This window comes from Paraburkholderia sp. UCT70, from assembly GCF_050434085.1.
Taxonomy (GTDB): Bacteria; Pseudomonadota; Gammaproteobacteria; order Burkholderiales; family Burkholderiaceae; genus Paraburkholderia; species Paraburkholderia tuberum.
Genome location: NZ_JBNPVZ010000002.1, coordinates 1,313,973 through 1,370,870 on the forward strand (window position 1 = coordinate 1,313,973; position 56,898 = coordinate 1,370,870).

At 63.0% G+C, this 56,898-nt stretch carries 52 protein-coding genes and 3 pseudogenes (2 of these 55 running past the window's edge); 34 read left to right on the forward strand and 21 right to left on the reverse strand.

Going from position 1 to position 56,898, the window contains the following annotated elements; genetic code table 11:
* Positions 1-628 carry the 5' portion of a GDP-L-fucose synthase family protein gene (locus OKW41_RS08360; protein ID WP_429572154.1) on the reverse strand. The gene continues 323 nt to the left of window position 1, outside the view, so the window shows 628 of its 951 coding nt (coding positions 1-628); the start codon lies at positions 626-628; the stop codon falls past the left edge of the window.
* Positions 629-1,185: 557 nt separating this feature from the next.
* Between OKW41_RS08360 and OKW41_RS08365 the strand changes: the two genes are divergently transcribed.
* Complete coding sequence (locus tag OKW41_RS08365; RefSeq protein WP_429572155.1) at positions 1,186-1,542, forward strand: hypothetical protein; 357 nt, start codon at positions 1,186-1,188, stop codon at positions 1,540-1,542.
* A complete protein-coding gene (locus OKW41_RS08370; protein WP_429446177.1) occupies positions 1,539-2,699 on the forward strand; it encodes a DegT/DnrJ/EryC1/StrS family aminotransferase in 1,161 nt (386 codons plus the stop codon). The genes OKW41_RS08365 and OKW41_RS08370 overlap by 4 nt, the downstream gene beginning before the upstream one ends.
* A 223-nt stretch (positions 2,700-2,922) precedes the next feature.
* On the opposite strand, the gene OKW41_RS08375 is transcribed toward OKW41_RS08370, so the two are convergent.
* Complete coding sequence (locus OKW41_RS08375; RefSeq protein WP_429572156.1) at positions 2,923-3,690, reverse strand: class I SAM-dependent DNA methyltransferase; 768 nt, start codon at positions 3,688-3,690, stop codon at positions 2,923-2,925.
* A gap of 477 nt (positions 3,691-4,167) precedes the next feature.
* Here OKW41_RS08375 and OKW41_RS08380 point away from each other — a divergent pair, with 477 nt between their 5' ends.
* Positions 4,168-5,178, forward strand: a complete 1,011-nt coding sequence (locus tag OKW41_RS08380) for a GlxA family transcriptional regulator (RefSeq protein WP_429572157.1) — start codon at positions 4,168-4,170, stop codon at positions 5,176-5,178.
* A 323-nt stretch (positions 5,179-5,501) separates the two neighbouring features.
* Complete coding sequence (locus OKW41_RS08385; RefSeq protein WP_429572158.1) at positions 5,502-6,770, forward strand: glycosyltransferase family 4 protein; 1,269 nt, start codon at positions 5,502-5,504, stop codon at positions 6,768-6,770.
* A 51-nt stretch (positions 6,771-6,821) separates the two neighbouring features.
* Here OKW41_RS08385 and OKW41_RS08390 read toward each other — a convergent pair.
* A pseudogene (locus OKW41_RS08390) lies at positions 6,822-7,219 on the reverse strand (NAD-dependent epimerase/dehydratase family protein); the annotation flags it as partial.
* A 428-nt stretch (positions 7,220-7,647) separates the two neighbouring features.
* On the opposite strand from OKW41_RS08390, the gene OKW41_RS08395 reads away from it, so the two are divergent.
* Positions 7,648-7,836: a hypothetical protein gene (locus tag OKW41_RS08395; protein WP_429446188.1), complete on the forward strand. Its 189-nt coding sequence runs from the start codon at positions 7,648-7,650 to the stop codon at positions 7,834-7,836.
* Between the two features lie 93 nt (positions 7,837-7,929).
* Positions 7,930-9,414: a mannose-1-phosphate guanylyltransferase/mannose-6-phosphate isomerase gene (locus OKW41_RS08400; RefSeq protein ID WP_429573368.1), complete on the forward strand. Its 1,485-nt coding sequence runs from the start codon at positions 7,930-7,932 to the stop codon at positions 9,412-9,414.
* A 440-nt stretch (positions 9,415-9,854) separates the two neighbouring features.
* On the opposite strand, the gene OKW41_RS08405 is transcribed toward OKW41_RS08400, so the two are convergent.
* Positions 9,855-10,310, reverse strand: coding sequence for a hypothetical protein (locus OKW41_RS08405; RefSeq protein WP_429572159.1), 456 nt, complete (start codon positions 10,308-10,310; stop codon positions 9,855-9,857).
* A gap of 470 nt (positions 10,311-10,780) precedes the next feature.
* On the reverse strand, positions 10,781-11,266 hold the full coding sequence (locus OKW41_RS08410) for a hypothetical protein (RefSeq protein ID WP_429572160.1): 486 nt from the start codon (positions 11,264-11,266) through the stop codon (positions 10,781-10,783).
* Positions 11,267-11,523: 257 nt separating this feature from the next.
* On the opposite strand from OKW41_RS08410, the gene gltS reads away from it, so the two are divergent.
* The 9 genes from gltS to phaC all read left to right on the forward strand — a co-directional run bounded on the left by gltS (position 11,524) and on the right by phaC (position 21,456).
* The gene (gltS, locus tag OKW41_RS08415; protein WP_429446198.1) at positions 11,524-12,726 is read left to right on the forward strand and encodes a sodium/glutamate symporter; all 1,203 of its coding nucleotides are present in this window, start codon (positions 11,524-11,526) and stop codon (positions 12,724-12,726) included.
* A 42-nt stretch (positions 12,727-12,768) separates the two neighbouring features.
* Positions 12,769-13,629, forward strand: a complete 861-nt coding sequence (locus OKW41_RS08420) for a class I SAM-dependent methyltransferase (protein WP_429572161.1) — start codon at positions 12,769-12,771, stop codon at positions 13,627-13,629.
* A 131-nt stretch (positions 13,630-13,760) separates the two neighbouring features.
* Complete coding sequence (locus tag OKW41_RS08425) at positions 13,761-14,222, forward strand: hypothetical protein (protein WP_184060580.1); 462 nt, start codon at positions 13,761-13,763, stop codon at positions 14,220-14,222.
* Positions 14,223-14,344: 122 nt separating this feature from the next.
* Complete coding sequence (locus OKW41_RS08430; RefSeq protein WP_429446206.1) at positions 14,345-15,349, forward strand: AraC family transcriptional regulator; 1,005 nt, start codon at positions 14,345-14,347, stop codon at positions 15,347-15,349.
* A 212-nt stretch (positions 15,350-15,561) separates the two neighbouring features.
* Positions 15,562-17,364: an acyl-CoA dehydrogenase gene (locus OKW41_RS08435; RefSeq protein WP_429572162.1), complete on the forward strand. Its 1,803-nt coding sequence runs from the start codon at positions 15,562-15,564 to the stop codon at positions 17,362-17,364.
* Between the two features lie 71 nt (positions 17,365-17,435).
* Positions 17,436-18,185 (forward strand): electron transfer flavoprotein subunit beta/FixA family protein, encoded by a 750-nt coding sequence (locus tag OKW41_RS08440; RefSeq protein ID WP_429572163.1) that lies wholly within the window; start codon positions 17,436-17,438, stop codon positions 18,183-18,185.
* 13 nt (positions 18,186-18,198) lie between these two features.
* Complete coding sequence (locus tag OKW41_RS08445; protein WP_429572164.1) at positions 18,199-19,146, forward strand: electron transfer flavoprotein subunit alpha/FixB family protein; 948 nt, start codon at positions 18,199-18,201, stop codon at positions 19,144-19,146.
* Between the two features lie 82 nt (positions 19,147-19,228).
* Positions 19,229-19,699, forward strand: a complete 471-nt coding sequence (locus OKW41_RS08450) for a MaoC family dehydratase (protein ID WP_429572165.1) — start codon at positions 19,229-19,231, stop codon at positions 19,697-19,699.
* A gap of 14 nt (positions 19,700-19,713) precedes the next feature.
* A complete protein-coding gene (gene phaC / locus OKW41_RS08455; RefSeq protein ID WP_429572166.1) occupies positions 19,714-21,456 on the forward strand; it encodes a class I poly(R)-hydroxyalkanoic acid synthase in 1,743 nt (580 codons plus the stop codon).
* A gap of 88 nt (positions 21,457-21,544) precedes the next feature.
* Here the strand turns inward: phaC and OKW41_RS08460 are convergent, their stop codons facing one another.
* On the reverse strand, positions 21,545-22,546 hold the full coding sequence (locus tag OKW41_RS08460) for an AraC family transcriptional regulator (RefSeq protein ID WP_429572167.1): 1,002 nt from the start codon (positions 22,544-22,546) through the stop codon (positions 21,545-21,547).
* Between the two features lie 242 nt (positions 22,547-22,788).
* Between OKW41_RS08460 and OKW41_RS08465 the strand changes: the two genes are divergently transcribed.
* The 9 genes from OKW41_RS08465 (at position 22,789) to OKW41_RS08505 (ending at position 31,610) form a co-directional block, all read left to right on the forward strand.
* Positions 22,789-23,844, forward strand: coding sequence for a 3-keto-5-aminohexanoate cleavage protein (locus OKW41_RS08465; protein WP_429572168.1), 1,056 nt, complete (start codon positions 22,789-22,791; stop codon positions 23,842-23,844).
* A gap of 155 nt (positions 23,845-23,999) precedes the next feature.
* Positions 24,000-25,322, forward strand: coding sequence for an MFS transporter (locus OKW41_RS08470; protein WP_429572169.1), 1,323 nt, complete (start codon positions 24,000-24,002; stop codon positions 25,320-25,322).
* Between the two features lie 107 nt (positions 25,323-25,429).
* Positions 25,430-26,410 (forward strand): quinone oxidoreductase family protein, encoded by a 981-nt coding sequence (locus OKW41_RS08475; RefSeq protein WP_429446227.1) that lies wholly within the window; start codon positions 25,430-25,432, stop codon positions 26,408-26,410.
* A gap of 10 nt (positions 26,411-26,420) precedes the next feature.
* Positions 26,421-27,269 (forward strand): TauD/TfdA dioxygenase family protein, encoded by an 849-nt coding sequence (locus OKW41_RS08480; protein ID WP_429572170.1) that lies wholly within the window; start codon positions 26,421-26,423, stop codon positions 27,267-27,269.
* 18 nt (positions 27,270-27,287) lie between these two features.
* The gene (locus OKW41_RS08485) at positions 27,288-27,854 is read left to right on the forward strand and encodes an RBBP9/YdeN family alpha/beta hydrolase (protein WP_429572171.1); all 567 of its coding nucleotides are present in this window, start codon (positions 27,288-27,290) and stop codon (positions 27,852-27,854) included.
* 32 nt (positions 27,855-27,886) lie between these two features.
* Positions 27,887-28,216 carry a Rieske (2Fe-2S) protein gene (locus OKW41_RS08490; protein WP_429446233.1) on the forward strand — a complete coding sequence of 110 codons (330 nt, stop codon included), beginning with the start codon at positions 27,887-27,889 and terminating at the stop codon, positions 28,214-28,216.
* Between the two features lie 76 nt (positions 28,217-28,292).
* Positions 28,293-29,918 carry a 3-(methylthio)propionyl-CoA ligase gene (locus tag OKW41_RS08495; protein WP_429572172.1) on the forward strand — a complete coding sequence of 542 codons (1,626 nt, stop codon included), beginning with the start codon at positions 28,293-28,295 and terminating at the stop codon, positions 29,916-29,918.
* A 138-nt stretch (positions 29,919-30,056) separates the two neighbouring features.
* A complete protein-coding gene (locus tag OKW41_RS08500) occupies positions 30,057-31,202 on the forward strand; it encodes a porin (RefSeq protein WP_429572173.1) in 1,146 nt (381 codons plus the stop codon).
* Between the two features lie 30 nt (positions 31,203-31,232).
* Complete coding sequence (locus OKW41_RS08505; protein ID WP_429572174.1) at positions 31,233-31,610, forward strand: BON domain-containing protein; 378 nt, start codon at positions 31,233-31,235, stop codon at positions 31,608-31,610.
* A gap of 53 nt (positions 31,611-31,663) precedes the next feature.
* On the opposite strand, the gene OKW41_RS08510 is transcribed toward OKW41_RS08505, so the two are convergent.
* A complete protein-coding gene (locus tag OKW41_RS08510) occupies positions 31,664-32,107 on the reverse strand; it encodes a VOC family protein (RefSeq protein WP_429446241.1) in 444 nt (147 codons plus the stop codon).
* A gap of 297 nt (positions 32,108-32,404) precedes the next feature.
* Between OKW41_RS08510 and OKW41_RS08515 the strand changes: the two genes are divergently transcribed.
* From OKW41_RS08515 to OKW41_RS08525, 3 genes are all read left to right on the forward strand, one after another.
* The gene (locus tag OKW41_RS08515; RefSeq protein ID WP_429572175.1) at positions 32,405-33,196 is read left to right on the forward strand and encodes a DUF899 domain-containing protein; all 792 of its coding nucleotides are present in this window, start codon (positions 32,405-32,407) and stop codon (positions 33,194-33,196) included.
* Positions 33,197-33,453: 257 nt separating this feature from the next.
* Entirely contained in the window at positions 33,454-33,879 is a 426-nt protein-coding gene (locus OKW41_RS08520; protein ID WP_429572176.1) for a DUF1801 domain-containing protein, read from the forward strand.
* Between the two features lie 223 nt (positions 33,880-34,102).
* Positions 34,103-35,836, forward strand: coding sequence for an IlvD/Edd family dehydratase (locus OKW41_RS08525; protein WP_184039247.1), 1,734 nt, complete (start codon positions 34,103-34,105; stop codon positions 35,834-35,836).
* Positions 35,837-35,979: 143 nt separating this feature from the next.
* Here the strand turns inward: OKW41_RS08525 and OKW41_RS08530 are convergent, their stop codons facing one another.
* From OKW41_RS08530 to OKW41_RS08555, 6 genes are all read right to left on the reverse strand, one after another.
* Positions 35,980-37,035 (reverse strand): serine hydrolase domain-containing protein, encoded by a 1,056-nt coding sequence (locus tag OKW41_RS08530; protein ID WP_429572177.1) that lies wholly within the window; start codon positions 37,033-37,035, stop codon positions 35,980-35,982.
* A 42-nt stretch (positions 37,036-37,077) separates the two neighbouring features.
* On the reverse strand, positions 37,078-38,370 hold the full coding sequence (locus OKW41_RS08535; protein WP_429572178.1) for an MFS transporter: 1,293 nt from the start codon (positions 38,368-38,370) through the stop codon (positions 37,078-37,080).
* A gap of 363 nt (positions 38,371-38,733) precedes the next feature.
* Positions 38,734-39,912, reverse strand: coding sequence for a porin (locus OKW41_RS08540; protein ID WP_429446253.1), 1,179 nt, complete (start codon positions 39,910-39,912; stop codon positions 38,734-38,736).
* A 329-nt stretch (positions 39,913-40,241) separates the two neighbouring features.
* The gene (locus OKW41_RS08545) at positions 40,242-41,357 is read right to left on the reverse strand and encodes a succinylglutamate desuccinylase/aspartoacylase family protein (RefSeq protein ID WP_429572179.1); all 1,116 of its coding nucleotides are present in this window, start codon (positions 41,355-41,357) and stop codon (positions 40,242-40,244) included.
* Positions 41,358-41,624: 267 nt separating this feature from the next.
* Complete coding sequence (locus tag OKW41_RS08550; RefSeq protein WP_429572180.1) at positions 41,625-42,407, reverse strand: ABC transporter substrate-binding protein; 783 nt, start codon at positions 42,405-42,407, stop codon at positions 41,625-41,627.
* Between the two features lie 586 nt (positions 42,408-42,993).
* A complete protein-coding gene (locus OKW41_RS08555; RefSeq protein WP_429572181.1) occupies positions 42,994-43,239 on the reverse strand; it encodes a hypothetical protein in 246 nt (81 codons plus the stop codon).
* Positions 43,240-43,288: 49 nt separating this feature from the next.
* Here OKW41_RS08555 and OKW41_RS08560 point away from each other — a divergent pair, with 49 nt between their 5' ends.
* From OKW41_RS08560 to OKW41_RS08570, 3 genes and pseudogenes are all read left to right on the forward strand, one after another.
* Positions 43,289-44,299 carry an extracellular solute-binding protein gene (locus tag OKW41_RS08560; protein WP_429573369.1) on the forward strand — a complete coding sequence of 337 codons (1,011 nt, stop codon included), beginning with the start codon at positions 43,289-43,291 and terminating at the stop codon, positions 44,297-44,299.
* Entirely contained in the window at positions 44,299-46,137 is a 1,839-nt protein-coding gene (locus OKW41_RS08565) for a diguanylate cyclase domain-containing protein (RefSeq protein WP_429572182.1), read from the forward strand. Before OKW41_RS08560 ends, OKW41_RS08565 begins: the two co-directional genes overlap by 1 nt.
* Before the next feature lie 110 nt (positions 46,138-46,247).
* A pseudogene (locus OKW41_RS08570) lies at positions 46,248-46,475 on the forward strand (GntR family transcriptional regulator); the annotation flags it as partial.
* Between the two features lie 26 nt (positions 46,476-46,501).
* Here the strand turns inward: OKW41_RS08570 and OKW41_RS08575 are convergent.
* From OKW41_RS08575 to phnG, 7 genes are read right to left on the reverse strand one after another with little or no spacing between them, the layout of a single operon-like run.
* Positions 46,502-47,635, reverse strand: a complete 1,134-nt coding sequence (locus OKW41_RS08575) for an alpha-D-ribose 1-methylphosphonate 5-triphosphate diphosphatase (RefSeq protein WP_429354154.1) — start codon at positions 47,633-47,635, stop codon at positions 46,502-46,504.
* Between the two features lie 36 nt (positions 47,636-47,671).
* Positions 47,672-48,448 (reverse strand): phosphonate C-P lyase system protein PhnL, encoded by a 777-nt coding sequence (gene phnL, locus OKW41_RS08580; RefSeq protein WP_429572183.1) that lies wholly within the window; start codon positions 48,446-48,448, stop codon positions 47,672-47,674.
* A gap of 8 nt (positions 48,449-48,456) precedes the next feature.
* A complete protein-coding gene (gene phnK / locus OKW41_RS08585) occupies positions 48,457-49,227 on the reverse strand; it encodes a phosphonate C-P lyase system protein PhnK (protein ID WP_429446261.1) in 771 nt (256 codons plus the stop codon).
* Positions 49,224-50,162, reverse strand: a complete 939-nt coding sequence (locus OKW41_RS08590) for an alpha-D-ribose 1-methylphosphonate 5-phosphate C-P-lyase PhnJ (RefSeq protein ID WP_429572184.1) — start codon at positions 50,160-50,162, stop codon at positions 49,224-49,226. The genes phnK and OKW41_RS08590 overlap by 4 nt, the downstream gene beginning before the upstream one ends.
* Positions 50,159-51,295 carry a carbon-phosphorus lyase complex subunit PhnI gene (locus OKW41_RS08595; RefSeq protein WP_429334172.1) on the reverse strand — a complete coding sequence of 379 codons (1,137 nt, stop codon included), beginning with the start codon at positions 51,293-51,295 and terminating at the stop codon, positions 50,159-50,161. The genes OKW41_RS08590 and OKW41_RS08595 overlap by 4 nt, the downstream gene beginning before the upstream one ends.
* The gene (gene phnH / locus OKW41_RS08600; RefSeq protein WP_429572185.1) at positions 51,295-51,906 is read right to left on the reverse strand and encodes a phosphonate C-P lyase system protein PhnH; all 612 of its coding nucleotides are present in this window, start codon (positions 51,904-51,906) and stop codon (positions 51,295-51,297) included. Before phnH ends, OKW41_RS08595 begins: the two co-directional genes overlap by 1 nt.
* Complete coding sequence (phnG, locus tag OKW41_RS08605; protein ID WP_429572186.1) at positions 51,906-52,421, reverse strand: phosphonate C-P lyase system protein PhnG; 516 nt, start codon at positions 52,419-52,421, stop codon at positions 51,906-51,908. Before phnG ends, phnH begins: the two co-directional genes overlap by 1 nt.
* 179 nt (positions 52,422-52,600) lie before the next feature.
* On the opposite strand from phnG, the pseudogene phnF reads away from it, so the two are divergent.
* The 3 genes and pseudogenes from phnF (at position 52,601) to phnN (ending at position 54,681) form a co-directional block, all read left to right on the forward strand.
* Positions 52,601-53,360 (forward strand): annotated as a pseudogene (gene phnF, locus OKW41_RS08610) (phosphonate metabolism transcriptional regulator PhnF).
* A complete protein-coding gene (locus tag OKW41_RS08615) occupies positions 53,357-54,133 on the forward strand; it encodes a DUF1045 domain-containing protein (RefSeq protein WP_429572187.1) in 777 nt (258 codons plus the stop codon). Before phnF ends, OKW41_RS08615 begins: the two are co-directional and overlap by 4 nt.
* Positions 54,130-54,681 (forward strand): phosphonate metabolism protein/1,5-bisphosphokinase (PRPP-forming) PhnN, encoded by a 552-nt coding sequence (phnN, locus tag OKW41_RS08620; RefSeq protein ID WP_429446269.1) that lies wholly within the window; start codon positions 54,130-54,132, stop codon positions 54,679-54,681. The genes OKW41_RS08615 and phnN overlap by 4 nt, the downstream gene beginning before the upstream one ends.
* A 15-nt stretch (positions 54,682-54,696) precedes the next feature.
* Here phnN and OKW41_RS08625 read toward each other — a convergent pair whose 3' ends face one another.
* Entirely contained in the window at positions 54,697-55,605 is a 909-nt protein-coding gene (locus tag OKW41_RS08625) for a LysR family transcriptional regulator (protein ID WP_184039306.1), read from the reverse strand.
* Positions 55,606-55,716: 111 nt separating this feature from the next.
* Here OKW41_RS08625 and OKW41_RS08630 point away from each other — a divergent pair, with 111 nt between their 5' ends.
* Positions 55,717-56,898 carry the 5' portion of a M20 aminoacylase family protein gene (locus tag OKW41_RS08630; protein ID WP_429572188.1) on the forward strand. It continues 9 nt past the right edge of the window, so the window shows 1,182 of its 1,191 coding nt (coding positions 1-1,182); the start codon lies at positions 55,717-55,719; its stop codon lies beyond the right edge, outside the window.

The following is a 56,898-nucleotide window of genomic DNA, read 5'->3' on the forward strand; positions in this document are numbered from 1 at the left end:
GTCTCGGCAATCCGGAGCCCCATACCGAGAGCGTTTCGAGGCCGTTCAGCTTTGCCTCGTGCGCCTTGCGGATGAGCGCGGCCAGCACATGGCTGCCTTGAAGATCATAGTTGTCGTTGGGGCCATAGAGATTCGTGGGCATCACCGATATGAAGCGCGTTCCGTATTGCTTGTTATACGCTTCACAAAGCTTGTGACCCGCGATCTTTGAGATGGCATAGGCTTCGTTGGTTTGTTCGAGAGCGCTCGTGAGCAGGTAATCCTCTTTTATGGGCTGAGGGCAAAGCTTTGGATAGATGCACGATGAACCGAAGAAGACGAGCTTCTGCGTGTGACTCTTGAATGCTGCATGAATCACATTAGTTTCGATGACGAGGTTCTCGTAGAGAAACGAAGCCGGCTGAGTCGAATTGGCATGAATTCCGCCGACTTTGGCTGCGGCCAGGAGGACGACGTCTATATGCTCTCGGGCGAAGAAATCTATCACGGCGCGCTGATCCAGCAAGTCGAGCGACTGTCTCGAGGCCGTGATCACGTGATCATATCCGGAACTGACAAGGCGCCGTAGGAGAGCCGAGCCGACCATTCCCTTATGTCCGGCGACATAGATGCGAGAGTTTCTGTTCATGTGAATGGCCAATAGTCGAGAGAGACACGTCGGTCGGAACGTGAGTTGCCCCGCCACTTGATTCAAAGGGCTACGACGTGCGATTTCATCAGCTTAGCAATGCATATGGACCATTCAAGGTCATGGCGGACGGTGCCAATATATTGGCGCGGTCCGTGTGCACCTCTCCGCGGTCGTTGCCGAGGATATAAAGGCGAGGTGACGCTGCAACGTAATACCCAGGTCAGCCAACTTCATTCCGTATTCGGCCATCTGACCGTGTCACCGCCGAAGCGATCCTATGCTTCGAGGACGCATGAAGGACGTCCGTGGGCCAATTTATGTCGTAAGCGGCCTTGCTCCCGGAAGGTTCGGTGTGTCGGGATACTACCGGCTCTCTTCGAGGAACAAAAATGGAAGCGCTATCGATAACGGGCAACGCAGAGGTCGTTCATGACTCGAATTTCGAAGTAGTCTCGTTCGAAGGTGAAACGCTCGCCATGATCATCCGGGATTCGTTCTCGAGAAGTGGTGTGAGTTTCTTTACTCCGAAGGAGTTTCCTCAGCAACTCGCGTACATGGAACATCCCGCCGGAAAAGTGATCGACGCGCATCTTCACTGCAAGTTGGTGCGGCAGATCGAATGGACGCAAGAGGTGCTCTTCGTCAAGCGTGGCCGTGTTCTGGTGAAGTTCTATACGCCCGATAAGGACTACCTGTCGAGCCGTGTACTGTACGCGGGCGATGTCATCTTGCTGGCGTCGGGCGGTCACGGCTTCGAGATGCTTGAGGACGCGTCTTTCTTCGAAGTCAAACAAGGGCCCTATATGGGAGAGCAGGAAAAATTGCGCTTCGCGTCCGCACACCTGAGCCGACGCAGTGAAGCGAGCGACGGCCCAGGCGTCGAGCTTGAAGTTAAGGACGGCGCGCGATGATTCCGGTCAACGAACCCCTGCTCGACGGAAAGGAGCGCGTCTATCTGAACGAATGCATTGAAAGCGGGTGGATTTCTTCGGACGGGGCGTTCGTCGAGCGTTTCGAACGTGCGATGGCGGGTTACGTCGGTCGCAGACACGCGATTGCCGTCGCGAACGGCAGCGCTGCGTTGGACGTGGCGGCGGTGGCTTTGCGGCTCGGTCCCGACGACGAAGTTATCATTCCCACGCACACGATCATATCGTGCGCATCGGCCATTGTTCGCACCGGTGCCCGCTTGAGACTGGTCGACTCAAGTCCGGATACGTGGAACATGGACGTGACGAAGATCGAAAGCGCTATCACGAGCCGGACGCGGGCGATCATGGCCGTGCACACTTTCGGTCTGCCGGTGGACATGGCTCCGTTGCTGGATATCGCAAGGAAATACGGCCTCGTTGTGATCGAAGATGCTGCGCAGGCAATCGGACAAACCTATAACGAAGCGAAGTGCGGCAGTTTCGGCGATATATCGTGCTTCAGCTTCTACGCCAACAAGCACATCACGACTGGGGAAGGGGGCATGATCGTCTGCGACGACGACGAGTTGGCTACGCGCGCCAGAAGTTTGCGAAACCTGTGTTTCAAGCCTGAGAGGCGATTCGTCCACGAAGAGCTTGGCTGGAATTATCGGATGAGCAACCTCCAGGCGGCTGTCGGGTTAGCGCAATTCGAGAAGCTAGATGCGCACATCGCGCGAAAGCGCGAGTTGGGCCGCCGCTACGAAAGCCTTTTGCGGGGAGTGCCGGGAATCGGGCTGGCGCCGGTGGCATTGCCATATGCCGAGAATATCTATTGGGTCTTCGGTGTGGTATTGGACGACAGCTTGCCCTTTGGTGCCGACGAGCTCCGGTCCATGCTGGCGGAGGCAGGTGTCAGCGCGCGGCCGTTCTTCTGGCCGATGCACGAACAGCCGGTTTTTCTCAAGCAAGGGATGTTCAAGGGAGAGAATTTCCCGATTGCCGAACGCATGAGTCGCAGGGGATTGTATCTGCCGAGTGGTCTCGCGCTTACCGAAGCACAGCAGGACTACACGGTGGGCGTGGTGCGCGACATGCTGGCCACCGCCTTTTCGCGAAGTTTCTGCAACAGCAGGTCAAGTTCAGCGCGGTGCTGACCGACTGCTCGCCGCAGCAAATATGGCCCGTCACGCAACGGAACAAACACTTAATCCGGGTGGCAGGTGGTCGCACGCGGCTTTCGGCGAGCCGCTTTGACGCGATGCGCTTAGCCAGCGCAGGACTGCCTGGCGGTTCAGGCTCGACTCATCGACGAGGCTGGCTATGACATGCCATTCGTTCTATTTTCCGACGTTTTCTCGCTCGGGCTGTTTCCGAGCATCACCGTTTTCTCGCCACGAATGTCGCTGAGAGATCGGTAGCACTCAACTCGCCGCCCATGCACTTCAAACTGTCCAGGACCTCGAATCCGCTGAGGTCCAGCATCAGTTCGATCTCGGGCTTGAACATGTAGCGCATCACATGCGTCTCGAGGACGGTCTCGACCGACTGCGTTTTCAAATCCGTTAGGAGGATGGTGTAGTTGATCGCGACAGTATTGTCATGAGGACGCATCGTGGGCTCGGCGATTCGTATCACCGCGGTTTCTTCGCTGGAGGCGCGTTTGATGCGTACGTCGGGCGGAGCGGCGAGGACCGCGGGACCGTACCAGCAATCGAACACGAACAGTCCTGATGGCCGCAGGTGCGTCTCAGCGGTGCGACACATCGCCATGAAATCGGAGTTGGTCGTTTGATAGCTGGCAACATGGAAGAGCGAGACGACTGCGTCGTAGAGTTCATTCGTGCGGACGATCCGCGCGTCGCCTTGCTGAAACGTCAGTCGCTTCGCTACTGCGCCTGGCAGAGTGGTACACCTGGCAGCGGCTCGGGCAAGCATATCGGCGCTCATGTCAACGCCAGAAACACAAAATCCCGCGGCTGCGAATTCCGCCGCGTGGCGTCCGGTGCCGCAACCTAGATCCATCACTTGACCTCCAACTATTCCGTACCGCCCGAGCAATCCGGTGACAAACGACGCTTCCGCCTTGTAGTTCTTCTCATGATAGAAAAGATCATAGTATTGCGAATATCTCGTGCTGAAGCTCATGAAGCGACTCCATGTCTGGTCGTATGGCGGTGGCGAAGTCACGCGTGACGCGAACGCGCTCTTGTTTATTCGAAGGCAACCAAAGCCAAAGCCAAAGCTCAGGGTGCGCATGAGAAAGGGTATCTAGCGGGGATTTTCGGACTGCATGCATGACCGTTTTCAGCAAGGTGTTGGCGGATCGTTTCCTTGCTGAAGCCTTCGCCGTCTGATCGGTTTATCGCTCAGCAAGTCCAGTGGGTCGGGAAACCCTGATGAGCGGCTTTATGGTTTTCACTTTCAGCGCTGAAGAAATCAGACGATGTTTTGGTCTTGTTGATACTGGGAGCGACGTTCTCGGCCAGAAACATGCTTTTGGCGGACACCGCGGCAATTGTAGATCGAATATGGCACTAAGCTCACGAGGTCATACGCTTTCCACAGCGTTCCAACGCAAGCCAGAGCAGCGATCTGGAACCGAAGCAAAAAGGAGGTAACGGCATGTCCCACGCTACTAGCTTAGGCAATGCAGGAAATCACGGTATTTTCCACGGATTTAAAGAACGCGCGGTCAAGCTCATAGGAATTTTGTTGTACGACGGTTTTTCGCTGCTTGAAGCGGGCACCCTTGCCGAGGTGCTTCATATCGCCAACGAGATTCAGTCACGCAGTCTGAGAAGAAACGCAACTTACAGCGTCCGTCTAGTCTCTGCCTGCGGTGGGATGATAGCCTGTTCGTCGTCCGTTTGCGTTTGGACCGAGCGCCTGGGCGGCCAGCGGTTCCAAGGCTTCGACGCACTGTATATTGCTGGCGGACCCGGCGCAAAGCGTGCAGCCGCCGACGAAGTGCTGATTGGGTTATTGACCATAGCATGTTCGCAGACCGGCGTCGTCAACCCTCTCGGCAACGGCGACTTGCTTCTGGCGGCAGCGGGCATTTCTCGCCGCGATTGGGCTTCGGTCGATCCGGGCATCTGGAGTCCGAAGACGTCTAACGTCGCGGGGTCGACCGAAGGCGGCGATGCGCTGATCAACTCGCTCGCGCTCGTGAAGCGGGACCTCGGATACGACATCGCGACAGCGGTTGCCGATCACTTCACCGTCTCCAAAGATCAGAATTTGACGACCGTGCTGAGCACCATGGGAACGAACACGCAGGCGGAAAAGGCACAGGAATCCGCGCGCTGGCTCGAGCGAAATTGCGGACGCCCGGTTTCAATAGGCGATGCGGCTCGTACTGTGGCGATGAGCGAGCGGAACTTCCTGCGTCTGTTCAAGCGCGAGATGGGAGTGACACCGTCGCAATATCTTTTGCGAGCGCGCCTCGATCTCAGTTGTGAACTGTTGGTCAGAAGCGACTTGCCGATAGACAAGATCGCTCGCAGGGTTGGACTGACGAATGGCGAGCGGCTTTCGAAGGTGTTCAGGAGGCAATTCTCGATGTCGGCGACGGAATACCGCTGTCGAAAGAAAAGCGGCGCCACGGCCGATCCTGTGGAGAGGTCCGCTTAGGAGTTGGCCAGGGAAAGTTTCGCCGCGAGACAAGGAGGCCTTCGAATCAGTTGGTCGGCATTCAGATTAAAATATTTTCGAGGAGAAACAGATTTTCACGCATCTGTTCGCCTCGGAAGCTCGATGTCCGAGGGCCGCATGAGCGTCATATGAGCCTTGCACAAGGGCTTTTTTCAGGAAGCCGTCGGACCGGCCAAATACCTGCCTTAATCAGTCACGAACGGCACCAGCAAGCTCGCGCAATCTAAATTCAAACAGAGCGCGAGAACCGTTGTCGAGCGCTGCGATCGTCATATAGATGGCCAAGAAACGTGGAGCGAGGAGTGACGAATTCAAACGGTTCCTTGGAACGGCCTATTCGCATGGTCGCGTTTATAGACTATGAACATACCTCTGGGGGGGGGTATCAGCAAGCGAAGAATGCTGCCTTGCTGCTAAAGAGTCTTCCGCCGGAACTTTGCGCGGTTGAGTTTGTGACGACGCGGCGATCCACCATCGATGATCTGCGACGCAGCGGCATTGAGCCTATCTTTTTCCCGGTGCCCCGCTTGCGCGGACTGGCGGCGAGACTCGGTTCAATATATAGCCGTGGAGGCCCGCGCGCGTTTCTGCGGAAACCGGGCAAGATGGCTTCGGTGGACCGCTTGCTTTCGGTGATGCGCGCGGACATTGCGTACTTCACAACGCCGTCCCACCTCGCACTGGCGATTGATCGATTCAACTATCTGTTCACCGTTTGGGATCTGGCCCACCGCGACGACGTCGAGTTTCCCGAAGTCCGGATCAAGCACGAATTCGAGCGTCGCGAATTTCTGTACGGATCTGCCTTGAAGAAGGCCTGCGGCATCTTCGTCGATTCGCAGGCCGGCCGCGAGAAGGTTGTCAGGCGATATGGAGTAGACAGCGAACGCGTGCACTTGATGCCATTCTCGCCCGCCCGCGCGACAGTGCTTTCCGAGGAGGCGTACGTGGAGCACTTCGTCGATGTCAAGACGAAGTATAAAATTCCGCGCGATCTGAAATACGTCTACTATCCCGCGCAGTTCTGGGCGCACAAGAACCATGTGTTTCTGTTGAAGGGACTGCACGCGCTGGAGTCCCGCTATGGCATCCGTGTAGGTGCGGTCTTCACAGGAAGCGATTTCGGCAACATGAGATACGTGCGTTCGGTCGCCGCCGATCTCGGTCTGGGCGACCGTGTGTTCTTTCTCGGTTTCGTTCCGGACGGCGACGTGCCTTACTTGTATCGCGAGTCGGTCGCGTTAGTGATGCCCACATATTTCGGCCCGACCAATCTGCCGCCACTCGAGGCGTTCAGTCTGGGCGTACCGGTCCTTTACCCGGACCTCGAGGCGCTGCGCGAGCAAGTCGGCGACGCGGGACTTCTGGTCGATCTGGCTCGGCCCGACAGCATGGCGGATGCGCTTTTCAGTCTGATCGACCAGCCTGCATTGCGCCAGTTGATGATCGAGCGCGGCACGCGGCGCCTTGCGAGCAACGATGACGCAGCCCGCTTGTCGACGCTACAGCGGGTGCTCGAACGATATCGCACCCGTGCGGTGTGTTGGGGAGAGGAAGTCTGGATGAATTAGAGTACGGTGAGGTCACAGACGAGACGGGCGGGATCCGCGATTGCAGTGTCCCCGTCCGTATCCGATATTGAACACGCCTTCGGCCCCGTCGGCGTCGAGCAAGGCCAGTGCGGCGGACCCGGCGTCGTCGACGTGCAGGAACTCCCGGTTCGGAGAGCCGGAGCCCCAGACGGAAATCGACTGAACCCCGTTGAGCTTTGCCTCGTGTGCCGTACGGATGAGCAGCCAGCACATGCCCGTTCTGCAAAACATCGTCGTCGTTCGGACATCACCGATATGTACCGCGTTCCGTGCTGTCGGTTATACCCCTCGCAAAGCTTGAGCCCGGCGACCTTCGCGATAGCTTAGGCTTCGTTGGTATGCTCGAAGCTGCTCGTGTGCAGGTACTCTTCCTTTATGGGCTGCGGGCAGCACTTTGGATAAGTGCATGATGAACCAAAGAAGAGCAGATCAGGTGGTGATAGCCGTGACTGGCAACGCGCCGGAGAAGGCCGAACCAACCATACCCTTGTGTCCAGCGACATAGATCCGGGAAATCTTTATTCATGTTGGTGCCCAATCGTCCATTGAGGCGCATTGAGCCGAAGGTGATTTCAAGCGGAGCGTGGAACCTGAAAGGCCCGACGTGCGATTCTCAGGTTAGTGACGGGTGTAGAGAGGTCTCAACCTGTGGCGGCCGGTGCCGGGATCCTGTCGCGGCCCGCGCTTCCTCTCACCGATGACATCGGCGAAATGAATGCGTGTGAGACCACCTTGTACCGCGAGACTCGCTTCAGCCAACGTCATGGCATATTCGGTCAACCCGTCTAGTGACCCTGGAACTGCTCCTATGCTTGCAGACGCGTGAGGTCGTTCTCTCTTCATCAAGCGGGGCCGCATGATGGTCAAGCTTTATACGGCCGATCGAAAATTCCTGACGAGCCGTGTGCTGTGCGCGGGTGATGTCATCTTGCTGGCGTCAGGTGGGCACGGGTTCGAGATCATCGACGACGTATCTTTCATCGAAGTCAAGCAGGGCCCCTATGTGGGAGAGCAGGAGAAAGTGCGCTTCACGGCGAACCCATAACCGATGAATCGAATTGGCGATGCCGGGAAGTACGTGTTCGACGCAAGACCAGAGGGGTGGATGATGGAAGACGCGGTGAGTTCTGAAGACGCAATGGCAGCGGCGATCGCAGAAGCGTCGCTCGGGCACTCCTGTCGGCGCATCGTCCCGGTCATTCTCGCAGGCGGATCGGGCACGCGCCTCTGGCCGATGTCGCGTGAGCAGTTTCCAAAGCAGTTGATCGATGTGGTCGGACGGGATTCATTGCTGCAGGCTACCGTCACACGGATGGAGGGTTTCGTCGGCGGCTTCGACGTCGACACTCAGCCGATTATCGTGTGTGGGGAGGAACACCGGTTCCAGACAGAAGAGCAGGTGCGGGCGTGCGGCGTCTCCGCGAAGATTATCGTCGAGCCTGCGCGGCGCGATACGGCGCCGGCGCTCACGCTCGCGGCGCTCGCAGCCGTTAATCAGGATGACGACGCGATCATGGTGGTGATGCCGTCTGACCATTCCATCTCAGACATTCCGGCGCTGCATCGTGCGATCGCAATTGCCGCTGAATATGCCGAACGCTCCATGATCGTGACGCTCGGCGTTGCGCCCACACGGCCGGATACCGGCTTTGGCTACATCCGGATCGGCGACGCCCTCGAAAACGGCGCACACCTGATCGACCGCTTCGTCGAAAAGCCCACGACCGAACTCGCCGCGCAGTACGTCGCTGCAGGCACCTACTGGTGGAACAGCGGCATATTCATCGTGCGAGCGGGCGTGTGGCTCGAAGCGCTAGCCAAGCTCAACGGCGACATGCATGCGGCCTGCACCGCGGCGTTTGTGGAAGGCAAGGCGGACGACAACTTCATTCGTCCTTGCCCGTTTCAGTTCGGCCGTGTGCCGGCGGATTCCATCGACTATGCGGTAATGGAGCACATCGGCGCGGCCGGCTCGCCTTGCAAAGGCGTGGTCGTGCCATTGGCGGCGGGATGGTCGGACCTCGGATCCTGGGATGCCGTGTGGGAAGCGATGGAGAAGGATGGGCTCGGCAACGTCGCGAGCGGGCGTGTCGTTTTCGAAGGCGCGACCTCGAGTTATGTGCGCGCCGGAGGCGGGCGGCTGGTTGCATGCGTTGGCACCTCCAACGTAGTCGTCGTCGACACGGACGACGCCGTGCTCGTCGCCGACCGCTCACACGCGCAGGACATCAAGACGCTGGTGGCGCGCTTTCGCGAGCAGCGCGCGCCTGAAGTCGAGACGCACCGGAAGGTGCGCCGTCCGTGGGGCTTCTACGATGCGATCGAGCGCGGCGAGCGGTTTCAGGTGAAGCGCATCGTGGTTGCGCCAGGCGCTCGCCTGTCATTGCAGATGCACCACCATCGCGCCGAGCACTGGATCGTCGTGCGCGGCACCGCGCTCGTGACACGGGGTGAGGAGCAGTTTCTTCTTTCAGAAAACCAATCGACCTTCATTCCGCTCGGCGTGCAGCATCGGTTGGAGAATCCGGGCAAAGTGCAGCTCGAAATCATCGAGGTTCAATCGGGCAGTTATCTCGGCGAGGACGATATTGTGCGCCTGGACGACTGCTACGGCCGAATTTGACCCTATCGCATTGCATAGTGCATCGGAAGCCAATCCTATCGACTTGAGGATTGCCACATGATGGCCGTGGCAGCGAAGGCCTTGTGTGGCACGATTGCCGACGAGAAACCAGCAAACGAGCGCGACGAAGTCCAGCACGCGGGAACGGCCGAAATGCCGGGGTTGTATTGGAAGCAGGGCTCTCAGGCCAGAGGTATGACATGAGCGATATACAGGGGGCCGCTCCATTCAGTGACTTCGTCGAATTCTTCCTTGACGGACGGCTCCGCAGCAAGTTCCGTTTTGATCAGGCGCATCAGGTCCCAATAATCCTTGCCGAAAAGCAGATCGTCGAACCGCCGAGTGCCGCTGGTTTCCTGCTGCGCGATGCCGCGATAGCGGGTTGCAAAATCGCCATGCTGGTGGCCATGGTGCGCTGGAACCCCTGTTCATTCACCTCCTCAACAGTCCCACCGATGGTATTTCGTTGGGTCAGCATGAAGGCCCAGCACCGCGAACGCAGTATCGCCCGCCGAGGCGTCCCACCATGCGTTCCTTATACTGTCGGTCAGTCTTTTCTTGCCTTTTACAAAGGTATAGTCCCAGTAGGCCGCGGTGAGGTCTTTCCAGAGGTCGCCGTCTCTAGCCATGGGGAGCATGGACTCACATCCGGATGAGGCCGACTTCCGGGTATTCCTGACTATGTTGATCAGTGCCTTGTCGATGGCGGGTGTCGACAATAGGAATAGTGATATTCCAAGGCGCTCGACTATTTCGTTGAAGAGATTCAGCAAAAACTCCGCTGTCGGGCCTTGAGCAGCGCGAAGGTTCTGCATGTCGTCGACGACGCTTATCCCAAGCGAGTCGGTTGTCGCAACTTTGTGCATGAGCTGGACCATCAGTGCGATCGTGCGCACTGACTTGGCCTCCTTACTGTACTCGGTATCGCCAACGATGCATCTATCTCCTCAAAGAACTGAATGCAAAGGCCCTTTAGCGTAGCATCGTGCGGCACGCTCAGGACAATGTAGACAATCTGCCGCACTGCCAGCGGATGATTGCCGTACGCAGTGGGTTCGATGACCTGCGGATAACGGCGATATGGCCTGTCAAAGAGATAGGAATGAGACGGGACCACGCGCAATACCGAAATACGTCCAGTGCAGTATCTGGCCGAAGGCGCATATTCTTGCGGGCCAATTCGACCAACTCGTTCAGAACGAGGCTGCTCCGGTTATGGTTCATGAAAAATTTAGCAAATCTTTCGGCGGTCACGGGATCGGGTACATACCTGTGGCGGTACCAACCACGTATGAAGCGTAGTGAATCGAGCACGGTTCTGTCGAGTTGGGAAGTGTCAACCAAAGTCCAGCCGATTCCGTGATCGTTACACCACTGCCGGGCCACTTTGCTTCAGCCGTTGATTCTTTATGCTCAGTCGCCGAGTGTCTGCCGCCAAGGCTGCAGCTCGATATTCCGGCCCCATCTCTGTGATAAGAAAATCGACAGTGATCGGCTCCGGAAAAATGTCGTGTTTCGGCGGGCTGACGCCGAATTTATAGGACAGTCGCAGGGTGCTATTAATATCGACGATCGGCCAGGATTCTCTGATGTTAATGATCGTGGGCACCCGTTCCAAAAGGAAAAAGTAAGTCCGGGCTCGTTCGTCGAGAATCTCGTAGCGCCGGTCTATGCGTATGCCGTGCACGCAACCGGCGGTGCCTCGTGTGTCGGCGTTTTGAATGTTACGCCAAGGTCTGTAAGCAGTGCGCGACCCCACGCCCAACCCACGCCGGAGTCGCGAACGCAGATACGGTGGATAGAGGTCTGCGTCGCGGTTCCGCTCCATAATGGTTCGAGAGTAGGTCCCCATGACGAGAAAATCCAGAGATTTGGCAAAAAACCCACAATTTTAGGAAACCGACGACTTCGTCGCCAGGCCGTGGCGCGACGTTATGGGCCGATTGCATTGCGTCAAGGAAAATCATACTTTGCCTGGACGGATTGGCTAAGATGTCGCAGGTTCGCGCGCGCTCCGGATGACGACAAAGCCTTGCCGCATCCCGATGCGCCGCCGCGTCGCGCCGGGAAAACAGAAAACGTTGTCACGCTCCCGCTCGGAGGCCATTCATGACTATTGGCGTATATGCCACGCTGGTCGCGACGTCGCTCGTGCTGCTGCTCGGCGAAAAGCTCGTGCAGTGGATCGGCGTGCTAAGGACCTATTCGATTCCAGCGCCGGTGGCAGGCGGGCTCATCGTCGCGATCTGCGTGCTGATCACGCGCGTCACCACCCACGTGCAGGTCAGGTTCGATTCGACGATGCAGGCGCCGCTGATGCTCGCGTTCTTCTCGACGATCGGTCTGAATGCGCATCTATCAAGTTTGAAGGCGGGCGGCCCGGTGTTGATCCGCTTTCTCGCGCTGGTCTGCGGGCTGCTGATCCTGCAGAACGTGGTCGGCTTGCTGCTCGCGTTCGCCCTCGGCGTCGATCCGCTGCTTGGGATTCTCGGCGGCTCGGTCACGTTGTCGGGCGGCCACGGTACTGGCGCCGCGTGGAGCCAGATCTTTACCGAGCGTCACGGACTGGAGTCGGCGACCGAGATCGCGATCGGCTGCGCGACGTTTGGACTCGTGATGGGCGGCGTGCTCGGCGGTCCGATCGCACGGCTGCTGATGCGGCGGATCAGCGCCGACGAGTTGCTGCGCGTCAAACAGCTAGATGACAAAACGCTGGTCTTCGAAGAACCGAAGGCGCAGCAGGCCACCACGCCCGCCGCGATCATCACGACGCTCGCGCTGATCTCGATCTGCCTCGCGGGCGGAGAAATGTTTGCCGACTGGATCGCGGACACCGCGTTCGAATTGCCGACGTTCGTCTGCACGCTGTTCATCGGCGTGATCCTGAACAACGTGCTCGCGCTCGTGCGTGTGCGGATCGACCAGCACGCGGTCGCGCTTGTCGGCAACGTCGCGCTCGCGCTCTTTCTCGCGATGGCGCTGATGCGGCTCGACCTATGGGGGCTTGCCGCGCTCGCGGTGCCGATCATCTCGATCCTCGCGGCACAGACGCTGCTGATGGCGCTCTACGCGGTATTCATCACGTTCCCCGCGATGGGCCGCAACTACGACGCGGTCGTCTTGTGCGCGGCGCAATGCGGCCTCGGACTTGGCGCCACGCCGACCGCGATCGCGAACATGCAGGCGATCACGAACCGCTTCGGCCATTCTCATATCGCGTTCCTGATCGTGCCCTTGACGGGCGCGTTTTTCATGGACATCGTCAACGCGATCATCATCAAACTGTTTCTCGCGCTGCCGTTTCTCCATTGAGCAGCGGTGGCATTGGCACATCAACCCAAGCGGGCAAATACCATGAGCGATCCACGACACATCGCACCCGACAGTACCGCCGCGCGCGTCGCGTTATGGCGTGCGCTGCACGTGCAGGCCGACGCGCCGCCGCACGTGCTCGAAGACGAAGTCGGCTTGCAGTTGCTGGCACCCGCCGAAGACTGGCGCAGCCGTGGCGACATGGATCCGCGGTTCACGCGGCCGTTTCGCGCGTCGATCGTCGCGCGCGCACGCTTTATCGAGGATCTGGTCGTCGAGCAGGCCGGGCGCGGTGTGGATCAATACGTGATTCTGGGCGCCGGTCTCGACAGCTTCGCGCAACGCCGGCCCGACATTGCGTCGCGGCTCACCGTGTTCGAGGTCGACCCGCCGGGACCGCAAACGTGGAAGCGTCAGCGGCTCGGCGAGCTTGGTTTCGGCCTGCCGGACTGGCTGCGATTCGTGCCGGTCGACTTCGAAGCGGGCGATAGCTGGCGGCAGCGTCTCGTCGCCGAAGGCTTCGACGAAAGCAGGCCGGCCGTCGTCGTGTCGACCGGCGTCAGCATGTATCTGACGAAAGAGGCGAATGCGGCGACGCTGCGCGAAGTGGCCGGGCTGGCGCGCGGCTCGACGTTCGCGATGACGTTTCTGTTGCCGCTGGAGATGGCGGACCCGGACGTGCGCTCCGGACTCGAAATGGCAGAGAAGGGCGCGCGTGCGAGCGGTACGCCGTTCATCAGCTTCTTCATGCCGCAGCAGATGATCGCCATGGCGCACGAAGCGGGTTTTGACGACGCGCGGCACGTGTCCGCGGCCGATCTGACGCAGCGCTACTTCGCGGCTCGGACGGATGGGCTGCGACCGCCGGGCAATGCGGAGGAATTGCTGGTGGCGAACACCTAGGCGCCTCTGAACTGTGTTTTGCGGCGACGACGCCAACCGAAGTTACCAGCCCAGCATGTGAGTGATGAATACGCAATCGCTTTCCCCGCACCGCTATAATCGCGCTCGACCATGGCCTCCGAAGTCTACTCATGAAAAAGATCGCTGCCTTCGCACTCGTCGCATGCGCACTCGCCGCCTGCTCGTCCCCGGAAAAGCAGGCGCAGCGCGCCCAGCAGGAGATCCTTCATAGCGAGCCGAACCTCCGCGCCGCGCAACGCGACGCGGTGATCGACTGCACACCGGCGAATTGCGATGCCGCGTGGGCCGCGACGAAACGCTATATCGAGCAGCATTCCGACACGCACGTGATCCGCGCGGACGCGGTCGCGATCGATACCGACGTGCCCGACGATTCGGGCAAAGCCGCTTTCTCAGCGACCCGCGCGAACAAGAGCACGGGCGGCGCGACGCTGTCGCTGTTCGCGCAGTGCCGCGGCATGTATGGGCCCGACAGCGCGAAGGGCGACGACTATGACGCGTGCGCCGAGAAGATCCTGAAGATTCAGAACGGCTACGTGCCATATCTGCGCTCGCACGCATCGGCGCAATAGGCGGCAAGCTACCGGAACCACGGGGCTCCGAACGCGGCACTCGCGTAGCGATTCGCTGAACCCTCGCCACGATGCGGCGGGAGGCGCTATGCTGATGCGTCTTCGCCTCGCGGAACCTTCTCATGCAAGCTCCTGGCGCAACCGTACCGATCTCGCTCGTCAACGGGTTCCTCGGCAGCGTCGGGACGCGGCCGGATATCGTCGACCGGCATCTGTCGGGCGCGAACATTCCGCGCGCGCTTCTGGACCAGCCTGGAGCGCGCGTCACCGAGGAACAGTTCTCCACGCTCTACCGCTCGCTCGCGATCGAACTCGACGATGAGATGCCCGGTGTTTTCTCGCGCCCGCTGCGCAGCGGCGCGCTCAAGTTTCTCTGCCTGAGCCTGCTGGATGCGCCGAATCTCGAATCCGCGATGCACCGGTTCGGCCAGTTCTTCCATCTCGTGCTGGACGACTTCCGCTTCGAGTCGCGCCGCGGCGACCTCGTCGCGAGCCTGGCGCTGCGTCCGGGAAGCACGGGAGCGCTACCCGGCATGCTGGGCCAGGAGCTGATGCTGAAGCTCGCGCATGGGATCGCGTCCTGGCTGATCGGTCAACGGATTGCGTTGTTGCAGGTGCAGTTCGCCTTTCCCCGTCCCGCTCACGCGCTCGAGTATCTTTATCTGTTTCCCGGACCGGCGAAGTTCGACTGCAATCAGACCTCGATGCAGTTCAGCAGTAGCTATTTCGACCTGCCCGTGCGTCAGCGCAAGGCGAACCTGCGCAGGTTTCTCGCTCGCGCGCCGGAAGACTGGATCTTCGTTTCGTTCAACGAGCAGCTGTTCAGTCATCGCGTGCGGGAACATCTTGCGTCCCGGCTGCCCGACGTCCCGTCCATCGAAGAGGCGGCGGAAGGCCTGCACTGCTCGGTCAGAACGCTGTGCCGTCATCTTGCCGCCGAGGGCACGGCGTTCCAGGTGCTCAAGGACGAATTGCGCCGCGACATCGCGATCCAGCGCCTGACGGGCACGCACGAGCCCATCGCCATCATCGCGGGCGACGTCGGCTTCGGCGACCCCACCGCATTCCACAGAGCGTTCCGTCACTGGACCGGCAGCACCCCGGCGGCCTATCGCCGGGGTGGCTGATCGCGTCATATCGATGCGTCGGCAACGCCCGCCGACGCAGTTCCCAGGGGGCGCTTACTCCCTCCGACGTGGCCAGAGATGTCAATAGATCGTCCGGTTTGGACAACCGGGCAGGGCCCGTCCGACGCTACGATTCAGCCATACGTTACCCCGGCCGCATCGGTGCCAGACGGGTGACTTTCCCTACGGACTATCTGATCGGAAGAATGGTAATGAGCTACGTCGCGCCTCTCAAAGAAATGTTGTTTGCACTCACGGAACTGGCCGGAATCGACCAACTGGCGGGCTTGCCCGGCTGCGAGGACGCAACCGCCGACACCGCTCGTGCGGTGCTCGAAGAGGCCGCGCGGCTGCACGAAGGCGTGCTCGCGCCGCTGAACGTCGACGGCGACCGCAGCCCGAGCACCTGGAAGGACGGCGTGGTGACCGCCACGGCCGGTTTCAAGGACGCGTTTCGCCAGTTCAGCGAAGGCGGCTGGCAGGGTTTGCAACATCCGTCTGAATACGGCGGTCAGGATCTGCCCAAGCTGCTGTCGACGCCCTGCATCGAAATGCTCAACGCCGCCAACCTGTCGCTGGGGCTGTGCCCGCTCCTGACCGACGGCGCGATCGAAGCGCTGCTGACGGCGGGTAGCGAGGAGCTGAAGCAGCGCTACGTACCGAAGATGATTGCAGGTGTTTGGACCGGCACGATGAATCTGACCGAGTCGCAAGCCGGCTCCGACCTCTCACTCGTGCGCACCCGCGCCGAGCCGCAGGGCGACGGCTCGTACCGGATCTTCGGCACGAAGATTTTCATCACCTGGGGCGAGCACGACATGACGGAAAACATCGTGCATCTGGTGCTCGCACGCACGCCGGCCGCGCCTGAAGGCGTGAAAGGCATTTCGCTGTTCGCCGTGCCGAAGGTCCTCGTCAACGAAGACGGCTCGCTCGGCGAGCGCAACGACGTTCACTGCGTATCGATCGAACACAAGCTCGGCATCAAGGCGAGCCCGACCGCCGTGCTGCAGTTCGGCGATCACGGCGGCGCGATCGGGCAGCTCGTCGGCGAGGAGAACCGCGGTCTGGAGTACATGTTCATCATGATGAACGCCGCGCGCTTCGCCGTGGGGGTACAGGGCGTGGCGATCTCGGATCGCGCGTACCAGCAGGCCGTCGCGTATGCGAAGGAGCGCGTGCAGAGCCGTCCCGTGGATGGCTCCGCGAAGCAGTCGGTCGCCATCATCCAGCATCCCGACGTGCGGCGCATGCTCTCGACGATGCGCGCGCTGACCGAAGGCGCACGCGCTCTGGCCTATGTGTCGGCGTCGCATTGCGATCTCGCGCATCGTCATCCGGACGGCGCGACGCGTGCGAATCATCAGGCGATCTACGAATACCTGGTGCCGATCGTGAAGGGCTGGAGCACGGAGATGTCGCTGGAGGTGACGAGTCTCGGCGTGCAGGTGCACGGCGGCATGGGCTTCATCGAGGAAACCGGCGCCGCGCAGTACTACCGCGATGCGCGCATTCTGCCGATCTACGAAGGCACGACGGCAATCCAGGCCAACGACCTCGTCGGCCGCAAGACCATGCGCGACAACGGCGAGGTGGCCGGGATGCTGCTCGCGCAGATCGACGCGACCCTGGCCGCGGTGCAAGCGCACCCCTCGTATGGTTCGAGCGCAGCTTTTCAGGCGATGCATCGTCATCTGTCCGCCGGCCGCGAGGCGTTGTACAGCGCGGTGCGCTACGTGGTCGAGAACGTCAAAAGCGATCCGAATGCGGTGTTCGCCGGCAGTGTGTCCTATCTGATGCTCGCGGGTATCGTGCTCGCGGGTTGGCAAGTCGCACGGTCGCTCGTGCTGGCGGCCGACAAGCGCGACGAAGATCCGTCCTTCCATGACGCGAAGATCGCGACCGCGCATAGCTACGCGACGCAGGTGCTGCCTCGTGCAATCGCGCTCGAAGCGGCGGTTCGCGGTGCTCGCGATGGCGAAGGCGCGTTGGCGCTGCGCGAAGACCAGTTCTGATCGATCAACGGACGTAATGTGTCATTCAAAGCGGTAGGGCTCGGCCCTATCGGTGTGGGAAGGAGAGTGTTGTGAGAGTTCTTGTAGCAGTCAAGCGAGTGGTCGACTACAACGTGAAGGTCCGCGTGAAATCGGACGGTACGGGCGTCGATATCGCCAACGTGAAAATGTCGATGAATCCGTTCGATGAAATCGCGGTTGAAGAAGCCGTGCGTCTGAAGGAAGCGGGCGTCGCGACCGAAGTGATCGCGGTGTCGGCCGGTGTGACGCAGGCGCAGGAAACGCTGCGCACCGCGCTCGCCATCGGCGCGGATCGCGCGATCCTGATCGAATCGAACGAAGACCTGCAGCCGTTGGCCGTTGCCAAGCTGCTCAAGGCGCTCGTCGACAAGGAGCAGCCGCAACTGGTGATCCTCGGCAAACAGGCCATCGACGACGACTCCAATCAGACCGGCCAGATGCTCGCCGCGCTCGCGAATCTGCCGCAGGCGACGTTCGCGTCGAAGCTTGTCGTGGCGGACGGCAAGGCGACGGTGTCGCGTGAAGTGGACGGCGGCGCGGAAACGCTGTCGCTGACGCTGCCGGCCGTGGTGACGACCGATCTGCGCCTGAACGAGCCGCGCTACGTAACGCTGCCGAACATCATGAAGGCGAAGAAAAAGCCGCTGGAAACGGTCAAGCCCGAAGACCTCGGCGTCGATGTCACGCCGCGTCTGAAGACGCTGAAAGTCGCCGAGCCGCCGAAGCGCTCGGCCGGTGTGAAGGTGCCGGACGTGAAGACGCTGGTCGAGAAGCTGAAGACCGAAGCGAAGGTGCTGTGAGGAGACCCAAGAAATGACGAACCTGGTAATTGCAGAACACGACAATGCGTCGATCAAGGCCGCGACGCTGAACACGATCGCAGCGGCACGGAAGATCGGCGGTGATATTCACGTGCTGGTCGCGGGGCATAACGCGCAGGGCGCGGCCGATGCCGCCGCGAAGATCGCTGGTGTCAGCACGGTGCTGCTCGCCGATGCGCCGCAACTGGCCGCAGGCCTCGCGGAAAACGTCGAAGCGACGGTCCTGACGCTTGTGCAAGATGCGGCGAAGCACTACACGCATATCCTCGCGCCGGCTACCGCCTACGGCAAGAACATCGCGCCGCGTATCGCCGCGAAGCTCGACGTCGCGCAGATCAGCGACATCACCGCAGTGGATAGCGCCGACACGTTCGAGCGTCCGATCTACGCGGGCAACGCAATCGCGATCGTGCAATCGGCTGACCCGATCAAGGTCATCACCGTGCGCTCGACCGGTTTTGATGCCGTCGCGGCCGAAGGCGGCAGCGCAGCGGTCGAGAAGATCGAAGCGGCAGCCGACGCCGGCATCTCGCAGTTCGTGAGCCGCGAAGTGACGAAGCTCGATCGTCCGGAACTGACGAGCGCGAAGATCATCGTGTCGGGTGGCCGTGGTCTGGGCAACGGCGAGAACTACACGAAGGTGCTCGAGCCGCTGGCCGACAAGCTCGGCGCGGCACTGGGCGCATCGCGTGCGGCGGTCGACGCGGGCTTCGTACCGAACGACTATCAGGTCGGCCAGACCGGCAAGATCGTCGCGCCGCAACTGTACGTCGCGGTCGGCATCTCGGGTGCGATCCAGCACCTCGCCGGCATGAAGGACTCGAAGGTCATCGTCGCGATCAACAAGGACGAAGAAGCGCCGATTTTCAGCGTGGCCGATTACGGCCTGGTTGGCGATCTGTTCACCATCGTGCCGGAACTCGAGCAGGCGCTCGGCTAACCGCATCCAGCGGTTCGCGTCCGGCACAACGCGCAGTACACGTCAGAAGAGGGCAAATGCGCGCCCAGCAAGCGGAATAATCATGAATGAGCTTAACGGATACGATTTCGAAGACCTGCGACCGGGCATGAGTGCCCGGTTCGCCAAGACCATCACGGAGGCGGACATTCTGCTTTTCGCGGGCGCGTCGGGAGACATCAACGCGGTTCACATCGACGAGCAGTTTGCGCAAACCACACCCTTCAAGGGGCGCATCGCTCACGGCATGTTGACCGCCAGCATCATCTCCGCGGCGATCGCGGGGCGGCTGCCCGGCCCGGGCACGATCTACCTCGGCCAGAACCTGCGCTTCAAGGCGCCGGTTCGACCCGGCGACACCGTGCAGGCCGAAGTGACCGTCAAGGAACTGATTCACGACAAGCGCCGCGTGGTGCTGTCCACCGTTTGCACGGTCGGCGGCAAGGTGGTGATCGAAGGCGACGCCGTGGTCATGCCGACAACCTGCCGCGACCGTATCGTCGAGGACGCGGCTTGCGCCGTCAGCAAAGCATGATAGCGAGCCCCGCCATGAGAATGCCATTCAGCATGCCACACGAGTTTTCAACGGGCTGGGTCAATGCCGGCTTCGATTTATGGCGCTTTTCGCCGGTCAAGGATGAATACGCTACGACGGTGCCCGACACCGACGGCTCGGACTTCGATTTCAACTGGCCGGTCGCGCGAGGCTCCGTGACCCACACGAGCGCCCACTACCTGCAACAGCAGGCGCAACTGTGGAGCGACGCCGTCGCCGGATTGGTCGGCGGACGCACGGAGTTGAAGGCGGTCGCCGAACCCGAGCAGGGAGACCGGCGCTTTCACGCCGACGACTGGTCCAGCAACGGCTGGTACAGCCTTCTTAAACAGAGCTATCTGATCAATGCCCGGGCACTCGCGGAGTTCGTCGAGGCGAGCGCGCTCGACGAAAAGGGCAAGCACAAGCTGCGCTTTTTCATGCGCCAGTTCATCGACTTCGCCAGCCCCGCGAATTTCGTCGCGACGAATCCCGAAGTCATCCGGGCGGCGGTGGAATCGGGCGGATCGAGCCTGCTCGCGGGCGTCACGCATCTGCTCGACGATCTGGGCAGCGGCACGATTTCGATCACCGATCAAAGCGCGTTCGAAGTGGGCCGCAGCGTCGCCACGTCCAGTGGCGCGGTGGTCTATGAGAACGATCTGTTTCAGCTGATCCAGTACGAGCCGCTGACACCGAAGGTCGCCGCGCGGCCGCTCGTGATCGTTCCTCCGTGCATCAACAAGTTCTACATCCTGGATCTGCAGCCCGAGAATTCCTTCGTACGCTTCGCCTGCGAGCAGGGCCTGACGGTGTTCGTCGTGTCCTGGCGCAACCCGCAGCAGGACATGGCGCAGACCACGTGGGACGCCTACCTCGAGGACGGCGTGATGCAGGCGATCAGCGTCGCGCGTGCGATTAGCCGGGCCGACCAGGTCAATGCATTGGGCTGGTGCGTGGGCGGCACGATGCTGTCGTCGGCGCTGGCGGTCATGCGTGCGAACGGCGACGACTCCGTGGCCAGCCTCACGCTGCTGACGGCGTTGCTCGACTTCACCGACCCGGGCGATCTCGGCGTGTTCATCGACGAGCAGGGCGTGGCGATGCGCGAGCATACGATCGGCGGCGGGGGGCTCTATCCCGGACGCGAACTCGGCTTCGTATTCCAGTCGCTGCGTGCCAACGATCTGATCTGGCCGAATGTCGTGAACAATTACCTGAAAGGCAAAACCCCGGCCGCGTTCGATCTGCTGTACTGGAACGCGGACACGACCAATCTGCCCGGCCCGATGTACAGCTTCTATCTGCGCAACATGTACCTCGAAAACAGTCTGCGCGTGCCGAACAAACTGAAGTTCTGCGAGACGCCGGTGGATCTCGGCAACATCGATATTCCAGGCTATCTGATGGCGGCCGAGGAAGATCACATCGTGCCGTGGCGATCCGCCTATCAGTCGACGCAACTACTGGGCGGTCAAACCGAGTTCGTGCTGGGGGCAAGCGGCCATATCGCGGGTGTGATCAATCCGGCGTCGAAGAACAAGCGCAGCTACCGAACCAACGATACCTGCGACGAGAACGCCGACGAGTGGCTCGCAACGTCGGTTCAGCAGCGCGGCAGCTGGTGGAATCACTGGATCGACTGGGTCAAGCAGCATTCCGGCGAGCAGGTCGAGGCGCGCACGAAGCTAGGCAACAGGAAGTACAAGGCAATCGAGAGCGCACCGGGCCGCTATGTGAAGCTTCGCGCCGAGTGACCGGATGGCGATAGCGGGTGCGGCGACAACGGAGGGTGATGCTCAGTGCATCACCCTCCGTTTCTTTTGTCTTCACTGCCACCGGCCGTCACTTCGCATGACTCGCGCGCCAGTCGCGCGGCGTCATGTGGAAGCGCGACACGAACCAGTTCGTGAACGATCCCTGTTGCGCGTAGCCGAGAAGCGCCGAGACCCGCCCGATGGGATAGGTGGGGTTGCTCATGTAGCGCACGGCGAGTTCGCCGCGGACTTCCTCGACCTGATCCGAAAAGCTGGTGCCGGCCGAATTCAACTGCCGTTGCATGGTGCGCACGCTCAGATGCAAATAACGTGCAACCAGCTCGGCGTTCGCCCGCTCGAGCGGTAGCAGCAGGTAGATCGCCTTGCGCACTTCCAGCGCGGCCGATTCCGCGGCGCTCGCGTTCGGCGGAGAGGCGAGGCTTTCCGCATAGCGCACGAGTTCAGGATCGGCCAGTGGATTCGGGTAGTCGAGATCGGCGCTCGCACAGACGAACCCGTTGAAGTCGCTGCCGAACACCAGCGGACAGCCGAAGAAGCGTCGATGAAACGTCAGGTCTGTGGGCGCCGGATGCGTGAAGTGGACCTCGCGCGGTTTCCAGAACTTGCCGAGCAGGGCACTGGAGTGGCGCGCGAGCACACCGAGCGCGAGTTCGATCGCCTGCCTTGTCGGGGTACCCCGTTCGACGACGAGTTCCTCCCGAATGGTGACCGTATTGTCCGCGTCCTCGACGTACACCGCCAGCGCTTCGTTGAGCAGATGGCGGTATTCGGCCGCGGCCAGCAACACTTCGCGCAGCGTGCGTTTGTGTGCGAGCAGGACATTGATCACGCCGCTGCCGAAGGTCTGCCGGGTTTCCGCCATTTGCAGCGCGAGGGTCGGGCACGACGCCTTTTCGGCCGTCATTTCCAGTAGCCGGCAACAGGCGGTGGCCGATACGCGATCGTCCGGATTCGCGAGCGCGCCGGCGTCCATGCCGGCCTGTTTCGCGAGTTCGACCGGATTGAGTCCAAGCCGTCGCGTCACTTCGAAATAACCGCTCATGGCTACCGACGTCACCATCGTTTCCATCGTAGTTTCTCCGGACGATTCATACGCTGAGTATTTTTCTTGTCATTAAACACTTGCTTCGCGCAACTATTGGTGTTAACGCGCAGTGGCACGAATCGCTAAAAGGATGGCGTCCAATCAGAAAAGTGTAGCGCGTGATTGCCGTATCGTGGGCACATGTCGTTCGAAGTGTTCCAGCAAATTTTCATGCGACCTCGCGATAGCGGAACACCGTCACTTCAAAACTGGATGGAGGCAAACAAATGCAATTTCTCGACGATTCGTTGCACCCTGAGAATCAGGACAAGGTAGTCATCACCACCGCCCCTTACGGCCCGGAATGGATGCCGGAGGATTTCCCGGAAGACATCCCCGTGACGATGGACGAGCAGATCCAGAAGGCCGTCGATTGCTACAACGCCGGCGCCACGGTATTGCACCTGCACGTGCGCGAACTGGACGGCAAGGGCTCGAAGCGCCTGTCGAAGTTCAATGAACTGATCGCGGGTGTGCGTGCGGCAGTGCCCGACATGATCATTCAGGTCGGTGGCTCGATCTCGTTTGCACCGGAAGACGACGGACAAGCCGCGAAGTGGCTGTCCGACGACACGCGTCATATGCTGGCCGATCTCGATCCGAAGCCCGATCAGGTGACGGTCGCGATCAACACCACGCAAATGAACATCATGGAGCTGCTCTATCCGGAGTATCTGGCAGGCACCTCGCTTTCCAACCCCGCGTTCATGGCCGCCTATAGTGAAATGACGGTGCCGGCTGGCCCCGCATGGGTCGAGGAACACCTGCGCCGCCTGCAGGCTTCGGGCATCCAGCCGCACTTCCAGCTCACCGGCATTCACGCGCTCGAAACGCTCGATCGCCTCGTGCGCAAGGGCATCTACAAGGGCCCGCTGAACCTGACGTGGATCGGTATCGGTGGCGGCTTCGACGGCCCCAATCCATTCAACTTCTTCAACTTCGTGCATCGCGCGCCGGATGGCTGCACGCTCACCGCCGAGTCGCTGCTGAAGAACGTGCTGCCGTTCAACATGATGGCGATGTCGATGGGCCTGCATCCGCGCTGCGGCATCGAGGACACGATCATCGATCAGCACGGCAAGCGTTTCACGTCGGTGCAGCAGATCGAGCAGTGCGTGCGTGTCGCGCGCGAACTGGGGCGCGAAATTGCCACTGGCAAAGAAGCGCGCGAGATCTATCGTATTGGTGTGCAGTACGAGACGGTCGAAGAGACGCTGGTCGCCAACGGTATGGCGCCGAACCGCCAGGCCGGTGTCAGGAACGTGCCGCTTCGCGCGGCGTGATCGCCAGGAGCCCGGGCCGGCGCATTGGCCGAGGCCGGGCTTCATGGCTAACGCTCCCGGTGCATAGCGGGGAGCAGATAGCTGAATCCATAACAGGTCGTCGGCCCACGCGGGCAAGGCGGTCGCCAGGGAATCAGCGTGGAGGGAGACTAAATATGCTCGTTCAGAATGCAGTGCCCACGACGGGCGAAGTTTCGGCAGCTCAGACGGACGTGCGCGCTTATGCGTGGGTGGTGTTTGCGTTGACGGTCGGATTGCTGCTTTCCGACTATATGTCGCGGCAAGTGTTGAATGTCGTGTTCCCGCCGCTCAAGGCGGCATGGCATCTGTCCGACGCGCAGCTGGGTTCGCTCAGCAGCGTGGTCGCGCTGATGGTCGGTGTGCTCACGTTCCCGCTGTCGGTTCTGGCCGACCGCTGGGGGCGCGTGAAGAGCATCGTGTTGATGGCGGCGATGTGGAGTCTCGCTACGGTGGGCTGCGCGATCTCGGCGAACTATGGGCAGTTGCTGCTGGCGCGTGCCTTTGTCGGAATCGGCGAAGCGGCCTATGGCAGTGTCGGTATCGCAGTTGTTCTGAGCATCTTTCCGGTCCGGCTGCGCTCCACGCTGACCGGCACCTTCATGGCGGGCGGCGCGTTCGGCTCGGTGCTGGGCATGGCGCTCGGCGGCGCGGTGGCGGCTCACCTCGGCTGGCGTTCGGCATTCGGCGCCATGGCGGCGATGGGGATCGTGCTGGTCGTGATCTACCGCCTCGTCGTCACCGAAAAGCGTCTTGTGCCGCTGCAGCCGGCGAGCGTGACGAGGCAGGCGCAATCGCGCGGCATGTGCATGAGCCTGCGCGCGCTGATGAAGGGGTTGTTTTCGACGAAGTCCGTGGTGTGCGCCTATGTGGGCAGCGGCCTCCATCTGCTGGTTCCCGCCGCTGTGTGGGCATGGATGCCGAGCTTCCTGAATCGCTACTACGGCATGACCACCGGCAAGGCTGCGATGTGCGCGGCGGTGTTCGTGCTGGTGACCGGGGTGGGCATGGTGGTGTGCGGAAACCTCGCCGACCGGCTCAGCAAGAACATGCGGGAACGCAAGTGGAGCGCCGCGATCGCCTTCTGCCTCGCCTGTTTCGTTCTGCTCGCGATTGGCTTGCGGATGCCCGCGGGGCCGTGGCAGCTGGTCGTGATCGGCGCCGGCATGTTCTTCTGCGCCGGTGCGAGCGGCCCGTCGGGTGCGATGGTGGCGAACCTCACGCCGCCGACGATTCACGCCTCGGCGTTTGCGACCCTGACGCTCGCGAACAACCTGCTGGGTCTCGCGCCGGCGGCTGTTCTCACGGGAATCATCGCCGATCGGATCGGACTGCTGGGCGCGTTGCAACTGGTGCCGTTCGCACCGCTCGTCGCGGCCGCCGCATTCATGATCGGCAAACGGAACTACTCGGGCGATCTGGATCGGCTGAACACGCTGCGCGAGCAGGCCGCACGCTGACATCGCGTGGTGCCGCGCGGACGGCGCGGCGCACGGAACCTGTAACTGCGCCGCTGGCGCAACGAATTCTGCAAAGTGCAGATCAAGTAAAGAATTGGAGAGTCAACATGGCAAAGGCAGTTCGCTTTCATGAAACCGGTGGTCCCGACGTGCTGCGCTACGAGGACGTCGAAGTGGGCAACCCCGGTCCCGGTCAGGTTCGCCTGCGCCATCAGGCAGTGGGCCTCAATTTCGCCGACACCTACTTTCGCAGCGGCCTGTATCCGGTCCCGCTGCCCGCGGGGATGGGCGTGGAGGCCGCGGGCGTGGTCGAGGCCGTTGGCCCGGACGTCACGAACGTCGCGGTGGGTGATCGTGTGACCTACACGGGCTTCATCAATACGCTCGGCGCGTACAGCACCGAACGCCTGATTCCGGCCGCGCCGCTGATCCGGCTGCCCGATGCGATCGACTGCGAAACGGCTGCCGGCATGACCATGCGCGGGTTGACCTCCGCGTATTTGATGCGCCGCATTCACGACTTCAAGGCGGGCGACACGATCCTTCTGCACGCCGCCGCCGGCGGTGTCGGCCTGATCGTTTCGCAATGGGCGAAGCTGCTGGGTCTGACCGTGATCGGCACGGTTTCGACCGAGGCCAAGGGCGAGGTGGCCCGCGCGCACGGCTGTGACCACATCATCAACTACAGCCACGAAGACGTCGCCAGGCGCGTGCGCGAACTGACCGATGGCGTCGGCGTGAACGTCGTGTTCGACAGCGTCGGCAAAGACACCTTCGAGGCCTCGCTCGATTCGCTGAAGCGCCGCGGTCTGCTGGTTTGCGTCGGCACGGCCTCCGGCCCGATCCCGCCGTTCAATCCGCAACTGCTGGCTATGAAAGGCTCGCTCTATCTGACCCGCCCGGCTCTGGCTGACTACATCGCCGACCCGGCCGAGAAGGACGAGCTTGCCGGCGAAATCTTCGGGCTCATCGCCTCGGGACGCATCAAGATCGAGTTGAATCAGCGCTATGCGCTCGAAGATGCGGCGCAAGCCCATCGTGATCTGGAATCGCGCAAGACGACGGGTTCGTCGGTCTTCGTGATCTAAGGAGCTAGCCATGCGAGTCGAACAACTGACGTGCTCGATCGGCGCCGAACTGATGGGGGTGAATCTCGCCCACGCCATCCATGACGATGGCCTGTTTGCCCAGATCCGCTCGGCGCTGCTGAAGCACCGGGTGCTGTTCCTGCGCGACCAGGACATCACGCGTGCCGAACACGTGGCGTTCGCGCGCCGCTTCGGCGAACTGGAAGACCATCCGGTCGCGGGTAGCGATCCGGAAAATCCGGGCCTCGTGCGTATCTACAAGACCCCGGATCAGCCCAACGACCGCTACGAAAACGCGTGGCATGCCGACGCCACCTGGCGCGAAGCGCCGCAGTTCGGTGCCGTGCTGCGCTGCGTCGAGTGTCCGCCCGTCGGCGGCGACACGATGTGGGCGAACATGGTCTTCGCCTACGAGAATCTGCCGGCGCACGTGAAGGCTCAGATTGCGGACCTGCGCGCGCGCCACAGCATCGAGGCGAGCTTCGGTGCCGCGATGCCGATCGAAAAGCGTCTCGCGCTGAAGGCGCAATTTCCGGACGCGGAGCATCCGGTCGTGCGCACGCATCCGGAAACGGAGGAGAAGGTGCTGTTCGTGAGCGCTTTCACGAGCCATTTCACGAACTTTCACACGCCGGAGCGAGTGCGCTTCGGGCAGGACGCGAATCCGGGCGCGGGCGATCTGCTGCGCTATCTGATCAGCCAGGCGTACATCCCCGAGTACCAGGTGCGCTGGCGCTGGCAGAAGAACAGCGTCGCGATCTGGGACAACCGCAGCACGCAGCACTATGCGGTGATGGACTACCCGCCGTGCCACCGCAAGATGGAGCGCGCCGGCATCATCGGCGACAAGCCGTACTGAACTAGCAGGTAGCTTCCCATGAATTACGAATTGAAACCGACCATTCTGATGGTTCCGGGTCTGCGCGACCACGTCGCGGAGCATTGGCAAACCCTGTTGCAGCAACGGCTGCCGAAAGCGCTGTCGGTGCCGCCGCTCGAGCACGACAAGCTCAGTTGCGCGGCACGTGTCGCGGCGCTCGATGTCGCGCTCGCGCGGATCGACGGTCCGGTCATTCTGGTCGCGCATAGCGCTGGCGTGATGATCACCGTGCATTGGGCGGCGCAGCACAAGCGCGAGATTCACGCTGCGTTGCTCGCGGCGCCCGCGGACCTCGAGACGCCGATGCCGGCGGGCTATCCGGAGCTGGATACGCTCGAGCAGAACGGCTGGCTGCCGATTCCGCGCAAGCCGCTGCCGTTTCCGAGCATCGTCGGCGCGAGCCGCAACGATCCGCTCGCGCGCTTCGAGCGGGTGCAGGACATGGCGCAGGACTGGGGCAGCCGCTTCGTCGATCTCGGCGAAGTGGGGCACCTCAACCCTGCTGCGGGCTTTGGCGAATGGCCGATGGCGGAGACGTTGATTCGCCGCCTGGTACTGATGTGACGCGGCCCGCGTCGGATCAGAAGGAGTCCGGGATGTCGCGTCGGATCGTGGTGGGTGTTGCCGGCGAGCTCGCGCCAGGCCAGCGCAAGCTGGCCTTCATCGATGGCCGCAGCATCGTGCTGTTCAACATCGCAGGCACGCTTCACGCCATCGACAACACATGTCCGCACAACGGGGCCTCGCTCGCGAGCGGGAAGCTGGAAGGCTGCATGTTGCGCTGCCCGGCGCACGGTTTGCGGTTCGACGTGCGCACGGGCTGTATGCCGGGAACAGGCGGATTGAGTGTGACGACCTTCCCGGTCGGAATGGTGGATTCAAAGGTGGTGGTGAGTCTCGACGAGCCGAACGCGACGCCCTCTTAGGCGCGAGCCGGCAGCACGACAACGTAGGACGGCCAGGCCGGCTACGAGAAGCCACAACCAATCAGGAGACGGAAAGATGCAAGGCTTGATGATGCAGCAGTCGCTGCTGGTTTCCGCGCTGCTCACGCACGCGGAGCGCCATCACGGCGAACAGGAAATCGTGTCGCGACGCGTGGAAGGAGACATCCATCGTTATTCGTATCGGCACCTCGCGCAGCGCGCGCGCCGAATGGCCAACGCGCTGTCGACGCTCGGCGTCGGCCAGGGCGAGCGCGTCGCGACGCTCGCGTGGAACGGCTATCGCCACATGGAACTCTATTTCGCGGTGTCGGGCTCCGGGTCCGTGCTGCATACGCTGAACCCACGACTGCACGTCGACCAGCTCGCGTACATCATCGAGCATGCGGAAGATCGTGTCGTGTTCTTCGACCTGACCTTTCTGCCGCTGATCGAGAGCGTCGCGCCCCGGGTGAAGAGCCCGAAAGTATTCGTGGCGATGACCGATCGCGCGCACATGCCGCAAGCGAACGACCTGACCGGCATGCTGATGTGCTACGAGGATCTGCTCGAGCTGCAGGACGACGTTTTCGAATGGCCGCTGCTCGATGAAAACAGCGCGTCGTCGCTGTGCTACACGTCGGGCACCACCGGTAATCCGAAGGGCGTGCTGTATAGCCATCGTTCGACCGTGCTGCACACCTACGCGGCGGCGCTGCCCGATTCGCTGAACTGTTCCGCGCGCGACGTGATCCTGCCGGTCGTGCCGATGTTCCATGTGAACGCGTGGGGACTGCCCTATATCGCCTGCATGGTCGGCGCGAAGCTGGTGTTTCCGGGGCCGGCGCTCGACGGCAAGTCGCTCTATGAACTGATCGAAACGGAACACGTGACGCTGTCGGCCGGCGTGCCGACGGTGTGGCAGGGACTGCTCACGCATGTCGATGCGATGGGCGGGACCTTCTCGTCGATGCGACGCACGGTGATCGGCGGCGCGCCGTGTCCGACCGCGATGACCGAGGCGTTCCAGAAGCGCCATCGGGTGGAGGTACTGCACGCGTGGGGCATGACCGAATTGAGCCCGATCGGCACGGTCTGCAGCTTCAAGGCGCATCAGCAGTCGCTGCCGATGGAGGATCAGTACAAGATTCAGGCGAAGCAGGGACGCGCGCTGTTCGGCATCGACATGCGGATCGTCGACTCCCACGGTAATGAATTGCCGTGGGACGGCGAGAGCGCTGGCGATCTGCAGGTGTGCGGTCACTGGGTCACGCAGCAGTACTTCGGCGCCGACGTCGAGTCGCCATTGTGCGACGGCTGGTTTCCGACCGGCGACATCGCGACGATCGACCGGCACGGCTTCATGCAGATCACCGATCGCAGCAAGGACGTGATCAAGTCGGGCGGCGAATGGATCAGTTCGGCGGCGATCGAAAACGTCGCTTATCTGCATCCGGAAGTCTCGACTGCAGTGTGTATCGCCGCACGGCATCCGAAGTGGGACGAACGGCCGCTGCTGCTGGTCGTGAAAAAGCCGGGCAGCGAGCTGACCAGCGACGAACTGCTGTCCTTCTTCAACGGCCGGGTCGCGCGCTGGTGGACTCCCGATGCAGTGGTGTTCGTCGACACGGTGCCTATCGGCGCAACAGGCAAGGTCCTGAAGAACCAGTTACGCGATCAGTTCGGCAACTACTACCTGCCCTGACGCGCGGCTCTCGCAGCAACGCAGTTCGATTCACGCAACAACGCGACCGGGTACGCCCGGCGCACACAAAACCACCAACCATTTGAAGCGACCGCAGCATCGGCTTTTGCGCCACCGCCGGTACGCGAAGGAGACACAATGAAGTTGAAGTCAAGCAGCGCTGTCGTGTTGGCCATTTTCGCCACCGCGGCTCATGCGCAGTCGTCAGTGACGCTTTATGGCGTAGTCGATACGGGGCTGCTGTATCAGAGCACATCGGCGGCTACCTTTCTGCCGCACGCGCCGAACACGGGCAAAATTTATCAGCTGAAGGACGGCGGTATCTATGCGAGCTTCTGGGGTGTGAAGGGAAGCGAAGACATCGGCGGCGGCTACAAGATCAACTTCAAGCTGCAGGGTTCGTTCAACACCGCGAACGGCAAGTTCGGTCTGTCCGACACGCCGGGCGTCACGGCGATCTTCAACCAGTTCGCGACGGTCGGCGCATCAGGGCCGTTCGGTACCTTCGACGCCGGCCGGCAGATCATTCCGATGATCTACGCGATGGCGGAAACCGACGTCCGCGGCGCGCAGTATTTCGGCAGTATTCTGACCGCGTGGCTGGGCATCAATCAGGCGGCCGGCTGGCCAGGCACGAGCACGAACGCGCCGATCGGCGCGCTGTATGACAGCAACGCGCTCGTCTACAACTCGCCGAAATTCCATGGCGCGTCGCTCGCGCTCGAGTACGCGCCGGGCGGCGTCGCCGGTCAGTTCCAGGGCGGTACGCGCGAGTCGGCCGTGCTCAAGTATTCGAACTACGGTCTGAATCTGTCCGCGTTGTATTACAACGGCCACGATACCAACCCGTACCCGATCACCTACCCGGCGGCGCCCGCTATCCCCGCGACCGGGCTTGCGAACAACCGTTTCTACTATTTCGGTGCGATGTACACAATCGCCGGATTTTCGGTGTCGGCCTCGTACGGCGCCGGCAAGAACCCGGCCCATACCAACACCGCGGACTTCGAAATGATCTCGGGGGGCCTCGGCTACCAGTTCAATCCGCGTTTCAAGGTCACGTCCGGGTACTACTACCTGAAAGACAAGAACAACTCGGCGAACCATTCGGGCGAGTTCGCCGTGGGCGCGGAATACAACCTGTCCCAGCGCACCAAGGCTTACGCGCAGGTGGGTTATGTCAACAACAGGGGGACCATGAATCAGACCATCGTCTATGGCGCCCCGGTTGCGCCTGGCGTGTCCACCACGGCGGCCATGGTCGGCATCCGCCATAACTTCTGATTACGTCGCCTATAACAACTGGAGTATTCGATGAAAAGCATTCAGGCACGCGCGTTGGCGATTGCCATATTGATTCTGGCCGCGTCGAGCAACGCATGGTCGCAGTCGGGCCAGACGGCTAGTGCACCTTCGGGGGCACCCGCGATGTCAGCTAGCGCAGCCGCCCCCGTCAGCTCGAGGCAAGCCAATCGCGCGCTGCGTCGGCAGGTGTATGCCGCGATCGGCAAGCACAAGGAGATCAGCGCCGGCAATATAAGCGTCATCGCAAAAGGCGGCGCGGTGACGCTGAGCGGCACGGTCACCGACGTTTCCCAGATCAATCAGGTCGCGGAGATCGCGAAGGGTGTTCCGGGGGTGACTTCGGTGACCAACAAGCTCACGGTGCAAAAGCCGTTCGGCGGGATGTAAAAAGAGCTCACGCATCGGGGGATCAAGCGCGAGGAGCCCAATATAACAATCCACTAGCTGTGGAACAGCGCCGTGTAACGGCGCTGCATCTCTTCAGGCGTGAGCGCTTCGATCTGCGCGCCGAGCATCCATTCGTGGCCGAATGGATCGCGCACGGTCGCCGAGCGCTCGCCATAAAAATGATCGGTTAGCGGGCGGACCACGGTTGCGCCCGCTGCAACCGCTCGTGCGAACAGCTCGTCGACGTCGTCGCAGTGGATATGCAGCATCACACTCGGCCGGCTGTCGCCGGTCGGTCCGAGCATGTCGTGCTCGGGATATTCATCGGACAGCATCACGGTCGCGGGACCGATCTTCACTTCGGCATGACCGATGCGGCCGCCTGGCTCGGTCAGGCGAAACTGCTCGACGCCGCCGAATGCCTGCGCGTAGAACTCGATAGCCCGTGCGGCGTTGCGCACGCGCAGATAGGAGTAGACCTCGTGGATCGCGTTCATCATCACCTCCGGGTGGTTGGCGAATATGGGTTGCCGGACATAATAGTCTGCCCCGATCCGCCAGGCGGTCGCTTGGCTACCCACGGGATTCCATCGCCTTTTGACCAACGATGAATCGAGGTCGCTAGCGCTGCTCCTTCTGAATCAAGCCGCACCTGAATCGCGTCACATTTGTCACTCCCACCATTCGATGTCCGGCGGCCTAAACTACCCCATCATCAGCAGCGAGCGATGCCCGGTGAGCGAATCGCCTTCCGACCCGAACGCACAGGACATCGCTCTAACCCGGAGGTCACGATGACGACGATCAAGTCACCTGAGAAGCGTGGGAAAGATGGACAGCCTGCCATGAAGACACCACCGATTGTGTCGCGGCAAGAGTGGGAGGCCGCGCGCGAGCAGCTGCTCGTCAAGGAGAAAGCCTTGACACGTGCACGCGACGCGCTGGCCGCTGAGCGACGGCGGATGCCATGGCTTGCCGTGGAAAAAACGTATGCGTTCGACGGGCCGGAGGGCAGAGTAAGCCTGCTCGACCTGTTCAGCGGCCGCCGCCAGCTGGTCGTCTATCGCGCCTTTTTCGAGCCCGGCGTGCACGGGTGGCCAGAGCATGCGTGCATTGGCTGTTCCCTGGGGGCCGATCAGGTCTCCCACCTTGCCCATTTGAACGCTCGCGACACTACGCTTGTGTACGCGTCCCGCGCGCCGCAAGCGGATATCGCGCGGCTGAAGACCCGGATGGGCTGGGAGATGATCCCCTGGTACACCATCACCGACAGTTTCGACGCCGACTTCGGCGTGGACGAATGGCACGGCCACAACGCGTTCATCCGGGACGGCGAGCGGGTGTTCCGAACGTACTTCATTAACGGCCGTGGGGACGAGGCGATGGGCACGATCTGGAGCTACCTTGACATGACGGCGCTCGGGCGGCAGGAGACGTGGGAGGATTCGCCGGAGGGCTACCCGCAGAGCCGACCGTACAAGTGGTGGAACTGGAACGACACTTACGTCCCCGGCGCGGCTCCCGATCCGAAGTGGGTCGAGGTGTCAGATGCCGGAGAGGCTGCGTTTCGGAAACGCGACGAGTAGCGCCTGACGCATCATCGATCGCTGTCGTTTCTCCGTCCGATGCTGCAGTCTGCGGGCAAACTGTGAAGCGATGCCCGGATGCGAATGAGCAGTATCGCGGTACGTTCGATGTTTGAAATCGCGTCGTCGTATTGAGCGCGCTCGTGGATCGGCCGTGCGCCAGCCACGAATCCAGGCGGAGATTACAATGACTGGATCGTTACGGCATCCTATCGGTTCAACCGCTTCGTTTCCCCGCTTACGAGGGCCACACTCCGATGAACGCATCCGAACGTATCGACGAACTGATCACGGGACTCACCGACTGGCGCGGCGCGATCTTCGCTCGCATCCGTCAATGCGTGCTCGCGGCGGACCCGGCGATCGTCGAGGAATTCAAGTGGATGGGTAGTCCGGTCTGGTCGCGCGACGGCATGATCGCGGTCGCCAACGCGCACAAGGGTAAGGTCAAGCTGACCTTCGCGCATGGGGCGGACCTGGCCGACCCGGACGGCTTGTTCAACGCAGGCCTCGAAGGCAACGCGAGGCGCGCTATCGACTTCTTCGAGCGCGACGGGGTCGACGAGCGCGCACTGAAAGCGCTGGTGCGCGCCGCAATCGACTATAACCAGAATCATCTGAAGAAGAACCTGCGCGGTGCACTAACGAAAGCCGGCCGTAAGCGGGCGTCCGGCGACGCCTGAGGCCGGCACGTCTGCTCGCCAGCTCCGCCGCGCCGCCAGCCCCGGTGGGTAGATACCAGAATTGATATCGATATCACCCGAAATATAATTGGAAAGATATCAACTCGCTCCGTACACTTCACCATCCCTGGACACTGAGCGGCAACCTTGCGGCGTACGCCGGGCGGGCCGCTTCAGTCAAATTGGCCGGTGAGGGTCCCGGCACATGCATCAAGGACCTAGCATGTCGGAAAAAAAGCGGAAATTGCGCTCGGCCGAGTGGTTCGGCACGGCTGACAAGAACGGCTTCATGTATCGAAGCTGGATGAAGAATCAGGGCATTCCCGATCATGAGTTCGACGGGCGCCCCGTGATCGGTATCTGCAACACGTGGTCCGAGCTGACGCCGTGCAACGCGCACTTTCGCAAGCTCGCCGAGCACGTGAAGCGCGGCGTCTATGAAGCGGGCGGCTTCCCGGTCGAGTTCCCGGTGTTTTCCAACGGCGAATCGAATCTGCGTCCGACCGCGATGCTCACGCGCAATCTCGCGGCGATGGATGTCGAGGAGGCAATCCGCGGCAATCCGATCGACGCGGTCGTGCTACTGACCGGCTGCGACAAGACGACCCCCGCGCTGCTGATGGGCGCGGCGAGCTGCGACGTGCCGGCGATCGTCGTGACCGGCGGCCCGATGCTGAACGGCAAGCTCGACGGCAAGAACATCGGCTCTGGCACCGCGGTGTGGCAGCTGCACGAATCGCTGAAGGCCGGCGAGATCGATCTGCATCAGTTCCTGTCGGCCGAGGCGGGCATGTCGCGCTCGGCGGGCACCTGCAACACGATGGGCACCGCGTCGACGATGGCCTGCATGGCCGAGGCGCTCGGCACGTCGCTGCCGCACAACGCGGCGATTCCCGCGGTCGACTCGCGCCGCTACGTGCTTGCGCATATGTCGGGAATCCGCATCGTCGAAATGGCGCTCGAAGACCTGAAGCTGTCGAAGATCCTCACGCGCGAGGCGTTCGTCAACGCGATTCGCGTCAATGCGGCGATCGGCGGCTCGACCAACGCGGTGATTCATCTGAAGGCCATCGCGGGGCGCATCGGTATCGATCTCGAACTCGACGACTGGGTGCGCATCGGCCGCGACACGCCGACGATCGTCGACCTGATGCCGTCGGGCCGTTTCCTGATGGAAGAGTTTTATTACGCGGGCGGCCTGCCGGCCGTGCTGCGCCGGCTCGGCGAAGCGAACCTGCTGCCGCATCCGGACGCGTTGACGGTCAACGGCAAGTCGCTGTGGGACAACGTGAAGGATGCACCCAACACCAACGACGAAGTGATCCGTCCGCTCGACAAGCCGCTCGTCGCCGATGGCGGCATCCGCGTGCTGCGCGGCAATCTCGCGCCGCGCGGCGCGGTGCTGAAGCCGTCGGCGGCGACACCCGAATTGCTCAAGCATCGCGGACGCGCGGTCGTGTTCGAGAACCTGGAGCACTACAAGGCGCGCATCGTCGACGAGACGCTCGACGTCGACGCGAATTCGGTGCTGGTGATGAAGAACTGTGGGCCGAAGGGTTATCCGGGCATGGCCGAAGTCGGCAACATGGGCCTGCCGCCGAAGCTGCTGAGGCAGGGAGTGAAGGACATGGTGCGCATCTCCGATGCGCGCATGAGCGGCACCGCCTACGGCACCGTGGTGCTGCACGTGACGCCGGAAGCGGCGGCCGGCGGCCCGCTCGCCGCGGTGCAGGACGGCGACTGGATCGAGCTCGATTGCGACGCGGGCACGCTGCACCTCGATGTCAGCGACGCGGAACTCGAGCGCCGTCTCGCGCAGCATGTGCCGCCCCAGCCGCCGGAAGGTGGCGGCTACCGGCGCCTGTATATCGATCACGTGCTGCAGGCCGACGAGGGTTGCGACCTCGACTTCCTCGTGGGGTGTCGAGGTTCCGCGGTGCCGCGGCATTCGCACTGACGCGCCGTTGCAACGGCAACGGCTCGGCCCATGACCGTGCGGGCGATGCATTCGTGCATCGCCCGCATTTTTTTTGACCTGTCGTTGGCGTTCGCGGCGCAGTTGCCTTGGATGGTGCGCCGCTAATGGCTAATGGCTAATGGCTATTGGCCGAGGTTGTCGACCGCGTCGAGCACGAGCCCGAAGAACTCGTTCGCCGCGGCCGGATTCAGCCAGCGCACGATCACCGTCATGCGCCGCTCCGGTTCGACCCACGTGAACGAACTGCCTGCGCCGACGCCGAAATAGCTCGACTCCGGCACGTTCGGGAACACCTTGCGCCCGGTGTTGAGCCACACGAGGTAGCCATAGAACGGCGCGATCGCGCACGGCGTGCGCATGCGCGCGATCCATTCGGAGGACAGCACGCGCTGGCCGTTCGCGACGCCGTCGTCGAGCAGCATCTGCGCGACCTTCAACTGATCGTTCGCGCTGACCGACATGCCGCCGCCCCAGTGCGTGCCGCCCGGCACCGACTGCATGCGTCGCCCGTCGATTTCGACCCACGCATTGTCGTAGCCGATCCATTGCCAGTTTTCGCTCGCGCCCGAAGGCCGCATGATCGCTTCGCGAAACACCTCGGGCAGCGGCTGACGGAACAGATGCAGCAGCGCGAGCGAGAACTGGTTGATGCGGACGTCGTTGTATTCCCAGTACGTGCCCGGCCGTTGCGGCGGACGCAGATCGCCTTTTTTGCCATCGGGCGGCGCGGCGAAATTGACCGCACGGTAGTGATCCGCCTGATCCGACAAACCGAAGTACGTGCCGCGCCATTCGCTCGTTTGCTGCAGTAGATGCGCCCAGCTGATCGGCGCGTTGTGTTCATCGTCGAAGCCGATGTCGGGTACGCGCACGCGCACCGGTTCGTCGACGTCGGGCAACAGGCCGCGATCGTGCGCGACGCCGGCCAGCAGCGCGAGGTACATCTTCGCGACACTGAAGGTCAGGTCGGCGCGATCCGGTTCGCCCCAGCTCGTCAGCACGCGGCCGTCGACGGCGATCGCGCCCGACACCGGCCCGCGATCATGCACGGGACCGAGCAGCCTGTTCCACGGCGGCGGGTCGTTCACGTGCACACCCCATGCGCCACCCACATGGCGGTCCCAAAGCGATTCATGATCCACCGCGAACTGCACGGCTTGCTGCAAACGGTCTTGCATGGATAAGTTCCTGTCGGTTCAACGAAGCCCGGAGGCAGAGACTCAGCGTGTGTGCAGTCGCACGCGTGCCCACATCACGGTGAAAAGGCTGAGCACGGCCGCGAGCATCAGATAGAGTCCGGGCGCGAGATTATTGCCGGTCGCCGCGATCAGCGCGGCAACGGCGAGCGGCGTGAAGCCCCCGAACACGGTGGTGCCGATGTTGTAGCCGAACGCCATGCCGGTCGTGCGCGTGCGGGTCGGGAACAGCTCGGACATCAAGGCCGGAATCGGCGCGAAGTAGGTCGCCTTCAGCAACGCGACCCACGTGACCGCGGCAAGCAACGAGCCGAGCGACGGGCGCGCGTTCATCAGCACGAAGGCGGGATACACGGTCGCGAAGAACAGCACGCCGGCGCCGAGCATGATGCGCACGCGGCCCACCTTGTCCGACAGATGACCGACGACCGGCGTGAGCACCATCATGATCAGACCGGCCGCGAGCGTCGCGATGAAGCCCGACGACGGTGCGAGTCCGAGCTGCCGCGCCGCGTAGGTCGGCATGTAGAGCAGCATGTAGTTGGCCGTGGTGGTCAGCACGAGCACGCCGATCGACACGAGCACCCGTTCCTTTTGCGTCGCGAGCAGTTCTCGCACCGGTGCGGCGGATTTTTCCGCGCGCTCGAACTCCGGCGTTTCGTCGATGCGGCGGCGAATGTAGAGCCCGACCGGACCGATCAGCATGCCGAACAGGAACGGAATGCGCCAGCCCCAGCCTTCGAGTTGCGCGGTCGTCAGCGTGCTCGTCAACACCGCGCCGAACAGCGACGCCAGCACCGTGCTCGCGCCCTGGCTCGAGAACTGCCAGCTCGCCATGAAGCCTTTGCGCTCCGGCGCATGTTCGATCAGAAACGCGGTCGAACTGCCGAACTCGCCGCCCGCCGAGAATCCTTGCAACAGCCGCGACGCGAATACGCCGATCGGCGCGAGCACGCCGATCGCCGCATACGACGGCATCAACGCGATCATGCCGGTGCCGAGCGTCATCATCGCAATCGATAGCGTCAACGATGCCTTGCGGCCTTTGCGGTCGCTGAACGAGCCGAGCGCGAGCGCGCCGATCGGTCGCGCGAGATACGACAGCGCGAAGGTGCCGAGCGTGAGCAGCAGCGACACGGTGCGGTCGTGCACCGGAAAAAACGTGCGCGACAGCACGGCCGCGAAGTAGCCGTACACGACCAGATCGTAGAACTCCAGTGCGTTGCCGATCGAGGTCGCGAGAATCAGCCGCGATACGCTCGAGCGCGAAGTGTGCCGCGCGAGCGCGTCGGCGGTGGTGACGGAGTCCATGCTCATGACGAAGTCCTCTGGCGGCATTGGGAGGCGCGCCGGCAGTGTCGCGTGAGCGGCGCGGGCGCGGGATCGAAGCGTGTGACCCGATGTTGGGGTGGACGATATTTATAGACAATTGCAATATTTGGCAGATATCGTTGCCGAAACGGCAAAGCGGAATCGAGATGACCCAGCTATTCGATATCGCATGCAGTCTCGAAGGCCTCGCGTTCGATCCGGCGTTCGTCGAATTGCTGACGGGCGCGATCGAGAATCCGGCGTTGGTCGACTGATTTCGCGCCGCAAAAGAAAAAGCGCCCCGTAGGGCGCTTTCCATCGATTCAATCAGGCAGGGAACACAGGTGTTCCCCACCGCGAACCGTCTGCTTAGAACTTGTGACGCAGACCGACACGGAACGCCAGCTGGTTGTCGGCGCCGACGCCCGACGTGCTGAAGTAGCTCGTGCTCGAACCGATCTGTGCCTGCAGATCCTGCGTGCCGTTGCGGCCCGACGCGATCTGATAGATGCCCAGCACGTACACGTCCGTGCGCTTCGACAGCGCGTAGTCGCCGCTCAGGTTCACCTGGTTCCAGTGACCGACGTTCGCGCCGCTCAGGTGCATGTACGTGTAGCCCGCGCCTGCCGTGATAGCCGGCGTGACCGCGTACTTCGCGCCTGCTTCGTAGGCGGCGAACGTGGTCGACCCACCCGAGATCGGTGCGAGGCGCGTGTTCGTGTACAGGGCCCACAGCGTCGCCGGGCCGAATGCGTAGCGGCCGCCAACGCCGAACGTGCGCAGATCCTGGATCTGGCCGTTGCCGATCGTCGGGAAGCTGACGTTAGCCAGCGAAGTCGAGAAGGCCGGCGATGCCTGGCCCGGATAACGGATGTCCGTGTACGCCGCGCCGATACCGAACGGGCCGTTCGCGTAGTTCGCGCCGAAGCTGTAAGCGCGCGACGAACCTGCCACCGGGGCAGTGGACGTGCCCGTACCCGGCGTGCCGGCAAAGCCGCCTGCCGTGTTCGAGAAGCCGTACATCGCGCCGAAGGTCAGGCCGGAGAAGTTCGCGCTGCTGAACTTGACCGAGTTGTTGATACGGCTCGACGTGAGCTGGTCGACGTCGTTGATGTGGTAAGCGTAGTTGCCCGCGACGGTCTGGCCGCCGGTCGCGTAGTTGGAGCCGAGGTAGTCGGTCGAGAACGAGTACTGGCGACCGAACGTCAGCGAGCCGACGTTGTTCTGCGACACGCCGACGTACGCCTGGCGCCCGAACATCGCGCCGCCCTGGCCGGCGGTGCCGTTCCCGCTGTTGAAGCCGTTTTCCAACACGAACAGCGCTTTCAGGCCGTTACCGAGGTCTTCCGTGCCACGCAGGCCCCAACGGCTGCCGTTCGCGACGCCGTCGTCGTACTTGGTCAGGCTGCTGTGGCCGGTGGCCGTTTTCGAGTTGTTCACGTAGCTGATACCGGCATCGATCAGACCGTACAGCGTGACGCTGCTTTGTGCGTGAGCGGCGGAGGCGAAGACGGCAAACGTAGCGGTGGTCAGGATTTTCTTGTTCAAAATACTTCTCCGAGTTAGCAAATTTTGGCGATCGCGACGCGCTGCTCTGTGGCAACGTCGCGCGATGGCCGGCAATTTAAGGGAACGCTGAGTAAGGTATGTGACACTGAAAAATTCTTTTCACGGTGTCGTGTCGGCGCGACACTTTGCGTGTGCACCGGAGGCAGGTGTATCGGTGGCGGGGCGGGTCGGTCGACCCTGGAGTGAGGCTGGACGCGTGGCAGCGAATCGCCCGCCTGGCGGCGGGCGATCGGTTATTTCAGCTGGTGCGTGAAAATTCAGTTACATGGTCGGCCGCGACTGCAGCGACGGTCGCAGCGGCTCTGGCCTCAGTTGCTCAGCAACGAGCCGCTGCGGAACGGCGTCTGGCCGGCGATGCGCGCGAATTCGAGGCCGGCCGTCGCGAAACGCGCCAGATGCCGCGCGTACACCACGCCGGCCACGGTGTTTTTGATCGTGACGACGCGGTCCGTCAACGGATCGACGATGTCCGCGATTTCCTGGCCCACGTCCACCCACGTGCCGACCTCGCAGCGGTAGACGAGCACGCCGCTGATCGGCGCGACGAGCGGCTCGGCGCCTGCGAGCGGCGTCGCCGCGAATTCGAGCGGCGGCATCGGCGCCGGCTCGCCATCGACCACGCCGCGCGAGGTCAGATACTCGATGATCGCCTGCGCGTCTTTTTCCGCGAGTTCGTGCGACACATCGCGCTGGCCGCGCAGCTCGATCGTGACCGAGATGCCGCCGTTCGGGATTGGGAAACGCTCGCCGAAACGGCCGCGCAGATCCGACCAGCAGAAGCTGTGGATCTCGTCGAACGGATTGCCGACCGAGTTCAGCGCGAGCAGCGACGCCTTCGCGTCCAGGTAGCGCGCGAGCGGCTCGACTTCGGGCCACAGGTCCGGATTGGTGTACAGGTGCATCGCGGCTTCCCAGTCGCAATGCAGATCGAGCACGACGTCGGCGTCGTACGAGAGCTTTTGCAGCGCGAGGCGTTGCGAGCCGAGTTCGGTGGTCGGTTGCTGCGCGTCGAGCGCTTCGCGCATCGCCGTGCGGATGGCGGCGCGGTTCGCGTCGATGTCGCTGGTCAGACGCGATTCGATGAACGGCTGCACGAGTTCCGCGAGGTCGTAGAAGTTGCGGTTGAAGTTCTGCGCGCTGCCGGTTTCGAAGCGGCCGAGCATCTGGCCGAGCAGATGCTGATTAAGGCCGATCGGGTTCGGCACCGGCACGACCACGACTTCGCCACGCAGCTTGCCCGCGGCTTCGAGCGCGGCCAGCTTGCGGCGCAGCGACCACGACACCAGCATCCCGGGCAGTTCGTCCGCATGCAGCGACGACTGGATATAGATTTTCTGGCCGCCGCCGGGACCGTAGTGGAAACTCGTCAGTTCACGGGCGGTGCCAAGCGACGGGGCAATCAGCGGATGGGTCTGGGTTTGCATGGTTTTGGCTTCGCGGCCCGTTCGGAGCAGCCGCGCTAGGTGGTTGATTGCAAGGGGAAAGATGCGCGCCGGCAGCGCGCGTGGTCCGCATACGCGGACTGCGGCAACCTGTCTCAGGGGAGCCGCGTCTCGCACGATCTTAGCCGATATGCCACACGATATGGCTTGATGTGGCTAGATGTGGAGCCGCAAAAAGAAAACGGGCTCCGCGTCGCGGAGCCCGTTTCGGGCAAGCTGCCGGCGCGCCGTGCGGCGCGCGTGGGCGATTTAGCCGCCGTACACGTCGAAGTCGAAGTACTTCTTCTCGATCTTCTTGTAGGTGCCGTCCTTGATCATGTCGGCGATCGCCTTGTCGACCTTCGCCTTCAGATCGGTGTCTTCCTTGCGCATGCCGATGCCGGCGCCATTGCCGAGGATCTTCGGATCGTCGAGGTCCTTGCCGACGAACGCGAAGCCCTTGCCGCGCGGCGTCTTCAGGAAGCCCTGGTCAGCCTGCACCGCGTCTTGCAGCGCTGCGTCCAGACGGCCCGAGATCAGGTCGGCGTAAACCTGGTCCTGGTTCTGATACGGCACGACTTTCGCGCCCGCCGGTTCCCAGTAGGTCTTCGCGTAGGTTTCCTGGATGGTGCCCTGTTCGACGCCCACCGTCTTGCCCTTCAGCGATTCAGGGGTCGGCAGGATGCCCGAGCCCTGCTTCGCGACGAGGCGCGTCGGCGTGTTGAACAGCTTCGACGAGAAAGCGATCTGTTCGGCGCGTTGCGGCGTCATCGACATCGACGACAGCACGCCGTCGAACTTCTTCGCCTTCAGTGCCGGGATCATGCCGTCGAAATCGTTTTCCACCCACACGCACTTCGCACCGACGCGCTTGCAGATTTCGTTGCCGAGGTCGATATCGAAGCCAACGAGCTTGCCGTCCGCGCCTTTCGACTCGAACGGGGGATAGCTGGCATCAACGCCAAAACGGATCGTCGACCAATCTTTAGCGTGTGCGCCAATCGAGACGGTGGCAAGCAGAGCAACCGTCAAAGCCGCTAGCAGTTTTTTCACTGTTTTAACTCCTCGTGTAGTTCAATTACGCCCTCGGCGGTTGTGCCGCCTTGGGACGCCCGGCGCGTCTCGCAAACGGGCTTCTGGTCAGGATGCAAGCCGGGGTGGCCTGCAACGCGCGCCAAGCTTATCAGTTCAAAAATATTGGGAAGCTAGTAAAACACCGGATGGCGCGGGAGGAGGTCCTCTAGAGCAACGCTTGCGCCCCAGCCGGTGTGACCGGATCGTACACCGTTGGTGGGGTTTGCGTAACGCGGATGCAATGCACGAGCGGTAATAGAGGGGCCGGCGAGCGTAATCGAGCGGGATTTACGCCGGTTTTCTCGCGAGTTCACCGAAAACCGGTTTGAAACGCGAGTTTGAAACCTGGACGGATCGTTAAAGCTCGCGACTGAATTTGCCGTTAATTAAGAGCGGCCTCGAGGCTATTGCCCTGCACGTTATTACCAGCACCGATATTTTTGCGCCGCCGTTTCGAACCGGTGCAAAAAACAAAGGCTTTGGCGCTATCATCGATGCTCCCCGGGTTGGACGCCGGCCGCCCGCGGAGGCGGGGATCGCTCGGGCGCAGGTCGTTGGACAGCCGTCAAGATTCAAATGCCGCGCGTTTGCGCTCGCTCAAATGGCCTTTCTGCTCAACGGTGTTATGCATGCACACGATGTTGTTCACGGCGGATCGAACATGCTGTTGTAAACAGACTTTTAAGCGACGAATCGCGAGCGCCGGCGTGCGGGCTCGCGCGGCATTATTGCAGCGCCGTTTTTTTGACGGTTTTTTGTCGAGCGCTACATCGGGATTTTCATCGATTGGCGCATCCGGATTTTCGTGCAACGTTTTTTCCGGGGTTTTAGCCCGCGTGTCGCGCGTTCTGATAGGCGCATTGCTGTGCGCGGGTTTCGGCGCGGCGACGCCCGCAGCGGCCGCCGACAAAGTGCTGCACGTTCTCGCATGGCCCGGCTACGCGGACCCGGACGTCGTGAAGGCGTTCGAAGCGCGCTACGGCGCGAAGGTCGAGGTCACGCTCGTCGATTCCGATGAGGCGCTGTGGGCGCAGATGCACAGCAAGGGCGCGCCGTCGTTCGACGTACTCGCCGCCAACACCGCCGAAATCCGCCGCTATACGCAGGCGAATCTGCTCGCGCCGCTCGATCTCGCCAGTCTGCCGAATACGAAGAAGCAGTTGCCGCGTTTCCAGGCGCTCGGCTCGATCGACGGCCTGACCTCGGCGGGCCAGGTATACGCGATTCCGTTCACGTATTCGTCGATGGGACTCATCTACGATCGCAAGCAGATTCCGGTTGCGCCGCATTCGATGCTCGAACTGTGGAACCCGCGCTATCGTGGCAAGGTGCTCGACTTCAATAGCGCGCAGCACAACTTCTCGTTCACCGCGCTTGCGCTCGGCTATCCGCATCCGTTTCAACTCGACCCCGCGCAGATGCGCACGATCGCGCACAAGCTCGTCGATCTGCGTCGCAACCTGCTGACCTACTACACGCTGCCCGAGGAGGCGACTGCGTTCTTCATCCAGCACAAGGTCGCGTTGATGTTCGGCAACTACGGCACGCAGCAGGTGCAGTTGCTGCGGCGCGCGGGCGCCGACGTCGGCTACGTGATTCCGGACGAAGGCGCGCTCGCGTGGCTCGATTGCTGGTCGATGACGCGCGCGGCGAGCGACCAGCCGCTCGCGCTCGCGTGGATCAACTACATGCTCGAGCCGAGCGTGAGCGCGTTGCTGACACAGCGCCAGGGGCTCGCGAATACGCTGACCGAGCCGGCCGAAGGCAGCGCCAACGCGCACATCGTCTGGATCAGTCCGGTGGAAGATATCGAGCGCCGCGGGCAACTGTGGACGCGCATCGTGTCGGGCGACCGTTCGGAGCGCTTCTGATGCTGCATCGCGGCCTGACCTTCAAGCTATCCGTGCTGCTCGCGTGCATCGGCGTGCTGGCGTCGGGCGCGACCGGCTATTACGCGTATCGCGCGAATCGCACGATGCTGGTCAACGAAGCGGAGCACAGCCTGCAGACTTCGACGGAGCTGCTCGGCCAGCGCATCGCGGTATCGATCGACGACGTCGCGGCGGACGCGCTCGTGCTCGCGACGATGCCGTCGTCGGTGAGCGTCGCGCAGACCGACGACGGTATCGGCCCGAACCTCGGCCGCGAGCGGCTCGCGCAGGTGTATTCGAGCTTCATGCTGCACCACCCGGAGTATCTGCAGGTGCGGCTGATCACGCGGCAGCATCACGGTCTCGAACTGATCCGTTTCGATCGCGACAGCGACGGCCTCGTGCGCGTAGAGGGTGACGATTTGCAGGAAAAAGCCCAGTTTCCCTACGTATTCGAAACGCTCGCGTTTTCGCCGGGCCGCATCTACACGTCGCCGATTTCGGTCAATCACGAATCCGGCACGCATGCGGCAGAAGGCAAGCCGACGCTGCGTCTCGGCACGCCGATCGCGGATGCGCGCGGCACGGTGGTCGGCGTCGTCGTAATCGATGTCGATCTGGCCGGCATGCTGCGGCGTTTGCAGAGCGATCTGCCGAGCGACTATCAGGTCTATCTGGCAAACGAGTGGGGCGACTTCCTGATCCATCCCGACGCGTCGAAAACCTTCGGTTTCGACCGCGGCCGTCGCGTGCTGATGCAGGACAGCTTCCCGGCCACGAAGCAGCTGTTCGAGCAACGCCAGAGCGAGGTGCTCGTCAACGGTCTCGCGAGACCCGGCGAGGCGGCCGGCCGCGTGCTCGCGTTCGTGCGGCGGCCGTTCGGCGGCTCCGAGGGCAACCGCTTCATCGTGCTCGGTCTCACGAAGCCGCTCGAGGACGTGCTGACCGGCGCCAATCAGCTCGGCACGCGGATCATTCGCATGGTGCTGGTGTTCAGCGCATTGTCCGTACTGCTGGCGATCCTGTTCGCGCGAGCGCTGACCAAGCCGCTGCATCTGCTCGCGTATGCGGCGACGCACCTGTTCGCCGACCACGCGATGCACACCTTGCCGCTCAAACGCACCGACGAAATCGGCGTGCTCGCGCGCTGCTTCGAGCGTTTGCGTTGCGAAATCCGCGCGCAGATGGATACGCTGCACAGCAAGCAGAGCGAGCTCGCGCATCTGGCCTCGCACGACGTGCTGACCGGCTTGCCGAACCGCATGCTGTTCATGCAGAAGCTCGAGAACGCGATCGAGGAGGCAAGCTTCCGCCGCGAAGGCCTCGCCGTGCTGTTCGTCGACCTCGACCGCTTCAAGCAGATCAACGATCAGTTCGGTCACTCTGTTGGCGACAAGGTGCTGGTCGCGGTCGCACGCCGTCTGAAGGACGTGCTGTACGCCGGGGACGTGGTCGCGCGGCTCGGCGGCGACGAATTCATCGTGCTGATCGAAGGGCAGCGCGCGGCCGAGGTCACGCCAGAAATCGCCGAGCACATCATGGACGCGCTGAACGAAACGCTGACCGTCGACGGCAATAGCATGACGGTCGGCGCGAGCATCGGCATCAGCGAGTTCCCGCACGACAGCGGCAATGCCGAGGAACTGCTGCTGAACGCCGATGCCGCGATGTATGCGGCGAAATCGGGTGGCCGTTGCGCGTATCTGCGCTATCAGGATCTGCTCGCCATGCGGCTCGACGAACAGGCTGAGCAAGCGAGGGCTGCCCAGGCCCAGTTCGCCCAGGCGCACGCAGCGCGCGATGCGACCGAGGGCCGCGAGGCGGAGCCCACCGCGTGACGCGGTTTTATCCGCGCCGCTGAGCGTTTTCTATTGCCACGCCGCGATCGCGCCGCGAGCGCCTTCTTGCTGCAACAGTAGCAACGCGTGATCGAGCGTCGTTCTGAATGCTGGACCGCGTGCGCTATCTGAGCCTGCCCGAGGTGTCGCCGCTCGATCTGCTGATTCGTCAGCACGCGAAAATTCTGGCGGGACGGCGCGCGCACTACCCGAGCGCCGCAGAAGACGCGATGCGCCACCATCTGCGCGAAATCCTCGTGTCGCTCGGCTCCATCGCCGAGCGCAATCCCGCGTGGTTCGAGGCCGACGAGCCGGAGCGTATGCCGTTGTCGACCTGAGACGCAGGCGCGCTCAACCAGCCCACTCAAACGATCCGCACCCCTGCGCGATAAGTCGCGCGCGGCACCGGCAGCTTGTCGAGCATCGTCACGCGCACGAGATCCGCGCGCAGACCGGGCTCGATCGCGCCGCGGTCCGTGAGACCGGCGGTGCGCGCCGGCTCGGCCGAGACCGTTGCCATCGCGCGCGGCAGCGACCAGCCCGCTTTTTCGACGAGATCGAACACCGCGGTCAGCAAGCTCGACGGCACGTAATCCGACGACAGGATGTCGAGCAGGTCCGCGCGCGCGAGTTCGAGCGCCGACACGTTGCCCGAATGCGAGCCGCCCCGCACGATGTTCGGCGCGCCCATGATCGTCGCGATGCCATGCTCGCGCGCGGCTTGCGCGGCGATCCGCGTGGTCGGGAATTCGGCGAGCACGATGCCCTCGGCTTTCGCCTGTTCGACGTGCTCGATCAGCGTGTCGTCGTGGCTCGCGACCGGAATGCCGAGCCGCCGGCAACGCGCGACGATTTCGCGGCGGTGCTCATCCGCGTAACGCTCCTGTTCGACCGCGAGTTCGGCGAGCGTGCTCGCGACACGCTCGTCGCTCATCTTGCCGTTGCGCTCCTGGAAGCGGCGCCATTGCTCGCGATCGTGCCATTGGCGCTGGCCCGGCGTATGGTCCATCACCGACGCGAGCCGCAGCAGCGGATGCGCGCACAGCGAATCGAATACCTCGAGCACGTCGGCGGTCGCAATCTCGCAGCGCAGATGCAGAAAGTGCTCGGCGCGCAGCAGTCGACGCGTGGACAGCCGCAGCAGCGAATCGGCGCATTGCGTTTGCACATCGCGGTTACGCAGCCCAACGCTCGAGCGCGAGCCGATGGCGAGCGCGTCGAATACGGTCGTGATGCCGGCTGCGGCGACCTGCGCGTCGTGGATCACGAACGCCGCATCGGTATTCCATTCGACGCCGGGACGCGGCACGAGGTGCTTCTCGAGGTTGTCCGTATGCAGTTCGATCAGACCGGGCAGCAGATAATCGCCGTCCCAGTCTTCGGCGTCGCGCGCCAAACCCGCGCCGCGTTCGACGTCGCGAATCACGCCGTCTTCCACGCGCACGGTGCCAATGAATTCTTCGTCTCGCGTCACGATGCGAGCGTTGCTGATCAACATCGACTTGCTCCGTAGTCAGTCGGGACTGGTGTCAATTTAGTGCCGCAGCGGCGGCCGCAGTTCCAGGCGGCGCGTCGCGACCTTGTTGCGGGTCTCTTCGTCGTGAAAGATACCAACGATCGCCGCGCCGCGCTCGCGCGCCTCGACAATCAGATCGGCCACAACGTCGCGATTTTCCGCATCGAGCGAAGCGGTCGGTTCGTCGAGCAGCAGCAGCGGATGTTCGGCGATCAAACCTCGCGCGATGTTCACGCGTTGCTGCTCGCCGCCCGAAAACGTCGCGGGCGCGAGGGACCACAGACGTTCCGGCACGTTCAGCCGCGCGAGCAATTCAGCGGCGCGCGCGCTGGCTTCAGGTTCGGCGACGCCGCGCAAGACCAGCGGCTCGGCGACGAGCGCAAGCGTCGGCACGCGCGGGATCACGCGCAAAAACTGGCTCACATAGCCGACCACGCGACGGCGCAGCCGCAGCACGTCACGCGGTTCGGCACGGGTGATTGCAATGGGCCGACCCTGATCGCTGGTGTCGCGAATCGCAATCGAGCCGCTGCTCGCCAGATAGTTGCCGTACAGACAGCGCAGCAGCGTGCTCTTGCCCGCACCCGACGGCCCGACCAGCACCACGCATTCGCCGCGCTCGACCTCGAGCGACACGTTCGCGAGCGCGTCGATCCGCACACCGCCCTGGCCGTGCAGCGTGAAAGTCTTGCCGATGCCGATGGCGCGCAGCATGAGCGCCGCGTTGTCGGCGAAAGCGCGCTCGCCGTGGCGTGCATCGCTGCCTGCGTCAATGACTACCTCAGTGGATTGCATCGTGAGCCTCAAACCGGCAGAACCGAGGAAACCAGCGTTTGCGTATACGGGTGCTGCGGATCGTCGAGCACCTGATCGGTCAGACCCGCCTCGACGACTTCGCCCGCCTGCATCACCATCAGCCGATGCGCGAGCAGACGCGCGACGCCGATATCGTGCGTGACGATCAGCACCGACAGATGCAGCGTCGAGCTCAGCGTGCGCAGCAAATCGAGCAGACGCGCCTGCACGGACACGTCGAGACCGGCGGTCGGTTCGTCCATGAACACCAGACGCGGACCGGTGACGAGATTGCGCGCGATCTGCAGACGTTGCTGCATACCGCCCGAAAACGCGGCGGGGAATTCGTCGATGCGAGTGGGGTCGAGCTCGACGCGCTCCATCCATTGTGTGGCTGTGCGGCGAATCTCGCCGTAGTGGCGCGCGCCGACCGCCATCAACGGCTCGCCGATGTTGGCGCCGGCCGATACGCCGCCGCGCAGGCCATCGCGCGGATTCTGCTGCACGAAGCCCCACTCGGTGCGCGTCAGCAGACGGCGGCGCGGCTCGGACAGCGCGCGCAGATCGAGCGAGTCGCCATGCGACGCGGTGTAGTGCAGCGAGCCGCTATCGGCCTCGGTCTTCAGCGCCAGCGTGTTGAGCAGCGTGGTCTTGCCCGAACCCGATTCACCGACGATGCACAGCACTTCGCCCGGATACAGATCGAAACTCACGTTGCGGCAACCGTTGCGGCCGCCATATTGTTTGGTGAGCGCGCGTGCGCTCAGAAGCGGCGTCATGCGGATTCTCCTTCGCGCGTGGCGTGGCGCAGCGGCGCTTGCGCTTCGATAGCGCCGTCGGCGTCGCCGCGCCGCCCGTGACAGTAGTCGCTGTCCGAGCACACGAACATGCGAGTGCCCGCATCGTCGACGATCATCTCGTCGAGAAAGCTTTCCTTCGATCCGCACAGCGCACACGCGTGCTGCCACTTCTGAACTTCGAACGGATGATCGTCGAAGTCGAGGCTGCGCACCGGCGTATAAGGCGGAATCGCGTGAATGCGGCGCTCGCGGCCCGCGCCGAACAGTTGCAGCGCGGCGTTCATATGCATCTTCGGATTGTCGAACTTCGGGATCGGCGACGGCGAGCTCAGATAGCGATGATTGACGATCACCGGGTAGTCGTACGTGGTCGCGATGCTGCCGTGATGCACGATGTCCTCGTACAGTTTCACGCTGATCAGCCCGTAATCGGCGAGCCCATGCAGCTTCTTGCATTCGGCGACGCGCGGCTCGAGCCGGTACAACGGCTCGGGCATCGGCACCTGATAGACGAGGATCTGCCGCTCGGTCAGCGGCGTTTCGGGAATCCGGTGCCGCGTCTGGATGATTGTCGCTTCGCTCGTGTGCCGCGTGGTCGCCACACTCGTGGTGCGCGCGAAGAAGCGGCGGATGTTGACGGCGTTGGTGGTTTCATCGGAGCCCTGATCGATGACCTTCAGCGTGTCCGTCTTGCCGATGATCGCGGCCGTCACCTGGATGCCGCCGGTGCCCCAGCCATACGGCAGCGGCATTTCGCGCGACGCGAACGGCACCTGGTAGCCCGGCACGGCGACTGCCTTCAGCAGCGCGCGGCGCAGCATGCGCTTGGTCTGCTCGTCGAGATACGCGAAGTTGTAGCCGTGCGCGGCGGTGTCGTATGAGGTGTTGGCAACCGCGGTGTCGGGCGCGTTCATGCTGCCTGCTCCTTGTCGGTGGCGCGGCTTGTTTCATCGTTGCTGCGATGCTGCGCGCGCAAACGCCGCACCAGTTCCAGCTCCGCCTGGAAGTCGACGTAATGCGGCAGCTTCAGGTGCTGCACGAAGCCCGACGCCTCGACGTTGTCGCTATGCGACAGCATGAACTCGATGTCCTGCGTCGGTGACGCGAGCGTCTCGCCGAGTTCTTCGGCGCGCAACGCGCGATCGACGAGCGCCATCGCCATCGCCTTGCGCTCCGAGTGGCCGAACGCGAGGCCGTAGCCCTGCGTGAAGGTCGGCGGCACCGTGCCGCTGCCCGCGAACTGATTGATCATCTGGCATTCGGTGATGTCAATATCGCCGATGTCGACCGCTTCGCCGAGTTCGTCGAGGTCCATCTCGACCGCGATCGTGCCGAAGCGGATCTCGCCCGCGAACGGATGCGAGTGCGCATAGCCGCGTTGCGTCGCATAGCCCATCGCGAGCAGAAAGCCTTCGTCGCCACGCGCGAGATTTTGCAGACGCGTCGCGCGGCTCGCCGGAAACGCGAGCGGTTCACGCGACAGGTCGCCGGGTTCCGCTCCGTCCGGTGTCGGGCGCTCCTGTTCGATCAGGCCTTCCTTGTCGAGCAGCGACACGACGCGCGGCATCGATTCTGGCGCTGGCGGTTCTTGCGGAACGGGCGCGTTGCCGCGCGTCACGTCCTGCCGCGCGTCATCACCATCGGCGAGCAACGCGAAATCGAGCAGACGCTGCGTGTAGTCATAGGTCGCGCCGAGCAACTGGCCGCCGGGCAGGTCCTTGAACGTCGCCGAGATACGCCGCTCGACCTGCATCGTTTCGGTATCGATGGCGCGCGTATAGCCGAAGCGCGGCAACGTGGTGCGATACGCGCGCAGCAGGAAAATCGCCTCGACCAGATCGCCGGCCGCCTGCTTGATTGCGAGCGCCGCAAGCTCCTCGTCGTAGACCGAGCCTTCGGTCATCACGCGTGCGACCGCGAGCCGCAACTGCTCGCGAATCTGCGCGACGCTCAGTTCGGCGATCCGCGTATCGCCGCGGCGCGCTTTGTCGAGCAGGCGCCACGACGCTTCGATCGCGCGTTCTCCACCTTTGACGGCAACGTACATCAGTTCACCTTCGCTTCGGTTGTGCGCGGCAGGCCGATCACGCGCGGGCCGCAAACCAGATAACAGTCGATGCCGCACGGAAACAGCGGCGCGAGCATTGCGCGTTCTTGCCAGAACCGCGCGGGAAGACCGGCCGGCGAAATCGTTTCGGCATCCAGAATGCCGGGGCCGCTCAGCGTGACCGCTGCGCCGCCCGTCAGCGCGTCGACGCGGATCAGCAACGTGGCCGATTGTTCCGGTGACTCGGCGCTGCCGGGCGCGAAGCTTTCGAGCGACGGCAACGCGTCGGCATCGTGCACATACACGAACGCGGCGTTGCCGGGCGCATCGACGAGCGGCGCGCCGGTATGAAAACGCAACGCCGACGCGAGCGCGGGATCAGGCTGCGCGAGCCACACCGGCGTCGCGTAGTCGCAGAGCGTCAGCAGTGCGGCAAACGCGGCGGGTTCGACCGGCGTGTTGCGCAACTCGGGCAGCACGTCGCGGAGCACGCCGATCGTGCCGGGCCGCGACAATGTGTCGAGCAGCGTGCGAAACACGGCCTGGGTGTCGTGGACGGGGTCCGCGAAACCCGGCGTCAGCGTGGACAACGCAATCGGTGAACGTTCCATCAGTCGCCTCGCACCATCGTGAAGAATTCGACGCGCGTCGCCGCGACGTCCTGTTGCTGTTGCGCGCCCCGGGCCTGCTGTTGCGCGGCGAACGGTTCGATCAATTGACGATGCAGGCTGTCGTGATGCTCGGGCATCTGCAGCAAGGCATCGGCGAGCGCGGCAAGTTCGGCGCGACGGCGGTCGCGTCCCAGATGGCAGGCCACGCCGACGGTGGCTTCGGCGTCGCCGCTGGCATGCAGACGCAGCGTGGCGCGCGTAACCGTGGCTTCGCCGAGATTGAACGGATCGCCGCTGCCGCCGATGCGCCCGCGCACCATCGCGAGGCCGATTTCAGGGGGGCGCAGCCAGTCGTAGGCGGGGGTGGCGCGGCCTTGCAGCGCGCGCTGCAGCGCGGCTTCGAGGTCGGCGCGCGGCGTGCGCGCCAGCACGGCCATCCAGGCGCGCCGCGCCGCCGAAGACACGACCGGCAACGGCGGAGAGGGTGGATGGGGCGGAACGGAACTCGGGCTCATCGGATTTCCTGTCGATCCAGCGAGTGGGCATTGAAGCATCTATTCATCTAAACGTCTAGACGTTTATAAGCATAGTTGTCTGGACTGTCGTGCGCGGCGGACATTCATATTTTCATCACGGCTCGCGCACTACAATGCACGTCATGGCGATCATTTGAACCGAAGGGAATGACAGCACCATGACATCGAACGACAGCGCGGCGCCGGCCACGACGCTCGAACGCGGCGCGGGCGTGGCCGTCTGGAGACAGATCGAACAGATTCTCGCCGCAGAGATCACGGCAAGCGGGTTCGGCGAAGAAGGGCGGCTGCCGAGCGAGGGTGAGCTGGCGAAGCGCTTCGACGTCAACCGTCACACGGTGCGCCGCGCGATGCTCGGCCTCGCCGCGCTCGGCCTCGTCAGCGTCGAGCAGGGGCGTGGCACGTTCGTGCAGCCCGGCGCGATCGACTATTCGATCGGCCGCCGTACGCGTTTCACCGAAAACCTGCGTCAACAACACCACTCGCCCGCGGGCACGATGCTGTCGGCCGCGCGCGTGAAGGCCGAGCCCAGTGTCGCGAAGGCGTTGGGTCTGCGCGCGGGGCGCGGCGGTCTATCGCATCGAATCGCTGAACGCGTCCGACGGCGTGCCGCTCACGTTCGCGCGCAGCTGGTATCCGGCCGCGCGTTTTCCGGATTTGCCGGAGGTCGTGCAACGCCTCGGCGGCACGACGAAAGCGCTGGCCGAATTCGGCGTGGACGATTATCTGCGCAAGTGGAGCCGCATCGGCAGCGTGCTGCCCGAGCCGGAAGTCGCGCGGCGGCTCAACATCAATCGTCAGCAGCCGGTGCTGTGGGTCGAGAACGTCGACGTCGATCTGCAGGGCACGCCGGTCAAGTACGGCTTCACGCATTTCGCGGCCGATCGCGTGCAACTGCTCGTGGAGCATGACCTGTGAGCGGCCCCGCATGGAGTGCCGAAGCGCGCTTTGCGCTGTACTACGCGCCGTCGGTTGAATCGGCGTGGTGGCAGGCCGGCTCGACATGGCTCGGCCGCGATGCGCAAAGCGGCGAGCGCCGCGCGCAGCCGCAGCCGCAGCCGCAGCCGCCAGGCCTGACGCGCCCGCTCGCCGCGTTGACCGACGCGCCGCGCCGCTATGGCTGGCATGGCACGCTGGTCGCCCCGTTCCGGCTCGGCGCCGGCGTCACGCAGCCCGACGTGCTCGCGGCCGCGCGAGCTTGGGCGCTCGCGCAGCGGCCGTTCACGTTGCCGGTAGAAGCGGCCACGCTGGGCGACTTCGTCGCGTTGCGACCAGCCGATGCAGATGGCGAGACGCGCATTGGCGAGCTCGCGTCGAACGCGCTGCAGTCGCTCGACAGGCTGCGCGCGCGGCCGTCGGCGGCCGATCTCGAGCGACGGCTCGCCGCGCCGCTCAGCGAACGCCAACGTGCGTTGCTGTTGCAATGGGGCTATCCGTATGTGTTCGACGAGTTCCGTTTTCATATGACGTTGTCCAGTTCGCTCGCCGATGCCGACGAGCGCGCGACGTTGATCGCATGGTGGCGGGAGCGCACGCCCGCGCTCGGGCCGCTCGCTGTCGATCAGGCCGCGCTGTTCGTCGAGCCGGCGCCGGGTGAGCCGTTCGTGCTATGGCAGCCGCTGCCGTTCAGCCACGGCGCGCAACCTGGCGATCGCACTGACGAGCAGCAAGACGAGGTGAGCAGCCAATGACTGGGCGTTTGATCTATGTGATGGGGCCGTCGGGCGCGGGCAAGGATTCGCTGCTGCAGTTCGCGCGCATGCGGCTCGCCGGGGAGCCGCTCGTATTCGCGCATCGTTACATCACGCGGCCGAGCGGCAATGGCGAGGTGCATGTTGCACTAAGCGTCGAGGAGTTCGCCGCACGCTCGGTGCTTGGCCTGTTCGCGCTCGAATGGTCGAGCCATTCGCTGCGCTATGGCATCGGCATCGAACTCGATGCGTGGCTCGCGCGCGGCTGCACGGTGGTCGTCAACGGCTCGCGGCAGTACCTGCAGCATGCGCTCGCGCGCTATCCACGCGCGGAAGTGGTGCACGTGAGCGCCGCGCCGCATATTCTCGAAGCCCGGCTCGGCGCGCGGGCGCGCGAATCGTCGGAGCAGGTCGCGGCGCGGCTCGCGCGGCGCGCGCCGTTTGCGTTGCCGGCCGGCGTGCGCTGCACGACGATCGACAACTCCGGCGCGCTCGAAGAAGCGGGGCACGCATTGATCACGGTGCTCAAGGAGCAGATGAGCGCGTAGCGCAAGCACGCGGCCTTACTGCACGGCTCCCATCCGCTCCCGCGTCACCTGCCGCAAACATGCGACGAACTGCTGCACGGCTGGCGTCGGCAGCAGATCGCGTCGCGAGATGATGCTCAGATCGTAGTTCGGCAGCGCGTCTTCGATCTGTGCGACGCGAATGCCGAGCGGCGCGACCCTCTGCGCAAGCGGCCGCGTGAAGCAACTGATCACGTCGGTCTGCGATACGAGCCCGAGCGTGACTGCAAACGACGATGGCGCGCGCAGCAAGCGCTTCGGTACCGGCAAGCCGTGCGCGCTGAACATCGCCATCATCACGCTGTGCGGGAAGTGATCGGCGCCGACCGTGACGATCCACTCGGCATCGAGCAGCTCGGACAGACGCGTGACGTTCGCGAGCGGATGGCCGGCGCGCATCGTGACGACGAACTGCGTCGAGTACAGCGGCACCTGCACCAGATCGTTATCCAATGCCAGAACGTGATGGATTGCCGCGAGATCGAGCGCGCCGTTGCGCAGACGCGCGAGCGCGTCGGGCACCGTCACTTCCTCCAGATGCAGACTCACGAGCGGCATCCGCTCGCGAAAGCTCGACACCGCATGCGGCAGTACCGTCAGCGCCAGCGACGGCATCGTGCCGACGCTGACCTTGCCGGCCAGTTCGCCCTTCACCTGCTCGACGGCCTCGACCGTGCGGCGCATGTCGCCGAGCAACTGCTCGGCGCGCGGCAACAGCGCGAGCCCGCACGCGGTCAGCTCGATGCCGCGCACGCTGCGCACCATCAGCTCGGCGTTGAGCGCGCTTTCCAGCTCGCGAATCGTATGCGTGACGGCCGGCTGCGTGACGCCAAGCTCACGCGCGGCGGCGCGCAGACTGCGGTGATGCGCGGCGGCGACGAAGGCCTGCAACTGCTGCAGCTTCATAAGGGTAACCCCGTATATAAGACCCGTTAATCAGGGTGAAAAAAATAGCATCTTATTCGAACAAAACAGCGTGGCTATAGTGCGAGGCTACTCACTGGAGCCATACAAACTATGAACGAGACCCCGCGTTTGACCGAAGTGTCCGATCTGGAACCCGCTGCCGCGAGCCTGCGCGAGATTCGCCATCACATTCACCACCATCCGGAACTCGCGTACGAGGAAGTGCAGACCGCGGCGCTCGTCGCGGAAAAACTCGAACAGTGGGGCTGGCAGGTCACGCGTGGGGTCGGCAAGACCGGCGTGGTCGGCACGCTGAAAGAGGGTGACGGCAAGCGCAGCATCGGCATTCGCGCGGACATGGACGCGTTGCCGATCATCGAACAGACCGGCCTGCCATACGCGAGCGGCACCCACGGCAAGATGCACGCGTGCGGCCACGACGGTCACACCACGATCCTGCTCGGCGCCGCGCAACGTCTCGCGGCCACGCGCAATTTCTCGGGCACCGTGCATTTGTATTTCCAGCCGGCCGAGGAAAGCGGCATCGACAGCGGTGCGCTGAAGATGATCAACGACGGCCTGTTCGAGCGCTTCCCGTGCGACGCCGTGTTCGGCCTGCACAACCATCCGGGAGCCGAGCCGGGCGTGTTGCTGTTCCGCAGAGGACCGTTCATGTCGGCGGGCGACAAGGCGATCATCACGATCGAAGGCGTCGGCGGCCATGCGGCGCGTCCGCATCTGACCGTCGATCCGGTCGTGGTCGCCGCGAGCATCGTGATGGCGCTGCAAACGATCGTCGCGCGCAACGTCGATCCGTCGCAGCCCGCCGTGGTGACGGTCGGCTCGATGCACGCGGGCACCGCGAACAACGTGATTTCCAGCAGCGCGCGGCTCGAACTCAGCGTGCGCTCGTTCAGCCCCGAGGTACGCGCGTTGCTGAAGAAGCGCATCACCGAACTGGCCGAGTCGCAGGCCGCGAGCTATGGCGGCAAAGCGCACGTCGAGTACATCGAAGGCTATCCGGTCGTCATCAATACGGATGCAGAAACGGATTTCGCGGTGCAGGTCGCGCGCGAACTGGTGGGCGACGACAAGGTGGTCGAGCAGACCGACATCCTGATGGGCAGCGAGGACTTCGCATTCATGCTGCAGAAGCGGCCGGGCACGTTCCTGCGCATTGGCAATGGCGTCGGCGAGGACGGCTGCATGGTGCACAACCCGCACTACGACTTCAACGACCGCAGTCTGCCGATCGGCGCGGCGTTCTGGGCGCGGTTGGTGGAGCGCTATCTC

Bases quoted from the DNA above. Each gene is read 5' to 3' on its own strand.
- OKW41_RS08375 (WP_429572156.1), bottom strand. From the start codon at position 3,690: ATGAGCTTCAGCACGAGATATTCGCAATACTATGATCTTTTCTATCAT.
- OKW41_RS08380 (WP_429572157.1), top strand. From the start codon at position 4,168: ATGTCCCACGCTACTAGCTTAGGCAATGCAGGAAATCACGGTATTTTC.
- OKW41_RS08495 (WP_429572172.1), top strand. From the start codon at position 28,293: ATGCAAGGCTTGATGATGCAGCAGTCGCTGCTGGTTTCCGCGCTGCTC.
- OKW41_RS08410 (WP_429572160.1), bottom strand. From the start codon at position 11,266: ATGGGGACCTACTCTCGAACCATTATGGAGCGGAACCGCGACGCAGAC.
- OKW41_RS08475 (WP_429446227.1), top strand. From the start codon at position 25,430: ATGGCAAAGGCAGTTCGCTTTCATGAAACCGGTGGTCCCGACGTGCTG.
- OKW41_RS08485 (WP_429572171.1), top strand. From the start codon at position 27,288: ATGAATTACGAATTGAAACCGACCATTCTGATGGTTCCGGGTCTGCGC.
- OKW41_RS08490 (WP_429446233.1), top strand. From the start codon at position 27,887: ATGTCGCGTCGGATCGTGGTGGGTGTTGCCGGCGAGCTCGCGCCAGGC.
- phaC (WP_429572166.1), top strand. From the start codon at position 19,714: ATGAGAATGCCATTCAGCATGCCACACGAGTTTTCAACGGGCTGGGTC.
- OKW41_RS08445 (WP_429572164.1), top strand. From the start codon at position 18,199: ATGACGAACCTGGTAATTGCAGAACACGACAATGCGTCGATCAAGGCC.
- OKW41_RS08400 (WP_429573368.1), top strand. From the start codon at position 7,930: ATGGCAGCGGCGATCGCAGAAGCGTCGCTCGGGCACTCCTGTCGGCGC.
- OKW41_RS08595 (WP_429334172.1), bottom strand. From the start codon at position 51,295: ATGTACGTTGCCGTCAAAGGTGGAGAACGCGCGATCGAAGCGTCGTGG.
- OKW41_RS08535 (WP_429572178.1), bottom strand. From the start codon at position 38,370: ATGAGCATGGACTCCGTCACCACCGCCGACGCGCTCGCGCGGCACACT.
- OKW41_RS08575 (WP_429354154.1), bottom strand. From the start codon at position 47,635: ATGTTGATCAGCAACGCTCGCATCGTGACGCGAGACGAAGAATTCATT.
- OKW41_RS08530 (WP_429572177.1), bottom strand. From the start codon at position 37,035: ATGCAAGACCGTTTGCAGCAAGCCGTGCAGTTCGCGGTGGATCATGAA.
- OKW41_RS08425 (WP_184060580.1), top strand. From the start codon at position 13,761: ATGAAAAAGATCGCTGCCTTCGCACTCGTCGCATGCGCACTCGCCGCC.
- OKW41_RS08420 (WP_429572161.1), top strand. From the start codon at position 12,769: ATGAGCGATCCACGACACATCGCACCCGACAGTACCGCCGCGCGCGTC.
- OKW41_RS08460 (WP_429572167.1), bottom strand. From the start codon at position 22,546: ATGGAAACGATGGTGACGTCGGTAGCCATGAGCGGTTATTTCGAAGTG.
- OKW41_RS08500 (WP_429572173.1), top strand. From the start codon at position 30,057: ATGAAGTTGAAGTCAAGCAGCGCTGTCGTGTTGGCCATTTTCGCCACC.
- OKW41_RS08525 (WP_184039247.1), top strand. From the start codon at position 34,103: ATGTCGGAAAAAAAGCGGAAATTGCGCTCGGCCGAGTGGTTCGGCACG.
- OKW41_RS08470 (WP_429572169.1), top strand. From the start codon at position 24,000: ATGCTCGTTCAGAATGCAGTGCCCACGACGGGCGAAGTTTCGGCAGCT.
- OKW41_RS08435 (WP_429572162.1), top strand. From the start codon at position 15,562: ATGAGCTACGTCGCGCCTCTCAAAGAAATGTTGTTTGCACTCACGGAA.
- OKW41_RS08520 (WP_429572176.1), top strand. From the start codon at position 33,454: ATGAACGCATCCGAACGTATCGACGAACTGATCACGGGACTCACCGAC.
- OKW41_RS08450 (WP_429572165.1), top strand. From the start codon at position 19,229: ATGAATGAGCTTAACGGATACGATTTCGAAGACCTGCGACCGGGCATG.
- OKW41_RS08510 (WP_429446241.1), bottom strand. From the start codon at position 32,107: ATGAACGCGATCCACGAGGTCTACTCCTATCTGCGCGTGCGCAACGCC.
- OKW41_RS08590 (WP_429572184.1), bottom strand. From the start codon at position 50,162: ATGAACGCGCCCGACACCGCGGTTGCCAACACCTCATACGACACCGCC.
- phnN (WP_429446269.1), top strand. From the start codon at position 54,130: ATGACTGGGCGTTTGATCTATGTGATGGGGCCGTCGGGCGCGGGCAAG.
- gltS (WP_429446198.1), top strand. From the start codon at position 11,524: ATGACTATTGGCGTATATGCCACGCTGGTCGCGACGTCGCTCGTGCTG.
- OKW41_RS08545 (WP_429572179.1), bottom strand. From the start codon at position 41,357: ATGCAAACCCAGACCCATCCGCTGATTGCCCCGTCGCTTGGCACCGCC.
- OKW41_RS08395 (WP_429446188.1), top strand. From the start codon at position 7,648: ATGATGGTCAAGCTTTATACGGCCGATCGAAAATTCCTGACGAGCCGT.
- OKW41_RS08480 (WP_429572170.1), top strand. From the start codon at position 26,421: ATGCGAGTCGAACAACTGACGTGCTCGATCGGCGCCGAACTGATGGGG.
- OKW41_RS08515 (WP_429572175.1), top strand. From the start codon at position 32,405: ATGACGACGATCAAGTCACCTGAGAAGCGTGGGAAAGATGGACAGCCT.
- OKW41_RS08505 (WP_429572174.1), top strand. From the start codon at position 31,233: ATGAAAAGCATTCAGGCACGCGCGTTGGCGATTGCCATATTGATTCTG.
- phnK (WP_429446261.1), bottom strand. From the start codon at position 49,227: ATGACGCCGCTTCTGAGCGCACGCGCGCTCACCAAACAATATGGCGGC.
- OKW41_RS08465 (WP_429572168.1), top strand. From the start codon at position 22,789: ATGCAATTTCTCGACGATTCGTTGCACCCTGAGAATCAGGACAAGGTA.
- OKW41_RS08365 (WP_429572155.1), top strand. From the start codon at position 1,186: ATGGAACATCCCGCCGGAAAAGTGATCGACGCGCATCTTCACTGCAAG.
- OKW41_RS08430 (WP_429446206.1), top strand. From the start codon at position 14,345: ATGCAAGCTCCTGGCGCAACCGTACCGATCTCGCTCGTCAACGGGTTC.
- phnL (WP_429572183.1), bottom strand. From the start codon at position 48,448: ATGCAATCCACTGAGGTAGTCATTGACGCAGGCAGCGATGCACGCCAC.
- phnG (WP_429572186.1), bottom strand. From the start codon at position 52,421: ATGAGCCCGAGTTCCGTTCCGCCCCATCCACCCTCTCCGCCGTTGCCG.
- phnH (WP_429572185.1), bottom strand. From the start codon at position 51,906: ATGGAACGTTCACCGATTGCGTTGTCCACGCTGACGCCGGGTTTCGCG.
- OKW41_RS08625 (WP_184039306.1), bottom strand. From the start codon at position 55,605: ATGAAGCTGCAGCAGTTGCAGGCCTTCGTCGCCGCCGCGCATCACCGC.
- OKW41_RS08565 (WP_429572182.1), top strand. From the start codon at position 44,299: ATGCTGCATCGCGGCCTGACCTTCAAGCTATCCGTGCTGCTCGCGTGC.
- OKW41_RS08370 (WP_429446177.1), top strand. From the start codon at position 1,539: ATGATTCCGGTCAACGAACCCCTGCTCGACGGAAAGGAGCGCGTCTAT.